The sequence below is a fragment of the Streptomyces sp. NPDC055013 genome, from assembly GCF_053608645.1.
Genome location: NZ_JBSGVW010000008.1, coordinates 57,672 through 115,342, shown reverse-complemented (window position 1 = coordinate 115,342; position 57,671 = coordinate 57,672). Strand labels below are relative to the sequence as shown.

Below are 57,671 nucleotides of genomic sequence, written 5' to 3'. Positions count from 1 at the left end.
CAGCGCCGCCGCCACGACCACGACGAGCACCCAGGACTTCAGCAGAAAGATCAACGCGACGACGAACGCCACGTACAACAACCCGAGCAGAAACAGCGTGAGCCCCATACGGGCGGTCAACCGCCGATCACTCCGGAACCGGCTCTGCATCTCGCATCACCCCGCGCACTCAGGCACTCGTCCCACTGCCCAGTGTGCACCCGGTGACGCCCATGAACGGGTCGTGATCGGCCCCAGGGCCGGCAAAGGTCAGGCGAGCGCGGGACCGGCGGAGGACCTAGTAGCCCGCGCGGAAGTTGATGTAGCCCAGCAGCACGATCACTCCGGCGACGCAGCCCAGCACGATCGCCGTGGACACCAATCCCGACCTGCGCTGCCGCCGTGCCACATGATCGGGCTCACCCCGGAACGGCACCGGCCCGGGCGGGTTCTCCTTCCAGCGCGCGGCGAGCATACGGGCCCGCGCCGAGGGCTCCTTGTGCTCGGCGTTGTCCGCCCACTTCAGGTCGAACTCGCGTTCTTGATCGTCGTGTTCGTGCCGCTCCGGCATCCCGTCCACCCCCGTGTCGTCCATCGGCAGAGGAAGAATAGAACAAACGCCCGCGCCCCCGCTGTCAGTGCAACAGCGGGGGCGCGGGCGCTATGCCTCGGTGCCTGAATCAGGCGTCGATCACACGTCGAAGTACATCTCGAACTCGTGCGGGTGCGGACGCAGCTGCAGCGGGGCGATCTCGTTCGCGCGCTTGTAGTCGATCCACGTCTCGATCAGGTCCGGCGTGAAGACGTCGCCCTGGAGGAGGAACTCGTGGTCGGCCTCGAGGCGGTCGAGGACGGCCGGGAGGGAGGTCGGGACCTGGGCGACGCCTGCGTGCTCCTCGGGAGCCAGCTCGTAGAGGTCCTTGTCGATCGGCTCGGCCGGCTCGATCTTGTTCTTGATGCCGTCCAGACCCGCGAGGAGCAGGGCCGAGAACGCCAGGTACGGGTTGCCGGAGGAGTCGGGCGCGCGGAACTCGACGCGCTTGGCCTTCGGGTTGGAGCCCGTGATCGGGATACGCATCGCGGCGGAGCGGTTGCGCTGCGAGTACACCAGGTTGATCGGGGCCTCGAAGCCCGGCACCAGACGGTGGTACGAGTTCACCGTCGGGTTGGTGAAGGCGAGCAGCGACGGGGCGTGCTTGAGGATGCCGCCGATGTAGTAGCGGGCCGTGTCCGACAGGCCCGCGTAGCCGGCCTCGTCGTAGAAGAGCGGCTGGCCGCCCGTCCACAGCGACTGGTGCACGTGCATGCCCGAGCCGTTGTCACCGAAGATCGGCTTCGGCATGAAGGTCGCGGTCTTGCCGTTGCGCCAGGCGACGTTCTTCACGATGTACTTGAAGAGCTGCAGGTCGTCGGCGGCCGCGAGCAGGGTGTTGAACTTGTAGTTGATCTCGGCCTGGCCGGCGGTGCCGACCTCGTGGTGCTGGCGCTCGACCTGGAGGCCGGAGGCGGCCAGCTCCAGGGAGATCTCCGCGCGCAGGTCGGCGAAGTGGTCGACCGGCGGGGCCGGGAAGTAACCGCCCTTGTAGCGGACCTTGTAACCGCGGTTGTCCTCCAGCGCGCCCGTGTTCCAGGCACCCGCCTCGGAGTCGATGTGGTAGTACGCCTCGTTCTCGGCGGTCTTGAAGCGCACGCTGTCGAAGACGTAGAACTCGGCCTCGGGGCCGAAGTACGCGGTGTCGGCGATACCGGTGGAGGCGAGGTAGGCCTCCGCCTTCTTCGCCACGTTCCGCGGGTCACGGGAGTACTGCTCGCCCGTGATCGGGTCGTGGATGAAGAAGTTGATGTTGACCGTCTTGTCGCGGCGGAAGGGGTCGACGCGCGCGGTGGACAGGTCGGCACGAAGCGCCATGTCGGACTCGTGGATGGCCTGGAAGCCGCGGATCGAGGAGCCGTCGAACGCGAGCTCCTCGGCCGGGTCGAAGGCCGTGGCAGGGATCGTGAAGTGCTGCATCACGCCCGGCAGGTCGCAGAACCGGACGTCGATGAACTTGACGTCCTCGTCCGCGATGAACTTCTTGGCCTCGTCGGCGTTCTGGAACATCCAGCTCCTCCTACTCCCGACCCGTCGGTCCGGGGTGGTAGTTCGGTCGTGCGGCCAGTGCGGTGGCACACGCTGGCCTCGACCCTAGGGACGGGTGATTTCTCGGGCGTGACCCATTTGTTTCGCACACGTTAACCGGACATCCCCGACCTCCCCCCACCTGTCCACATCGCAAAACGGGCACAGTACCGTGGTCGCGTGGACAAGAGGCAAGCAATCGGATCCTGGCTCTCGGGCCCCCGCGCGGCCGCCGAGGACGCCGGTGTCGACTTCGGATACCGAGGTCAGCAGCTCGGACTTCCTGAGGAAGGACCGGGCTCCATCGCCCGCCCGGGACGCCGGCTCGGGGCACTGGCCGTCGACTGGGGCATCTGCGTCTTGATCGCATACGGTCTCATTACGGATGGCTACGGTCAGGCGACGAGCAACTGGGCGCTGCTGCTGTTCTTCCTGATGAGCGTCCTGACCGTGGGCACCGTCGGCTTCACCCCGGGCAAGCGCCTCTTCGGCCTGCGCGTGGTCGTCCTGGAGACCGGCAACGTCAACCCGCTGCGCGCCCTGCTGCGTACGGCCCTGCTGTGCGTCGCCATTCCGGCCCTGATCTGGGACCGCGACGGCCGTGGCCTGCACGACCGGCTGGCCCACACGGTCGAGGTACGGATCTGACCTCCGTACGCCTCGCATAAGTCGAACGTACTCCTCGGACCGGACGGGCCGCACCCGGCGATCCGCATACGGGGCTTGCATACAACGCTTCGCATACGACGATGGGGGCGCCCGGAGTGATCCGGGCGCCCCCATCGTCGTATGAGGGAGGTCAGCGGGCCTTCGGCCCGCCCTTCGGCAGCTTCATGCCCTTGGGCATCGGGCCCTTCGGCAGCGGCATGTTGCTCATCAGGTCGCCCATGGCCTTGAGCCGGTCGTTGGTGGCGGTCACCTGGGGGCCGGTCAGCACGCGCGGCAGCTTCAGCATGGTGGTCCGCAGCTTCTTCAGCGGGACCTGGCCCTCGCCCGTGCCCACGATCAGGTCGTGCACCGGCACGTCCGCGACGATGCGGTTCATCTTCTTCTTCTCGGCGGCCAGCAGGGTCTTCACCCGGTTCGGGTTGCCCTCGGCGACCAGCACGATGCCGGCCTTGCCGACGGCCCGGTGGACCACGTCCTGGCTGCGGTTCATCGCCACCGCGGGGGTCGTGTTCCAGCCCCGGCCGATGTTGTCCAGCACCGCCGCGGCGGCGCCCGGCTGGCCCTCCATCTGCCCGAAGGCCGCCCGCTCGGCCCGGCGCCCGAAGACGATCGCCGACGCGAGGAAGGCGAGCAACAGGCCCAGGATGCCGAGATAGATGGGGTGACCGATCAAGAAACCGATCGCGAGGAAGACACCGAAGGTGACGATTCCGACAGCCGCGAGTACAAGACCGATCTTCTTGTCGGCCCTGCGGGTCATCTTGTAGGTCAGAGCGATCTGCTTGAGTCGCCCGGGGTTCGCAGCGTCCGCTGCCGTGTCCTTCCTCGCCATGCCACGAAGTCTACGTGCCCCCGGGAGCGCCGACGACGGCAGTGCCGTGCCGGGCGCACGGGGAGCGCGGCGGGGTCAGGGACGGACCGTGGTGACCTGGTCCAGAACACGCTGCGCCTCGACCCGGTCCTTGGCGCGACGGCGGTCCTCCAGCACGGACGTCCAGGCGTTGCGGCGGGCGGTGCGCTGGCCGCTGCTCATCAGCAGCGACTCGACGGCACGCAGTGCAGTGGTGAACGACGGGATGGCGGTGGCGCGAACGGGCGCGGCCTGCATGGTGGAGGTCCCCCCTCGGGAATGGCGGCTTCGTGAGTGATGCACGGGGTGTACAAACAGGGTCACTGATTGGTGTTACCAGGGCGTGACCGACCGGTCAAACACCAATGAAACCTTGATGCGCGGCTCGAAACGCTTGACGCGGCCCTGACGTTCCCCCTATCTGCGGGGACGTCCAGGACCGCGTCAATCGGCCGCTGCCGAAGGGCAGTTGCTTGTGCGCAGGTTCACATGAACCGAGTGGCACTCCGTGCCATCAGACGGCCTGCGAGGCGACGTAGGAACCCCGCTTCTCGATGGCCATCTGGTAGAGGCGTCCGGCACGGTACGAGGACCGCACCAGCGGGCCGGACATCACGCCGGAGAAGCCGATCTGCTCGGCCTCGTCCTTCAGCTCCACGAACTCCTGCGGCTTGACCCAGCGCTCCACCGGGTGGTGGCGCACGGACGGGCGCAGGTACTGCGTGATGGTCACCAGCTCGCAGCCCGCGTCGTGCAGCTGCTGGAGCGCCTCGCTGATCTCCTCGCGGGTCTCGCCCATGCCGAGGATGAGGTTGGACTTGGTGACCAGGCCGTAGTCGCGGGCCTCGGTGATGACCTTCAGGGAGCGCTCGTAGCGGAAGCCGGGGCGGATGCGCTTGAAGATCCGGGGCACCGTCTCGACGTTGTGCGCGAAGACCTCGGGGCGGGAGGCGAAGACCTCCTGCAGCAGCTCCGGCACGGCGTTGAAGTCGGGGGCGAGCAACTCGACCTTGGTGCGGCCGGCCTCGCGCTCGGCGGTCTGCTGGTGGATCTGGCGCACGGTCTCGGCGTACAGCCAGGCGCCGCCGTCCGGGAGGTCGTCGCGGGCGACGCCGGTGATGGTGGCGTAGTTCAGGTCCATGGTGACCACGGACTCGCCGACGCGGCGCGGCTCGTCGCGGTCGAGCGCCTCGGGCTTGCCGGTGTCGATCTGGCAGAAGTCACAGCGCCGGGTGCACTGGTCGCCACCGATGAGGAAGGTCGCCTCGCGGTCCTCCCAGCACTCGTAGATGTTGGGGCAGCCGGCTTCCTGGCAGACCGTGTGCAGGCCCTCGCTCTTCACGAGGTTCTGCATCTTCGTGTACTCGGGGCCCATTTTCGCCCGCGTCTTGATCCACTCGGGCTTGCGCTCGATGGGGGTCTGGGCGTTGCGGACCTCCAGGCGCAGCATCTTGCGTCCGTCCGGTGAGACTGCGGACACGTCGGCTCCCTGTGCTTCGATTCTTCGGCGTACACCAGGGTACGCCCGTGCTAACCAAGCCCTGCTGTCAGGCCAACCTCATCGCTCCGGGGCTGATTCCCGGCGTCAGGCGGTCGCCTTCTCGATCTCCCGCGGCTTCAGGTCCGCGTTCTCCACCACGTCGCGCAGATGCCGCTCGGCGACCGGCAGCACCTCCTCGATCGTGACGTCCCTGCCGAGCTCGGCGGCCAGCGAGGCGACGCCCGCGTCGCGGATGCCGCACGGGATGATCCGGTCGAACCACTTGTTGTCCGGGTTCACGTTCAGGGCGAAGCCGTGCATGGTCACGCCCTTCGCGACCCGGATCCCGATCGCCGCGATCTTGCGGTCCTCGCGCCGCTGGCCGGCGTTGGAGGGGGCGTACTCGGGGCCGTTCAGACGCGGGTCGAACTCGTCGTCCGTCAGGCGGGGGTCGAAGTCCAGCGCGAGTCCGCCGAACGACGGACGCTGTTCGACCGGGTCGCCCAGGACCCACACCCCGCTGCGGCCCTCGACGCGGGTGGTCTCCAGGCCGAACTCCGCACAGGTGCGGATCAGGGCCTCCTCCAGCCGCCGTACGTGGGCCACGACGTCCACGGGGCGCGGCAGCTTCTGGATCGGGTAGCCGACGAGCTGGCCCGGGCCGTGCCAGGTGATCTTGCCGCCGCGGTCCACGTCGATGACCGGCGTGCCGTCCAGGGGCCGCTCGTTGTCCGCCGTGCGCCGGCCCGCCGTGTACACCGGAGGGTGCTCGAGCAGCAGAACCGTGTCGGGGATCTCGTCCTCGAAGCGCGCCGCGTGCACCCGGCGCTGCTCGTCCCACGCCTGCTGGTACTCGACGGCGTCCACCCCGAACCCCATGCGCACGAACCGCAACTCACTCACGGCAAGCGCCTCCCTGGTGCCTAGAAGGTCGTAAGGCACAAAGAGTGCCTACGCCACTGTACGACCGGCTCGTTCGGGTGACGTCTCGCGGTCTGCGTCAGCCCGGTAGGGCAATCCTCACACGATCGGATGAATGGGCGGCGAAATGTGCGATCGGCTGCTTACTCTCCGCTACATTCGCGCCGTTCGAGCAGGCCAAAAGGGCTGCTCACCGGCAATCCGGGCACCCGCGGCCGCACGGCCCCGCAAGGCCCGAAAGGCAGGAGACCGCACCGCAGATGACGGAACGACCCGCGCAGCGCACTCCCAACCGCCAGCTCGCCGCGCTCATCGCAGAAGCGGGATTCTCCAACGCGGGTCTCGCCCGCCGGGTGGACCAGCTCGGCCTCGAACACGGGCTTGATCTCAGATACGACAAGACCTCGGTCACCCGCTGGCTGCGCGGACAGCAGCCACGCGGTACGACGCCCGCGCTCATCGCCGAGGTCTTCACGCGCCGCCTCGGCCGCCGGCTCTCCGCCCAGGACCTCGGCCTCGACGCCTGCGCGCCCGTGTACGCGGGGCTGGAGTTCGCCGCGACACCGGAAGAGGCCGTCGACATCGTCAGCGGCCTGTGGCGCAAGGACTCCGGCAGTCACGCCGAGCTGCGCAAGATCGCGTTCACTCCGGCCGGCCTCGTCGTGCCCAGCCGGGACTGGCTGATCGGCCGCGCCGACGAGAAGGTGGCCCGGGGTGAGGCGATCGCCCGCATCCCGGTGCAGGGCCGGCCGACGGCCGTACCCCGCCAGCGCGGGCAGGCCGAGCGCGGCCCCGGCCAGAAGGTCACCGGCGGCGACATCGCCGCGCTGCGCTCGGTCGGCGAGCTGTTCCGCTCCCTCGACGACATGTACGGCGGCGGCCACGCCCGGCAGGCCCTGGTGCGCTATCTGGAGCACGAGTGCGAGCCGATGCTGCGCGGCACCTACGGCGAGCAGACCGGCCGCCGTCTGTTCGCGGCCGCCGCGGATCTCACGAGGCTCGCGGGCTGGACGTCGTACGACATCGCGGCGCACGGGCTCGCCCAGCGCTACTTCGTGCAGTCGCTGCGGCTCGCGCAGGCGGCCGGTGACCGCGCGTTCGGCTCGTACGTCCTGGTCACCATGAGCCGCCAGGCCGTCTACCTCGGGCACGGCCGTGAGGCCGTCCAGCTCGCGCGCGTGGCCCAGCAGGGCGTGGGGACCAGCGCGCCGCCGGTCGTGCAGGCCCTGCTGCACGCGTGCGAGGCGCGCGGACACGGCGTACTGGGCGAGGTGCGCGCCTGCACCGCCTCCCTGGTGCGGGCCGAACGCGCCCTCGAAGCGGCCCGCCCCGTCGATGACGTCCCGCACTGGGCGCGCTTCTTCGACGAGGCGCAGCTCGCCGACGAGTTCGGCCACTGTCACCGGGACCTGCAGCAGTTCCGCGCGGCGGCGCAGCATGCCGAGCGGTCCCTGCAACTGCGCGCCCCCGCCTACGCCCGCAGCCGCCTCTTCTCCCGTGTCGTCCTCGCCTCCGCCCGCCTCGGCCTCGGCGAGCTCGACCAGGCCTGCGCGTTGGGCGCGGAGGCGGCGGGCGCTGCCGCGGAGATGCGGTCGGTACGGGCGGTCGAGTATGTCCGGGACTTCGAGCGGAGGCTGGAGCCGTATCGGGATGCGGCGCCGGTGCGGGGGTATCGGGACAAGGTCGCGGCGTTGGGGTAGGGGGCATCGCCGTGACTGCGACCGGAGGTGTGCCCTCTGTGGCCGCGTTGTGGCTGGTCGCGCCCGAGCGGCGGAGCCGCATTTCGACACAGCCCCGCGCCCCCGAGAAGGGGCGCGGGGTCCCCCGAGGCCTATGCGGCTGCCCGTAGCGGTTCCGCTCGGTGCAGGGAGCCCGCTGTCCCCAGGTCCGTCAGGATCGCCGCCGCGGCCCGGTGGGCCGAGTGCAGGGCTCCCTGGACCGTGCTGGTGTCGCGGTGGTCGCCGCAGACGTACAGGCCCGCCAGGAGGCGCACCGGGCGGCGCAGGTCGTGGGGCGGGCGCATCGCGGGGACGGCCTCCGGGGTGTGGTGCACGGCGAGGGTCTCCCAGCGTGCGGTGGAGGTGCCGTAGAGGCGGGACAGGTGCATCCGCACGGCCGTGTCGACGTCGGGCGGTGGCGTGCCGAGGACCGTCGACGACACGAGCGTGCGGCCCGCCGGTGCGCGGCTCGGGTCGATCTGGCTGATCACCGCCGTGTGCGCGACCGGGCCGCCCCGGTCCGCGTCGAGCAGCAGCGAGGCACCGGTCGCCGGCGGCTCGTCGGTCGTGTGGTGGACGACGGTCACCGGGTGGAAGTCCGGTACGCGCAGGCCCGGCAGCAGTTCGGCGGCGGTCCGTGCGTCCGTCGCCAGCAGGACGGCCCGGCAGCGGATCTCGCCGTGCTCGGCGGTGGTCACGGACGTCGTGGCGACCGACGTGACCCGCACACCGGTGTGCACGGTTCCCGGCGGCAACGCCCGTGCCAGCAGCTCCGGCAGCGCCTCGGCGCCGCCCTCGGGCACGCACATCCGTCCGCTCGCGAAGGAACGCAGCGCAAGATCCGCGCACCGGCTCGATGTCGTCAGCTCCGGGTCGCACAGCAGCGCGGCGAGCAGTGGCCGCAGGAAGCCGTCGATCGTGCGCGCCGGAACACCCCGCTCCGCGAGCGCCTGCGCGGCGGGCAACTCGGGGCGGGCCAGCAACCGTTCGACGGGAAGGCCGGCCAGCCGGGCGAGCGCGGCGCCGAGCCGGGCCTGGTCGACGGCCGTACCCAGCGGTGCGCCCGCGCGGACCCGCGGTATGGGCGTCTGTCCCGGAACTCCCCGTACGGGCCCGGTCCTCGGGGCGCTCGCCAGGGCGCGCACCACGTGGAGTGCGCCCCTCGCGCGCCGGGCGCTCAACGGGCTCGCCACCGCGCCCGCGCGATGCCGGCGCCCGTCGCTGTGCAGCAGTACGCCCGGCGCGAAGGTGCGCAGCGCCAGCGCGTCGAGCCCCGGTGTCAGCCGTAGCTCCGGATACGACGTCGACAGAAGCTGCCCGATCCGGTCGAGCCGGAACCCGTCGACCTTCTCGGTCGACATGCGGCCGCCCGGGTAAGGGGCGGCCTCCAGCACTGCGGTCCTCACTCCTGCGCTGGTCAGCCGATGTGCCGCGGAGAGTCCGGCGACCCCGGCTCCCACGATGACGACATCCGCCTGGTACGCGGGCTCAAGCACGTGCCCCTCCTCGAGGTTGCGCGGCCGGTGGAGACGTCATGCCCCCAACCGGCTCCGGGGATACCCGAGTTCGGGTCGAGGTTAGGGCCGTGATCGGTCAAAAACAGTCGCGCATGGGCAGAGCACGGTCGCACAGTGGTCGCATGCGGGCGCTCGGTGCCGCCCGATCGATACATGGCGGGTGCCCGGCTTGACCCTTCGATTACTTGGCGGCAGCTCGGATCGCCCCCTCGATGTCCGGGAACGCGAAGGTGAATCCGGACTCCAGCAGCCGCTTCGGCAGCACCCGTTGGCTGCCCAGCACATCCCCGGCCAACTCGCCGAGCACCGTCCGCAGCACCGGCTCGGGGACCGGGAAGGGCGTCGGCCGGTGCAGTACCCGCCCCATCGCCTCGGTGATCTCACGGTTCGTCAGCGGCTGCGGCGCCGTCACATTGAACGGGCCCGACAGATCGTCCCGGTCGATCAGATGCCGGATCGCGGCCACCTCGTCGTGCAGCGAGACGAACGACCAGTACTGCCGTCCGTCCCCCAGTCGTCCGCCGAGCCCCGCCTTGAACAGCGGGAACAGCCGCCCCCAGGCCCCGCCCTGCCGGGCCACCACCAGCCCCGTGCGCGGGAACACCGTCCGAACGCCCGCCTCCTGAGCGGGCGCAGCCGCGCCTTCCCACTCCACGGCCAGCGAGGGCAGGAAGCCCTCCCCGGGCGGGGCGCTCTCGTCGACGGCCCGCTCGCCGGTCTCGCCGTAGTAGCCGATCGCGCTGCCGTTCACGAACACCCGCGGCGGCTCGTCCAGCGACGCCATCGCCTTCGCCAGCGCCGCCGTACCCTGCACCCGGCCGCTCCGGAGCTTCGCCTTGTACGCATCCGTCCAGCGCCGCGAGCCCACGTTCGCGCCGGCCAGATTGACCACGGCGTCGCACCCGGCGAGCCCGGCCGTGTCCACGTACGTGCGCTCGGGGTCCCACCGGACCTCGTCCGCCGAGCCGGGTGCACGGCGCACCAGCCGCACCACCTCGTGCCCGTCCGCGACCAGCGACCGCACCAACGCGCTGCCGATCAGTCCGGAGGAGCCGGCCACCGCGATTCTTGAAAGTTCCATGACCTCAATCCTGCCGTTGACCACATAAAACCCCGGTCGGGTTCCCGGGCTCCGGTCGTAGGGTGACGCTCATGCCCGAGTCGTACAAAGCCCGTATACGCGCTGCTCTGCCCGATGACGAGGAAGAGCTGTCCCACCTCGACCGTGTCACGTGGTCGCCGATGCACGCGGTCGTGCCCGAACCGCGCCCGCCCTACCCGCCGTTCTTCTCCGAGCACCACGCCCCGGGCGACCATCTGGTCGCGGAACTCGACCGCCGTATCGTCGGCTACGTCCGCCTCGGCTTCCCCACTCCGCTCGCCTGTAACACCCACGTCCGGCAGATCCAGGGCCTCGCCGTCGCCGACGAGACCCGTGGCCTCGGCGTCGGCCGGGCGCTGATCCGGGCGGCCGTGGAGGAGACGCGCCGCAGGGGCGCACGCCGGCTCACCCTGCGCGTCCTCGGTCACAACACGCCGGCGCGCAAGCTGTACGAGTCCGAGGGGTTCGTGGTGGAGGGGGTGCTGCCCGAGGAGTTCTTCCTGGACGGGCGGTACGTGGACGATGTGCTCATGGGGCGCAGTCTCTGACACCGGCACCCCAGGGCCTCATGAGGTGACGAGCTCCCCCGTGTCCACCGCCGCCGTCGCGTCGGCCGCGCGCTTGGCGTCGGCGGCGACCTCGGCGACCGTGAGGACGTAGCCGGTCCGGTCGTCGGAGGTGGAGCGGGCGAAGACGACGCCGAACACCTTGCCGTCGGTGGTCAGGAGCGGGCCGCCGGAGTTGCCGGGACGGACGGTGGAGCGGATCGAGTAGATCTCGCGGGTGACGGTCTCGTCGTTGTAGATGTTCTGGCCGGTCGCCCGCACCCGGTTCGCGACCGTCGCCGCCTGGAGGTTCAGGTCGCCGTCCTGCGGATAGCCCGCAACGACCGCCGAGTCGCCGCGGGTGGCCTCGTCGTCGAACGACAGGACGGGGGCGCGCAGATCCGGGACATACAGCACGGCGACGTCCCGGTCCGGGTCGAAGAGCACCACCCGCGACTCGTACGACCGCCCGACGCCGCCGACCCGGACGCTGGGTGCGTCGATGCCGGCCACCACATGGGCGTTGGTCATCACGTGCTGCGGGGAGTAGACGAAGCCGCTGCCCTCGCGGCCCTGGGTGCCCGCGGTGCCCTCGATCTTGACCGTGCTGAGCTTGGCGGCGTTCGCAGCGGCCGTCGTGACGCTGTCGCCGGAGGGCTCGGCGACCTCGGCGGTCGACTCGTTCTCGAAGGGGTTGAAGACCTGCGGGAAGCCTGCTTCGGTGAGCGCGGAGGTGGCTCCTGAGAACCAGGCGGGGGTCGTGTCCGGCATCGCGTCCTGCACGGTCCCGAGCAGCCGGGAGTCCCGGATGGCGGAGGTCAGCAGCGGGGAGGAGGACGCGGCGAGAACGCTTGCGGCCACCCAGGCCACGATCAGCACGGCCACCGAGTTGGCCACGGCCCCGCCGACGCCGTCCGCCACCCTGAGCGGTCCGCGGTCCAGCTCCCTTCGCAGCCGCAGCGCCAGCCGTCCCGCCAGCTCGTGCACCAGCACCGCCGGGAGCAGCACGGTGAGCACGGCGGTCACGGTCGCCCCCGTCGTACCCGGAGTGACCAGGTCCATCATCCACGGCAGGATCCATACGCCGATCGCCGCGCCGCCCACGAAGCCGGCCAGCGAGAGGCATCCGGCCACCAGTCCGCGCCGGTATCCGGACGCCGCGTAGGCCAGGATCACCAGCAACAGCAGGATGTCGAGCAGGTCCACAGAGCCGCCTTTCTCTCGGACCCCTTAGTACGCGCGCGGGGCGCCTGTTGATCAGTGCCCGCGCACGCACCGCCGGGAACCGGCCACGCCGCGTGCACCTGGAGAAACGCCCTGGACAAGGACGATGGTTCCACCGGGTGTCACACCACACATCGCGGGCGGACCGGATCCGTCGGACAGTAGGACCATGCGTGCCTTCCGACGGGTAACCCGAAGGGTCTTCCGAGGAACACGGGGGAGACGAAGACCACGTGCCGTACGAATACCGTGGGCTGCGGGAATGCGGGGGGTGGACCGGGGCCAGGGTGAGGCTGCGCCGGGGGACGTGCGGGGGGCTGGGGGAGGTGCGGGCCGGGAGCCGTTACGGGGGGATTCGACGGGGGCTGCGCGGACAGCGGGCCTGGACGGTGCGGCGGGGGATGCGTCGGCATCGGTCGGCGAACCGTCGCGGGACACTTCGCGGGGAGCCGGCGCGGACGGTTTGGAGGAGGCTGCCGGCGGGCCCGTTACGGGGCGGGTGGAGGGGGAAGGGCCCGTACTGCGGGGCGGGCCACCCTTGCGGGATCAACCGCCCGCGGGGGATGAGCCGCCCGTAGACAACCAGTCGGCTCCCCAAGGGCCGTCCACCACCGGACAGGAACCTGCCCTCCAGGGGAATCAGGGGCATCAGGGGCAGTCGCAACCGCGACCGCAGCAGGCCGTGCCGGAAGGGCAGATCGGGCCGGTGCCCGGTGATGTGCCGCAGGCCGGGGTCGTGCGGCCGTCGGCCGGTCGGTGGGCGCAGGTGCAGGCACGCAGTCGGTGGCAGCCGCTCTCGGGGTGGCGGGTGCACCCCGTCGCGTTCGCGCTGCTCGGCTGTGTTCCCGGCCTCGCCGCCGTCCTCGCGCTGGGGCTGTGCGCGAGTGGCGTCGAGCGGATCGTCGCGGCCGGTGCGCGGCCCGTCGCGGCGCGGCCCGCCGCCTCGCATCAGGCGCCCCGGCCCGCCATCCTGCCGAGGTCGGCCTGGCTCGACGACGAGACCCGGCGCGCCCAGCCGCCCCCGCGTTACGACGACACGGTCGTCGCCGTGTTCGTCCACCACACGGACTCGCCCAACGGCTACGACTGCGCCGACGTGCCCCGCATCATCCGGTACGTGTACGCGGGCCAGACCGGCTCACGCGACTGGGACGACATCGGCTACAACTTCCTCGTCGACCGCTGCGGCACCATCTACGAGGGCCGCGAGGGCGGCATCGCCCGGCCCGTGACCGGCGCCCACACCCAGGGCTTCAACCACCGCACCACCGGCATCGCCGCCATCGGCACCTTCACGGCCGGCGTCCCCGTGCCGAAGGCGATGACCGAGGCGATCGCCGCGCTGGCCGCCTGGAAACTGGGGCTCTCCGACACGGACCCCCGCGCGAAGGTCCGACTGACCTCCAGCAACAGCTACAGCCGCTACGCCTCCGGCACCACCGCGGCGTTCCCCGCCGTCGCCGGCCACAACGTCGGCTACATGACGAGCTGCCCGGGCGCGGCCCTCAGCGAGCGCCTCCCGGAGATCAGGGAGATGGCGGCCCGCTTGCAGGGCAGGCACTGACGCACGTCCGAGCCGCCGTGCGGCAGTACGCCCGCGGAGATCTCCGACGCCAGGTGACGCCCCGCGTGCAGCACAGCCATGGGTGCTTGGGGTGTCGCGGGTGCCGTCCCGAGTCGTGCGGCCGGATACACCCCCGGTGCCGACCCGTGGCGCAGTCGGCACGGTCATCCGGGCGCGGTGCTCGTCCCGTCCCCGGAGTCGCGTGTGGCGGCGGCTCGTCCGCAGGGAAGGCCCTGACGCGCGGGGTGCCCCTGCTCGCCCCGGGAAGGCCGTGCGCCGAGGACACCTCGTGATGTCAGGCGCCGGCGTCGTCGTGGCACGCCCTCGGTTCACCCCCGAGCTGTGCGGCCGAGGACACCTAGCCGGAGATGCAGGAGGCGCCGGCACCCCGGCCCGCAGGGCAGACAAGGAACGCGCCCCTGCCGGTCCTACGTGATCGCGCACCCGGCCCCGACTCCAGGCGGCCTCGGCGTGATCGTCCCGTGGCGGGCGTCCCCGGCGTGCCCCCGCCCCCGGGGCCGCCCTTGGCGTGATCGCCCCCGAGCCCCCGGCGTGACCCCCCGCCCCGAGGGCCGCCCCCGTGTGACCGGTCCCAGGGCCGCCCCAGCACAAACCCGCCCCGCCTCACCGCCGCCCGAGGTAGACCCCCAACGCCCGCTGCAGCACCCGCCCCTGGCTCCCCACCGGCAGTTCCCACTCGCCGAGGTACTCCACCGCACGGCCGCCCGCGCCGGTCTTGAACAGGAGGCGGCCGAGGAGGCGGTCCTCGGTGAGGGTGGGGGTGATGGAGCGCAGGTCGTAGGTGTCGGCGCCCGCGGCCCGGGCGTCGCCCAGCATGCGCCACAGCAGGGCGCTGCTGGGGCGCAGTTCACGACCCCGGCGGCCGGACGCGGCGTAGGAGTGCCAGGCCCTGGAGCCGACGCTGATCATGAGGGCCGCGGAGAGCACCTCGCCGTCGTACTCGGCGAGGTAGAGCCGCAGCCGGTCCTCGTCCTCGGCGTTCAGGGCCGCCCACATGCGCCGGAAGTAGTCCGGCGGGCGGGCCTTGAAGCCGTCGCGGGCGGCCGTCACGGTGTACAGGCGGTAGAACTCGGGCAGGTCGGCCGCCGAACCCCACGAGACCCGGACGCCCGCCGCCTCGGCCGTACGCAGCGACTGTTCCCAGTGCGGTGCGAGCGCGGCGCGCAGATCGTCCACCGAGCGCCCCGCCAACGGGATCTCACAGCCGTAGCGCGGCTGACCGAGCCCGAACCCGCTCCCGTCGTCCTCCTCGCACCGCCGCCACCCCAGCCGCCGCAGCCGTTCCGCGGCGTCGAGGGCGTAACCGTCGATGCCGGCCGTGGGCACATCGCGCAGATGCCCCACCGCGCGGTCGGCGATGCCCGCCGTCACGTCGGCCGCGTCCCAGTGGCGTACGACGAGCGGCGGGCCGATCCGGACCGAGAACGCCCCGATCCGCTTCAGGTGGGCGACGAGCGGGTCCAGCCACCGCTCCAGGCGCGGCGTACGCCAGTCGATCGCGGGCCCCTCGGGGAGGTAGGCCAGGTAACGCCGGGTGCCGGGCAGCGGCCGGTACAGGACCAGCGCCGTCGCGACCATCTCGTCGCCCTCGAACCACCCCACGCTCTCCGGCAGCCAGTCGGGCTTCACATCACCCCACTCGGGGATCTGCAGATGGCTCGCGTCGGGATACAGCCGTAGGTGGGCCAGATGCTCCTGGCGCGGTATCTCCCGCACGTACAGGCTGGTCATGGGCAGGGTGCTCCTGTTCGGTCCGGTCACCCTAAGCCGGAGATCACTCAACCGGTCAAGAGACGGAGCGTGAACCTTCCGGAAAGGCCCCACAGGCTTCCTCACAGCCTTCTCGTAGCCGACTCAACGATCTCCCCGAGCCAGCCTCCCTATCGTCATGCACACGCACTGACCGGAGGTGGGGATCATGAGCGGTGACAACGGCACGCGCCATCGCAGCAGCAAGCGGGTCTGGACCGTGGTCTGCGCGGTCGCGACCGTCGTCCTGGGGCCGGCCGCCGTCACGGCGTCCGCGCTCGACCAGGCCAACGGGGCGCCGATGCACCACACGGTGAAGGTCGACCCGGCCCGGACGCAGCCACAGGCGTACCTGCCGTCGGATCCCGGCCGCAGGCGGACCGCCGCGGCGTGATCCGCTCGGGCCTTCCGCCGCCCGGCCCTTCTCAGTCCTTGAACCGCTCCCACAGCTTGGGATACCGGTCCGCCAGCGCCCGTTCGTTCTCGAAGTCGACCGGCGTGCCCTCCGGCTCCGGGGGCGCGGGCGGGATGCCGAGATCGGGGGCGACGGTGCCGGTGAGCTGTTCGTAGGCCTCGTCCGCGGCGTAACCGAGCTCCTCGGCGTCGCCGTCGAACTCCTCGTCGAAGTCGTCCAGCAGGTCGGCGAGCGAGTCGGGGTCGTGCACACCGCCCTCGTACACCTCGCGGCCCTGGCCGATCAGCCAGCACCGGAAGAAGTCGAACGCGTCGTCGCTGGCCCCGTCCAGCAGAACCCAGGCGGCGCCCCACAGATCCCAGGTGTACGCGCGGTTGTAGCGGGCCTCGAAGTGACGGGCGAAGTCGAGCACCGAGTCGGGGTCCTGCTGGAGCAACCGCTCCACGAGCAGGTCGGCCTGCTCCTCGGGGTCGCCCTCGGCGGCCTCACGGGCGCGGTCCACCAGCTCCCAGAACTCCGTCTCGTCCATCACGGGTCCAGCATCGGCCCTGCGAGGGTGGGGCGCACGTGGAGTGCGACGGATTGTTATGGGCGCACGGGCCTTTGGGCCAGTCGGGCAGGGCGGTGCCCAGCCGGCGTCCGGCTCACGCTTCGTACAGCGCGGCCAGCCGTATCGCATCGTCCGTGAAGCGCTCCCTCAGCGACTCCGGCGCCAGCACCTCGATCTCCGGCCCCAGTGACGCGAGCTGGGTGTGGGCGACCTCCTCGGACTCCACGGGCAGCGTCAGCGTCACCCAGCCGTCCCCGTCCGGGGCGTCCGCCGCCCGCAGTGCCTCCCGCGCGGACCGCGGATCGACGGTGTACGGCAACCGGCGCACCCCACCCGGCGACACCCGCACCACGATTTCGGCCCGCAGCAGGGACCGCGCGAACTGCTCGGCCCGCTCCTCCCAGAAGCCCGGCAGATCGAACTCCCCGTCCCGCTCGAACCGCTCCTCACCCCGGTCCACGGCGGTGAACCGGTCGATGCGGTACACCCGGTACGAGCCGTGTCCCGCCACGCGGGCGCACAGATACCAGACCCCCGCCTTCAGCACGAGCCCGTACGGCTCCAGCTCCCGCCCGACCTCGCTCTCCCCGCGCCGGTACCGGGCCACGATCCGCCGGTCGTCCCACACCGCGTCCGCGACGACCGGCAGCAGCTCGGGCGTCTTCGGCTCCTTGAACCAGTTCGGGGCGTCCAGATGGAACCGCTGGGCGGCGGAACGGGAGGCGTCCCGCAGCGAGGGCATCAGGGCCGCCGACACCTTCAGCGTGGCGGCGGAGGCCGCGTCCTCCAGCCCCATCTCCCGCAGCGCGCCCGGAACGCCGCTCAGGAACAGCGCCTCGGCCTCACTCCGCCCGAGCCCCGTCAACCTGGTCCGGTACCCGCCGATGAGCCGGTACCCGCCGGCCCGCCCCCGATCCGCGTACACCGGGACCCCGGCCTCGGACAGTGCCTGCGCGTCCCGTGTGACGGTCCGCTCCGAGACCTCCAGCTCGCGCGCGAGCTCGGCCGCGGTCATGGCGGGCCGGGACTGGAGAAGCAGCACCATCTTGATGAGCCGGGCAGCACGCATACGGCCATCATGCCGGGGCCCACTGACAACGAACCCGCTGACGACGGCACCGATGACGGCGAAGACGACAGCCCCAATGACGGCGAAGGGGCACGGCAGTCGCCGTACCCCTTCGCCGCGGACCAGGAAGGTCAGCCCTTACAGGCCGTACTTCTCGCGCGCTTCCTTCACGGCCGTCGCCTTGACCTCGCCCCGCTTCGCGAGCTGGGCCAGGGCCGCGACGACGATCGACTCGGCGTCGACGCCGAAGTGACGGCGGGCCGCCTCGCGGGTGTCGGAGAGGCCGAAGCCGTCCGCGCCCAGCGAGGAGTAGTCCTGCTCGACCCACTGCGCGATCTGGTCGGGGACCTGGCGCATGTAGTCGGAGACCGCCAGCACCGGACCCTCGGCACCCTGGAGCGCCTGACGAACGAACGGCACCCGCTCCTCGCCGCGCAACAGGGCCGCGTCGGCCTCGAGGGCGTCCCGGCGCAGCTCCGTCCAGGACGTCGCCGACCAGACGTCGGCGGCCACGCCCCACTCCTCGGCGAGCAGCTGCTGCGCCTTGAGCGTCCAGTGGATCGCCGTGCCGGAGCCGAGGAGCTGGATGCGCGGGGCGTTCGCCACCGGGGACAGGCCCGCCGACTCCGCCGTGTTGAAGCGGTACAGGCCCTTGACGATGCCCTCGTCGACGCCGTCCACGGCGGGCTTCGCGGGCTGCGGCAGCGGCTCGTTGTAGACGGTGAGGTAGTAGAAGACGTTCTGGTCCTCGCCCGGGGCCGCCTCGCCGTACATCCGGCGCAGACCGTCCTTGACGATCGCCGCGACCTCGTACGCGAAGGCCGGGTCGTACGTCAGCGCGGCCGGGTTCGTCGCCGCGATCACCGGCGAGTGACCGTCGGCGTGCTGCAGGCCCTCACCCGTCAGCGTCGTACGGCCCGCGGTGGCGCCGACGAGGAAGCCGCGGCCGAGCTGGTCGCCGAGCTGCCACATCTGGTCGGCCGTGCGCTGCCAGCCGAACATCGAGTAGAAGATGTAGAACGGGATCATCGTCTCGCCGTGCGTGGAGTACGCGGTCGACGCGGCGATGAAGTCGGCCATCGAACCGGCCTCGGTGATCCCCTCGTTGAGGATCTGGCCGTTCTGGGCCTCCTTGTAGTACATCAGCTGGTCGCGGTCGACCGGCTCGTACGTCTGGCCCTTGGGCGAGTAGATGCCCAGGGACGGGAAGAGGCTCTCCATACCGAAGGTGCGCGCCTCGTCGGGGACGATCGGCACCCAGCGCTTGCCCGACTCCTTGTCGCGGACCAGGTCCTTGATCAGGCGGACGAAGGCCATCGTGGTGGCCACGTTCTGGGAGCCGGAGCCCTTGTCGAAGGAGGCGAAGGCCTTCTCGGCGGGGGCGGGCAGCGGCGCCACCGGGTGGACGCGGCGGGCCGGGGCCGGGCCGCCGAGGGCCGCGCGGCGCTCCTGGAGGTAGCGGACCTCGGGGGAGTCGGCGCCGGGGTGGCCGTAGGGGACCACGCCGTCGACGAACTGCGCGTCGGAGATGGGGAGTTCGAGCAGGTCACGCATCGTCTTGAACTCGTCCACCGTCAGCTTCTTCATCTGGTGGTTGGCGTTCTTCGACGCGAAGCCCTCGCCGAGGGTGTGGCCCTTGACCGTCTGGGCCAGGATGACCGTCGGCGCGCCCTTGAACTCGACGGCGGCCTTGTAGGCGGCGTACACCTTGCGCGCCTCGTGACCACCGCGGGAGAGGTGGAAGCACTCCAGGATCTTGTCGTCGCTCAGCAGCTTCGCCATCTCGGCGAGCTCCGGGTCCTTGCCGAAGAAGTCCTGGCGGATGTAGGCGGCGTCGCGGGTCTGGTACGTCTGCACCTGTGCGTCGGGTACCTCGCGCAGCCGGCGTACCAGCGCGCCGGTCGTGTCGAGCTGGAACAGCTCGTCCCACGCCGTACCCCAGAGCGTCTTGACGACGTTCCAGCCGGCGCCGCGGAACTGGGCCTCCAGCTCCTGCACGATCTTGAAGTTGGCGCGGACCGGGCCGTCGAGGCGCTGCAGGTTGCAGTTGATGACGAAGGTCAGGTTGTCCAGGCCCTCACGGGAGGCCAGGGCGAGTGCCGCCGTCGACTCGGGCTCGTCCATCTCGCCGTCACCGAGGAACGCCCACACGTGGGACGCGGAGACGTCCTTGATGCCGCGGTTGGTGAGGTAGCGGTTGAAGCGGGCCTGGTAGATGGCCGAGAGCGGGCCGAGGCCCATGGACACCGTCGGGAACTCCCACAGCCAGGGCAGGCGGCGGGGGTGCGGGTACGACGGGAGTCCGTCGCCGCCGGCCTCCTGACGGAAGTTGTCGAGCTGCTGCTCGTTCAGGCGGCCGTCGAGGAAGGCGCGGGCGTAGATGCCGGGGGAGGCGTGGCCCTGGATGTACAGCTGGTCGCCGGAGCCGTCCGCCTCCTTGCCCTTGAAGAAGTGGTTGAAGCCGGTCTCGTAGAGCCAGGCCGCGGAGGCGAAGGTGGCGATGTGGCCGCCGACGCCGTATTTGGAGCCGCGGGTCACCATGGCGGCCGCGTTCCAGCGGTTCCATGCGGTGATACGGGATTCCATCGCCTCGTCGCCGGGCGCGGACGGCTCGGCGGCGGTCGGGATGGTGTTGACGTAGTCGGTCTCGAGGAGCTTCGGCAGCGCGATGCCGGTGCCCTCGGCCCGCTCCAGCGTGCGGCGCATCAGGTATGCGGCGCGGTGCGGACCGGCCGCCTTGGCGACCGCGTCCAGCGAGGCCTGCCACTCGGCAGTCTCCTCCGGATCACGGTCGGGGAGCTGGTCGAGCGCGCTCGGCTGGATGGCGTTGGGGTCGGTCATGTCGCCGCCTTCCTCAGTCGAAGGGGGTTCCCTCATCGGTAAGGGTTCGGGGGTGCCCTTTGTCTTTGGCAGGACAGGGCGGAGGGCTTGGGTGCAAGCCCGTCGGTGACTGTAACTCCCTGATCGATGATCGATCAAAGGGTGGAGGGCCAAAAGGTCCGGATATCGCGAAAATTGGCATCCGGTGCCGGGAGGGCAGGCACGCGGTGCCGCGTTTTCCCTGCTCACATGAGTTGTGGGCGGCTAGCTTGGGCGGCTTCGGCTCTCGGTGGCCTGTCCGCTCCGCTCGGACCCGGTGCCCTGGTGCGTCATGCTCTCGTGGTCCTGGTGATGCCGAGCCACCTGCTCGCGGGTGATCACCTCGGTGGCGGGCCGAGAGCGACCGCGACCGCCCAGGCCATGACTCCGGCTGCGGTCGTGCCGCCGAGGGTGCTCTGGAAGGCCGGTTGGCGGGGTGAGGGGAGCATCGTCATCGCGGTGGATGCCGTGGATGCCGTGGAAGCCGGCCGCGGATGTCGCCGTGGCCGGCTTCCATCGGTAGGTGTGGCCAGACCCGACCTCTCGGGCAATTTCCTCAGGCGTGCGCGGCCGCCGGACGCGCGCTCGTGGCGAACGCCTTCCAGAGCTGGATGGCCAGGCGCACCAGAACGGCCTCGAGGAGGGCGATCGCCACCTGGGTCAGGATCGTGCCGAGTATCCGCGGCATGATGGCCGCCTTTCGTGTGCGTCGTGCGGGGTTACGCCTCCTTTGTCCGGGCCGATGTCATCCGGCAGGCTGCACACGGGTTGCCTGCGGGTGAACGTTCCCCAGCGCATCGACGGCGCCCGAAGCCACCGCGGGCACCAGCACCGACCCCGAGGCCGACGTCACCAGGGACCCCACGACAGCCGCCGCCACCGGGGCACGCACGGCCCGTGTCGTCCTGGAGCGTCCGGAACACCCTGCGCCGTCGTCGCCCCGACCACCCCGGGCCGCCGTCCCGCTGCCCCGAGCGTCCTCGGCGGGCGTGCTCTCTTCCGGGCGCCCCGAAGCCCTGGCCCGTCGTCCCGAGCACCGTCTTCGGCCCGCACTCCACATACACGCAGCCCAGCGTGCCGTTCACCTCGGCGCGGTTGACCCCGGCAGGCGTCGCAGGGCTGTCTCCAGCTCGCGGGACGCGGGAATCGTGCCAGGCGTCGTTGCTGTATCTGTACGCCACCGGGGGTGGGCCAGAGGCCGGGCGGGCCGGGGCGCGGCAGCGGGCCGATCAGTGGGAGCGCCGACGGTACGGACGTCCGCCTCTGTGTGACGGACCGGGCGTGTGTCCGGAGCCGCGCTCGTCACAGAGGCCCGACGGCAGCCTCGGGCCCGGCTACTCGCCTTCGTGCCGCGGCGCGCACCCGAGTACGTGGGCCTTGACCATCTCGGCGATCCGCGGATCCCGGCGCTGGAACGCGGCCACCAGCTCCTCGTGCTCCTCCGCGTACGACTGCTGCACCGTCCCCAGCCACCGGATCGACAGGGCAGTGAACACCTCGATGCCGAGACCCTCCCAGGTGTGCAGCAGCACCGAGTTGCCCGCCGCCCGCACCAGCTCCCGGTGGAAGGCGACCGTGTGCCGCACCTGGCCCGTGCCGTCGGAGAGGCGGTCGGCCTCGTACAGGGCGGCGACATGCGGCTCCAGGGCGGAGCAGTCCTCCGCGAGGCGGTCGGCCGCGAGTTCCGCGGCGATGGCCTCCAGGCCGGCCCGGACCGGGTAGCTCTCCTCCAGGTCGGCCGCCGTCAGACTCCGTACCCGTACGCCCTTGTTGGGCGCGGACTCGATCAGCCGCAGCGACTCCAGCTCACGCAGCGCCTCCCGCACCGGCGTCTGACTGACCTCCAGCTCGGTGGCGATCCGTCGCTCCACGATCCGCTCGCCCGGCTGCCAGCGCCCGCTGATGATCCCCTCCAGGATGTGCTCGCGGATCTGTTCGCGCAGCGAGTGGATGACGGGGGCGGTCATGAGAGCTCCTTAGGGCGCGTTTGACGTTTAGACAATAAGGCCGGGACGCTCCGACGGAGGGGCGCACGGGGGCGCTTTGGTGCAGGTGAGACGAGACTTACACGGAGACTTACCCGCCCGGTCGGCCCGGCACAACGGCGATGCCCTCCCCCCGGAAGCCGGGGAGAGGGCATCGTCGTACTGGCAGACCGCATACAGCCGGCAGCGTCCTTACAGGCCGAGCTCGACCTCGAACTCGCCCGCTTCCAGGATCGCCTTGACCGCCGTCAGGTAACGGGCCGCGTCGGCACCGTCCACCAGGCGGTGGTCGTAGGACAGGGTCAGGTACGTCATGTCGCGGACGCCGATGACCGTGCCCTCCTCCGTCTCGATGACGGCCGGGCGCTTGACCGTGGCGCCGATACCGAGGATCGCGACCTGGCCCGGCGGCACGATGATCGTGTCGAAGAGCGCACCGCGCGAACCGGTGTTGGAGATGGTGAAGGTCGCGCCGGACAGCTCGTCGGGCGTGATCTTGTTGGCGCGGACCTTGCCCGCCAGGTCGGCCGTGGCCTTGGCGATGCCGGCGATGTTGAGGTCGCCCGCGTGCTTGATGACCGGGGTCATCAGGCCCTTCTCCGAGTCCACCGCGATACCGATGTTCTCGGTGTCGAAGTAGGTGATCGTGCCCTCGGCCTCGTTGATCTTGGCGTTGACGGGCGCGTGCGCCTTCAGCGCCTGGGCCGCGGCCTTGACGAAGAACGGCATCGGGGAGAGCTTGACGCCTTCGCGGGCGGCGAAGGAGTCCTTCGCCCGGCCGCGCAGCTTCATCAGGCGCGTCACGTCGACCTCGACGACCGACGACAGCTGGGCCTGCTCGTGCAGCGCCTTGACCATGTTGTCGCCGATGACCTTGCGGATGCGCGGCATCTTGACGGTCTGGCCACGGAGGGGGGAGGCCTCCAGGGACGGCGCCTTCTTGGCGGCCGGAGCAGCAGCCGCGGCCGGAGCCGGGGCGGTAGCGGCGGTCTTCGCGGCCTCGGCGGCGGCGATGACGTCCTGCTTGCGGATACGGCCGCCGACGCCGGTGCCCTTGACGGAGGCCAGGTCGACGCCGTTCTCGGCGGCGAGCTTGCGCACCAGCGGGGTGACGTAGGCGCCCTCGTCGGTCGGCTTGGCGGCGGCCGGAGCGGCCGGAGCCGGGGTGACCGGGGCCGGGGCGGCCGGCGCGGGAGCCGGAGCGGCGGGCTGGGCCGGAGCCGGGGCGGCAGCGGCGGGCGCGGCCGGAGCGGCGGGGGCAGCCGGAGCGGCCGGAGCGGCCGGAGCCGCGGGCGCGGCCGGGGCAGCGGCGGCGGGGGCCGGAGCCTCCTGGGCCGGGGCGGCCGCCGGAGCGGCACCCGCGGCACCGATGACGGCCAGCTTGGCGCCGACCTCGGCCGTCTCGTCCTCGCCGACCACGATCTCCAGCAGCGTGCCGGAGGCCGGGGCGGGGATCTCGGTGTCGACCTTGTCCGTCGACACCTCCAGCAGCGGCTCGTCGGCCTCGACGCTGTCACCGACCGACTTCAGCCAGCGGGTGACGGTGCCCTCGGTGACGGACTCGCCGAGCGCGGGCAGGACGACGTCCGTGCCCTCGGCGGAACCGCCGCCGGCGGCGGCCTCGGCGGTGGGCGCCGGGGCGGGAGCGGCCTGCTCGGTGGACGGGGCAGCGGCCTGCGGGGCCGGCTCCGGCTCGGCGGCCGGGGCGGGCTCGGCGGCGGGGGCCGGGGCGGCAGCGGGGGCGCCCGTGCCGTCGTCGATCACGGCCAGCTCGGCACCGACCTCGACCGTCTCGTCCTCGGCGACCTTGATGGAGGCCAGGACGCCGGCGGCGGGGGAGGGGATCTCGGTGTCGACCTTGTCGGTGGAGACCTCGAGCAGCGGCTCGTCGGCCTCGACGCGCTCACCCTCGGCCTTCAGCCAGCGGGTGACAGTGCCCTCGGTGACGCTCTCGCCGAGCGCCGGAAGGGTTACGGAAACCGCCATGGTTTCGGTTGCTCCTTACGAATTGCGGAAGTCTGAGTCGTCGCTTCGTCGACCGAGGGTCAGTCGTGCGAGTGCAGCGGCTTGCCGGCCAGGGCCAGGTGGGCCTCGCCGAGCGCCTCGTTCTGCGTCGGGTGGGCGTGGATGAGCTGGGCCACCTCGGCGGGCAGCGCCTCCCAGTTGTAGATCAGCTGGGCTTCGCCGACCTGCTCGCCCATGCGGTCGCCGACCATGTGGACGCCGACCACGGCGCCGTCCTTGACCTGGACGAGCTTGATCTCGCCCGCGGTGTTGAGGATCTTGCTCTTGCCGTTGCCCGCGAGGTTGTACTTCAGAGCGACGACCTTGTCCGCGCCGTAGATCTCCTTGGCCTTGGCCTCGGTGATGCCGACGGAGGCGACCTCCGGGTGGCAGTAGGTCACCCGCGGGACACCGTCGTAGTCGATCGGAACGGTCTTGAGACCGGCCAGACGCTCCGCCACCAGGATGCCCTCGGCGAAGCCGACGTGCGCGAGCTGGAGGGTCGGGACGAGGTCACCGACGGCGGAGATGGTCGGGACGTTGGTGCGCATGTACTCGTCGACGAGGACGTAGCCGCGGTCCATGGCGACGCCCTGCTCCTCGTAGCCGAGGCCGGCGGAGACCGGGCCGCGGCCCACGGCGACCAGCAGGACCTCGGCCTCGAACTCCTTGCCGTCGGCGAGGGTGACCTTGACACCGTCGGCGGTGTACTCGGCCTTCGAGAAGAAGGTGCCCAGGTTGAACTTGATGCCGCGCTTGCGGAAGGCGCGCTCAAGAAGCTTCGAGCTGTTCTCGTCCTCGACCGGGACGAGGTGCTTCAGGCCCTCGATGACGGTGACGTCCGTGCCGAAGGACTTCCAGGCGGAGGCGAACTCGACGCCGATGACACCGCCGCCGAGGACGATCGCCGACTTCGGGACGCGGTCCAGGACGAGGGCGTGGTCCGAGGAGATGATGCGGTTGCCGTCGATCTCCAGGCCCGGCAGCGACTTCGGCACGGAGCCGGTCGCCAGCAGGACGTGGCGGCCCTGGACGCGCTGACCGTTCACGTCGACGGAGGTGGGGGAGGACAGCCGGCCCTCACCCTCGATGTAGGTCACCTTGCGGGAGGCGACGAGTCCCTGCAGGCCCTTGTAAAGGCCGGAGATCACGCCGTCCTTGTACTTGTGGACACCGGCGATGTCGATGCCCTCGAAGCTGGCCTTCACACCGAACTGCTCGCTCTCACGAGCCTGGTCGGCGATCTCGCCCGCGTGCAGCAGGGCCTTGGTGGGGATGCAACCCCGGTGCAGGCAGGTGCCGCCGACCTTGTCCTTCTCGATCAGGGCGACGTCCAGGCCCAGCTGCGCCCCGCGCAGGGCCGCGGCGTAACCGCCACTACCACCGCCGAGGATCACTAGGTCGAAAACGGTGCTGGCGTCGTTCGCCACGTCACGTCCTCCATGCATGTGCGCCTACGCCGGTCAGCGGTGACCGGTCGGCGGCTGGTGTCCGGCCGCTCTTTCTTCGGCCCTGTGGTGGGGCCCTGTCCTGCCGAGCCCCATCTTCGCACTTGTCCACACCGAACGAGACGCCGGGCCGGTGTGTGAGACGTCCCACGTTCAGTTGAGCGGGCATGGACGGGGGCATGGAAGAGGGGGCTCCGCCCTACCCGCGCGCGGAGCCCCCTCACTCATGACAACGTCAGCCCAGGTCCCCGGCCGCCGTCAGCTCGGCGAGCCGGACCAGCGTCCGCACCGCCGACCCCGTACCACCCTTCGGCGTGTACCCGAAGGGCCCGCCCTCGTTGAACGCGGGACCGGCGATGTCGATGTGCGCCCAGGTGATGCCCTCGCCGACGAACTCGCGCAGGAAGAGTCCCGCGACCAGCCCGCCGCCCATGCGCTCACCCATGTTGGCGATGTCGGCGGTGGGCGAGTCCATCCCCTTGCGCAGGTGCTCCGGCAGCGGCATCGGCCAGGACGCCTCACCGACCTCCTCGGCCGCCTCGACCACGGCGGAGCGGAACGCGTCGTCGTTGGCCATGACACCGAACGTCCGGTTCCCCAGCGCCAGCACCATCGCCCCGGTCAGCGTCGCCACGTCCACGATCGCGTCGGGCTTCTCCTGCGAGGCCGCCCACAGCGCGTCGGCGAGCACCAGCCGGCCCTCGGCGTCCGTGTTGAGCACCTCGACGGTCTTGCCGCTGTACATGCGCAGCACGTCACCGGGGCGCACGGCGGTCCCCGACGGCATGTTCTCGGCGAGGGCCAGCCAGCCGGTGATGTTCACCCGGAGACCGAGCCGCGCGGCGGCGACGACGGCGGCGAACACGGCGGCGGCGCCGCTCATGTCGCACTTCATCGTCTCGTTGTGCCCGGCCGGCTTCAGCGAAATGCCGCCCGAGTCGTAGGTGATGCCCTTGCCGACGAGCGCGAGGTGCTTGTCGGCCTTGGCGTGCGTGTACGTCAGCTTCACCAGCCGCGGACCGGCGGCCGATCCGGAGCCGACGCCGAGGATGCCGCCGTAGCCGCCCTTGGTCAGCGCCTTCTCGTCGAGCACCTGCACCTTGATGCCGTGCTCCTTGGCCGCCGCCGAGGCGACCGCGGCGAAGGACTCGGGGTTGAGGTCGTTGGGCGGGGTGTTGATCAGGTCGCGGGCGCGGTTGAGCTCCTCGACGACGGCGGTGGCGCGCTCGATCGCGGCCTTGTGCTCCTTGTCGCGGGACTTGCCGCCGAGCAGCGCGGCCTCGGCGAGGGGAGCCTTGCCGTTCTTCTTGTCCCGGTCGCTCTTGCCGTTGTCCTTGTACGCGTCGAAGGCGTACGCCCCGAGCAGCACGCCCTCGGCGACGGCACCGATTTCCGCGGTGCCGGTCAGCGGCAGGGCGAACGCGGCCTTCTTGGAGCCGGCGAGAGCGCGGGCGGCGACGCCGGCGGCCTTGCGCAGCGCCTCGCCGTCGTAGTCGGCGTCCTTCTCGGGCGCGGCGCCCAGACCGACCGCCACCACGAGCGGGGACTTGAAGCCGGTGGGCGCGGGGAGCTTCGTCACCTCGCCCTCGGCACCGGTGGCACCGAGGGTCTCCAGGACGCCGGCGAGCTTGCCGTCGTACGCCTTGTCCACGGCCTCGGCGCCGGGTGCGACGACCGGTCCCGCGGCCTTGGAACCAGAGCCCTTGGCGACACCGATCACGATCGCGTCGGCGCGCAGGCCGGGCGCCGCGGCGGTGCTGAGAGTGAGAGCAGTCACGGTGGTGATATCTCGCTTCCAATGTGAAGTTGCAGTGGCCGATTGGTGTGGGTCGACCGGGCCCGACGGCCGACCCTAGTTCCGACCTATGGGTGCGGTATCAGCGGGGCCTTCCCCGGTACGGCGAACACTCGGGACGAGCCTACGCTCGTGTGAGCGTTCGCTCATTCCTTCGGTCGTTCACCTGTCGGTGGCGTCGCGGTCATTTCCTGATTCTCGGGACCGGTGAGCTGAGTCACACTCGTCTGGTTCCGGTGAGCTGTCAGCTTGCCGCTTTGCATGATTTCCACGGATCCTCCGCCGATTCATCGCAACCGGCCGCAAGAGGATCTTCTGGGGGGAAGGAACGATCAATGGCGCAGAGTGCGCACAGATGGAGAAACACGGCTGCCGTCCTAGCGGCCGCCGGTCTGCTGTCGCTGGGACTGGGAGTACCCGGCGCCGCGGCCGCGGGGGAGCCGCGCATCGATCTCAGGGTGCTGGTCGTGGACAACGGCGACGCCCCCGTCCAGGCCATCACCGCCCAGCTCAAGAGCACGGGCATCCCGTACACCACCGTCGACCTGACCGACGCCGACCGCCCGACCGTCACCGCCGCGTTCCTCAGCGACACGGTCAACGGCACACCCCGCGCGAAGTACCAGGGCGTCGTCCTGCCCAACGAGGCGCCCTTCGGTGAGGGTTCCGCGGAGCAGACCGCGCTGGAGAGCTACGAGCGGACCTACAACATCCCGCAGGTCGACGCCTACACCTGGGCCCACCCGGGCGTCGGCCTCGACTACACCAGCGAGGGCGGCTGGGCGGGCACCCTCGACGGGCAGCAGGCCTCGGTCACGGCCCAGGGCAGGGCGGGGTACTTCGGCTACCTCGACGGCGCCTTCGCGTTCGAGGACAACGACCCGTCCGTACTGGAGAGTTACGGCTACGTCGCCCGGCCCCGCGCGGGCTTCACCAGCTACGTCGACGTTCCCGTGCCGGGCGGCTCCGGGCGCGGCAGCCTGGTCGGCGAGTACAACAACGACGGGCGCCGTCAACTGGTCGTGACCTTCGCGTACAACCAGTACCAGCAGCAGTTCCGCGTCCTGGCCCGCGGCATCGTCGAGTGGCTGACCCAGGGAGTCCACCTCGGCCAGGCCCGCAACTACTTCGCGGTGCACGTCGACGACGTCTTCGCGCCCGACGCCCGCTGGGACACCGAGCGCAACTGCACGCCCGGTGACATCGACTGCGTGGGCGGTGGCGGCGAGGAGACCCCGCCGATCCGCATGACGGCCGAGGACGCGGTCCGCGCCGCGCAGTGGCAGCGCGAGCAGGGCTTCAAGCTGGACATGGTCTACAACGCCGGCTCCGGCGAGGAGTGGAAGAGCGAGAACGGCGGCACGGACCCGCTCGCGAGCCAACTGCTCGCCGACAGGGCGCAGTACCGCTGGATCAACCACACCTACACGCACCCGTTCCTCGGCTGCGTCCAGGACACCTCGACCGTGCCGTGGAGCTGCGCCAAGAACGCCGACGGCTCGACGCGGTACATGAGCCGCGCGGATATTTCGGCGCAGATCAGGGACAACCACAACTGGGGCGTCACCAAGGGTCTCCAGCTCGACCGCACGGAACTCGTGACCGGCGAGCACTCGGGCCTCAGGACCCTGCCGCAGCAGCCCGACGACAACCCCAACCTCGCCCGTGCCCTCGCCGACAACGGCGTCAAGTGGATCGCCTCGGACAACTCCCGCGATCCCGCGCAGCGTCCGGTCGGCGCCGCGCTGACCGTGCCCCGGTACCCGATGAACGTGTACTACAACGTGGGTACCGAGGAGGAGATGGTCGACGAGTACAACTGGATCTACACCTCCACGGCGGACGGCGGCAGCGGCATCTGCGAGAACAATCCCGCCTCCACCTGCCTGGACGACCCGCTCAACACGGACACCGGATACGACGAGTACATCGTCCCGCTGGAGGCACGCACCGCCCTCGGACACGCCATCAGCAACGACCCGCGCCCGCACTACGCCCACCAGTCCAACCTGGCCGAGGACCGGACGCTGTACCCGGTCCTGGACAAGGTGCTCGCCGACTACCGGGCGCTCTTCGCCGACAACACCCCGGTGGAGAACCTCGCGCAGAGCGCCATCGGCACGGAGCTGCAGCGCCGCGCCGCCTGGCAGTCCGCTCTCGCGAAGGGCTCCGTCACGGCGTACCGCATCGGCAACACCGTCACCGTCACCGCCCCGTCCGGGACCCAGATCCCGGTGACCGCACCGCAGGGGACCGTCAAGCAACTCCTCATCGGCACCACCGCGTTCGGGACGCCGTACGCGGGAGAGCGCTCGGCCTGGACCACGCCGGGGCTGCTGCAGACCGCTCTCAAGCTGAAGCTGCCGTAGGGCGGCCCGGCCGGACCTGAGGCGCACCCCGGCACATCTCACGACCGACCTGCCGGGGTGCGCTTCCGGGCCGAGGCACCAACTTGTTCCACAGGGGGGAACGCGCGTGAAGCGCAACGGCCGTCATGTCACCATGCTCACCGAGGGCACCTATCCACATGTCCACGGTGGTGTCAGCACCTGGTGCGACCAGCTCGTCAAGGGCATGCCGGAGGTCGACTTCCACCTCGTCTCCCTCACCGGGACCGGCCGCGAACCCGTCACCTGGGAGCTGCCGCCCAACGTCTACCGGCACACCTCCGTACCGACCTGGGGCCCGCGGCCGGGGCACAGGCGAGCGCCGTACGGCAGGGCCCGGCGCCGCTTCACCGACTCCTACGAGCGCTTCCTGCTCTCCTTCCTCGACCCTGAGGCCCACTGCGACTTCGGCGAGGCCCTCGACGAGCTGGCCGAACTCGCCCGCGACGGACGCCTGTCGGCGGCCCTGCGCACCGAATCCGCGCTGCGCTCGCTGATGTGGATATGGACGATGCCGCATCTGCCGACCGCGGCCGCCCAACCCACCGTCCATGACGCCCTGACCGCGACCGACCTGCTGGAACACGCCCTGCGCCCGCTCGGGACACGCATCCCCGAGGACTCCGTGGCCCACGCGGTGAGCAGCGGATTCGCCACCCTCCCGGCCCTCGCCGCCCGCAGGCTGGACGGCGTGCCCTTTCTCCTCACCGAGCACGGCATCTATCTGCGCGAGCGCTACCTCGGCTACCGCAGCGAGGCCCAGCGCTGGCCCGTGAAGGCGTTCATGCTCGGCTTCTACCGCGAGCTGAACTCGCTCGGCTACCGCACGGCCGACCTGATCACCCCGTGCAACCAGTACAACCGCCGCTGGGAGGAGCGCGGCGGCGCCGCCGCCGACAAGATCCGTACCGTCTACAACGGCGTCGACCCGCACGCCTTTCCGCACGCCGGCCCCGAACCCGAGGTCCCCACCCTCACCTGGTGCGGCCGCGTCGACCCCATCAAGGACCTGGAGACCCTGCTGCGGGCCTACGCCATGGTCCGCGCCGAGCTCCCGGAGACCCGCCTGCGGCTGTTCGGCCCGGTCCCGCCCGGCGGCGAGGCCTACCGCACCGAGTTGGAGAAGCTCGCCGCCGAACTGGGCGTAACGGACGGCCTGACCTTCGAGGGCCGCATCACCGAGGTCTGGCGCGCCTACGCGGCCGGGCACCTCGTGATGCTGTCGTCCATCTCCGAGGGCTTCCCGTTCTCCATCATCGAAGCCATGTCCTGCGGCCGTACGACCGTCTCGACGGACGTCGGGGGAGTGCGCGAGGCCGTCGGCGACACGGGACTCGTCGTCCCGCCGCGCGAGCCGGAGAAGATGGCGGTCGCCGCCCTCACCCTCCTGCGCGACGACGAACGTCGCCTGCAACTGGGTGAGTTGTCGAGGCAGCGGGTGATCGACCGCTTCACGCTGCGCCGCTCCGTGGACAACTTCCGGACGATCTACCAGGAGCTCGCGGGCAGCCCAGAGGTGTACGAGCCCACGCTGGAGACGGTCGCCGACTGGACCCTCGAACTGCGCAACCCCTGGTACGAGAAGGTCGCGACGGACGGAACCGGCTGGTGAGCGGCAGCCTCTGGATGCCACCCGGCTCCCGCCCCGACACCCTGCCCGCCATCCCGCACCAGCGCGACCGGCCCAGCTGGGCGCGGCCCGACCCCATCGACGAACTCGCCGCGCGCCTCGACGACTTCATAGCCGCCGCCGTCCACCCCGACGAGATCGCCGCGCTGCTGGAGTCCGACGGCCTCTCGGACGACCAGATACGCGAGCGCTACGGCGTGAAGAACTCCTTCGCCCTCGCCGAGGAGCTGTACGAGCGGGTCGAGCGCCGCTACCCGGAGCCGGCCGGCCCGGTCCACGACCCCTGGCGGACAAGCCTGCTCGGCTGCCTCCTGCGCGGCGTCGTCTTCGCCCTCCCCGGCTTCGGCTACGTCCTCGGCGCCCCGCTGCTCGCGGGCCCACGGGACGACTTCGGCCTCCCGGCGGGCACGGTCCCGCTGCTGGCCGCCGCCTTGGCCGGCTGGACGTGGAACCAGGGGCTGGCCCATCGGGCGTATTCGTGGCTGGGGTTGGGCGACCGCGGCGCCGCCCGCCGGGCCCTGCTCCGCGGCGCCCCGGTGGGTGCGTTGCTCGGCGCCCTGGTGGCCCTGATCGTTGCGGGCGCCGCACACCCGGCCGCCGTGGCCTTCGCAGCCGGGCAGTCGGTCTACCTGGGCGCGGCCACCGTCCTCTTGGTGATGGGCCGCGAACGGGCCCTGCTGGCCGCGTTGTTGCCGATGACGGCGGGAGCGGTCGTATCGCTTGTCCACTCCGTACCGGATGCCGCAAGACTGACTCTGCTACTGGGCTCGTTGATTGTGGTGGTCGTTCTCGGCCAACGCGAGGTAGCGCCCCGAAAGGGGCGCGGGGCTCTATCCGATGTGCGGCTACCGCCGCGTGGGCGCGACAAGCCACGACGAAGCCGCAGCCGACGCACGACAATGGGCCCCCGCCTCTTCGCATCCCTCCCATACGCCCTGTTCGGCCTGGCCACCGGCGTCCTCGTCCTCTACACGGCTCTGGGCGACATCCTCACCGGCGAGCAGCGCAGCGCCCCCGCAGCAGTCGCCCTCACCCTCAGCATGGGCCCCGCCGAATGGCTGCTGTACCGCTTCCGCAGCGGCAGCCTGGCGGGCCTGCGTGCCAGCAGCACACCGAGGGCATTCCGGCGGACGACGGTGCTCAGGGTCGTGGAGTGCCTCTCCGTCTACCTGGTCACCCTGCTCGCGCTCAGCCTCGCCATCTCGGCCCTGTGGCCGCACTCCGCGGGCTTCGACGGCGTCCGTCTCGCCGGTCTGCTCCTGCTGGGCGTGGTCCTGTGGACGGCCCTGCTGCTCCAGTCCTTCGGCGCGGTGGGCGGCGCGGCGGTCATCTGCTGCGCGGCCGCCCTCGCCCAGACGGTCGCCGTGCTGACGCACACCGGCAATCCGCACTGGGTCGGCCTGATCGTCCACGGGACGGCTGCGGTGGCCCAGGCCGCCCTGGTCTGCGCCCTGTTGGGGAGAGGGACCGCTCACCGATGACCGACCTGCTGATCCCCTACTACGAGCACCCGTCCGTCCGTCCCGCCGAATGGGACGTGATCGTCGCAGCCGCGCCCCGCCTCTACGGGGTCGTACTGAACCCGGCCAGCGGCCCCGGAGAGGCGCCCGACCCGGCGTTCGCCGAGGTCGCGGCCCGCCTGCGGGCGGTGGACGTCCGGGTGCTCGGCTACGCCGACACCGACTACGGCCGCAGGCCGCACGCCGACGTCGTACGCGACATCACTCGTCACCGCGACTGGTACCGCGCGGATGGCGTCTTCCTCGACCAGGTCGCCGCCGGACGCGAGGAGTTCGGCCACTACCAGCGGCTCGCGACGGCGGCCTGGGGTGTCGGCTGCGGCACGCTCGCCCTGAATCACGGCACGCCACCGCACCCGTCGTACGCCAGGATCGCCGACCTCCTGGTCACCTTCGAGGGGCCCTGGGCGACGTACACCCGGCTCGGCCCGCAGTCGTGGCGGGGCGCCACCGGAGTGCGGCTGTGCCACCTGGTGTACGGCGTTCCGGCGGGCGTCGACCTGGCGGAGCCGGCGCGCGCCCGCGGGGCCACCGTGCACTGTGCGGTGCCGGGCGGGGGCGATCATCCGTGGGGCACGTTGCCGCACGGGCTGGCGCCCGCTCGGTGAGACCGGCTCGGTGAGACGCCGTGGCGTCAGCCCAGTGACAGCACGACGAGCGCCGTCGTCGCCGCCGTCTCCGCGAGCCCCCCGAAGACGTCACCGGTGACGCCGCCGAAGCGGCGGGTGCAGTGCCGCAGGAGCAGCTCGGCGGCGGCGAGTGCGGCGAGGACCGCGAGGGCGGTGCGGGCCATGCCGGACGCCCCGAACATCGCTCCCGCCGCGGCGGCGACGCCGGTCACGGCCAGGGCGACGGCCACCGCGCCCCGTACGGGAACGACGCCGGCCACCGCGGCGCCCAGCCCCTCCGGCCGGGCGGCGGGAACTCCGGAGCGGGCGGCGAGGGTGAGCGCCAGGCGGGCGGCGACGGCCGAGACGACGGTGGCGAAGGCGCCCCGGACCCACGAGTCGTCGTACAGCTGCGCCAGCGCGGCCACCTGCGCCAGCAGCACGAACACGAGCGTGATGACGCCGAACGGCCCGATGTCCGACTGCTTCATGATCCGCAGCGCGTCCTCGGCGGGCTTGCCGCTGCCGAGGCCGTCGGCGGTGTCGGCGAGGCCGTCGAGATGCAGCCCCCGGGTGAGGACGGCGGGGACGGCGGCGCCGGCGACGGCGGCGAGGAAGGGACCGGCGCCGAGGAACAGCAGCAAGAGCGCCGTCGCGGCGGCACCGCAGCCGAGGACCACCCCGACGAGCGGGGCGCACAGCATCCCGCCGCGCGCCGCCTCCCGGTCCCAGCGGCTCACCCTGACGGGGAGCACGCTCAGGGTGCCGAAGGCGAAACGGAGGCCGTGCAGGGGTGGCGGGGTCATGGACACGCCCGCAGACTAGCCCGGACGTCTTCCCCGCCAGGCGGCCCACCCCTGTCCCGGACACACTGAAACCATGGGTGACTGGTGGCAGCGCAACATCATCGAACCGGGCAAGCTCCCCCTGCTCCTGGCTCTGACCGCCTTCGTGGTCACCTTCCTCGTCACCCGCGTCATCACCCGCCTCATCCGCGCGGGCAAGGGGCCCTTCCGCAACATCAAGACCGGTTCCGTCCACATCCACCATGTCGTTCCCGGCATCATCCTCACGGTCATCGGCGGCTTCTGCGCGGTCGCGGGCGGTCAGCGGGGCTTCGGCTCGGCCACCGCCGCGGTGATCTTCGGGATCGGCGCGGGCCTGGTCATGGACGAGTTCGCGCTGATCCTGCATCTGGACGACGTCTACTGGTCAGAGGACGGCCGCAAGAGTGTCGAGGTCGTCGTCCTCACCGCCGCCGTGGTCGGCCTGCTCCTCCTCGGCTTCGCGCCCTTCGGGGTGAACGACCTCAACGACGACGAGATGCAGAACCGCGGGACGGTGCTCACCACCATCGCCGGGAACTTTCTCGTGGCCCTGATCGCCCTCACCAAGGGCAAGGCCCGGATCGCGATCTTCGGGGTGGTCATCCCCTTCGTCGCCCTGTTCGGCGCCATCCGCCTGGCCCGCCCCACGTCCCCCTGGGCGAAACGCTTCTACCGTCGCCGCCCGCGCGCCCGCGCCAAGGCCCAGCTGCGCGCCTACCACCACGACCGGCGCTGGGCGGGCCCCAGCCGCAAGCTTCAGGACTGGATCGGCGGGGCTCCCGACGTGGCGCCGCCCCGGGCCCTGGAACGCCGCTGACGCACCGCCGCCAGCGCGCACAGCACCACTACCGCCGCGATTGCCGCGAGGTGCTCCTTCCCGGCGAGGTTCTCCTCCAGCACCACCTCGACCACCATCGCCGCGATCACCACCCCGGCCGTGACGTACGCGCCGTGGCGCCGGCCGAGGAACACCGCGAGGCCCACCACCGCGGCCGACGGTCCCGTGTCCACGACCTGTGCGTCCGAGGCGGGCAGGCCGATCGGGTGGCCGGGGCCGAGCGCGATGCCCACGCGCGCGTAGAGGGTGCCGGCGAGGGTTGCGACGTAGGCGATGACGAGGGTCCGCCACCAGCCCAGACAGAGCTCGGCGATTCCGAACACCAGCAGGATCTGCGCGAGCGCGCCCCACACCGGCAGATCGGGGGCCGGCACGAAGAGGGACAGCGGCGTCCGCAGGAGGGCAAGCCACAGTGGATCCTCGGCGCGTACGCCCCCGAGGTTCTGCACGAGCTGATGACCCCAGGATCGGTTCTGCACGAACTGCACGATCCCGGTCAGACACACGGCCCCGAGAGTCATCGGCACCGCCCGCCACCGCCGCTCGGCCAGGGCCCCGCGCGCGGCGAGATACAAGGACCCCCACTCGGCACGGGCCCAGCGGCCGAGGGTGTCAGCTCTCACGAGTGGGGATCATATGTCCACTCTCGGGGGATTGTCCTTTTCGCCCCGAGTCGCTCGGTGCTGCCGGGCCCCTGGCGCTTACTCGGCCTCTGCCGCCTCCGGGGTGTCCGCCGTCACCGCCGTCACCGGCGTCTCCGGAGCCTCCGGCGCCTCCGATTCCTTCGGCTGCTCCGGCAGTTCCGCCGCCAGTGCCGCCGCGGCCTGCACCATCGGCAGGGCCAGCATGCCCCCGGCGCCCTCCCCGACCTTCACGCCCTGGTCGAGCAGGGGCTCCAGGGCCATCCGGTCCAGCGCCTTCGCCTGACCCGGCTCCCCGCTGTCGTGCGCGGCCAGCCACCAGTCCGGCGCCCGGAACGCGATCCGCTGTCCCACCAGGGCGCAGGCGGCGACGACCACCCCGTCCAGCACGACCGGCATCTTCCGCACCGCGCTCTGCAGCAGGAACCCGGTGATCGCCGCGAGATCGGCCCCGCCCACCGTCGCGAGCAGCTGCAGCTGGTCCCCGAGCACGGGCCGGGCCCGGCGCAACGCGTCCCGGATCGCCGCGCACTTGCGCATCCACATCAGGTCGTCGATGGCCAGTCCGCCCCGCCCGGTGACCACGGACGCGTCGGTTCCGCACAGCGCGGCGACCAGCACCCCCGCCGCCGTGGTCCCGCCGACGCTCACATCGCCGAGCACCACCAGGTCCGTACCGGAGTCGGCCTCCTCGTCGGCCACCGCCACCCCGGCCCGGAAGGCGGCCTCGGCCTCCTCGGCCGTCAGCGCGTCCTCGATGTCGATACGGCCGCTGCCGCGCCGCACCCGATGCCGTACGACCGCCTCCGGCAGCGCCTCCGGGTCGCAGTCCAGCGCCATGTCGACGATCCGCACCGGAACCCCGGCCCGCCGCGCGAGCACCGACACCGGCCGGCCGCCCTCGAGGATCTCCCGCACCAACTCCCCGGCGCTGCCCGCCGCTCGCGCCGACACGCCGAGCTCGGCCACACCGTGGTCGCCGGCGAACAGTACGACCCGCGGCTGTTCGATCGGCCGTACCGGCACCGCGGACTGCGCGGCCGCCAGCCACTCACCCAGTTCGTCGAGGCGGCCCAGTGCTCCGGGCGGCACGATCTGACGCTCACGGCGCGCCTCTGCGTCACGGCGCACCCCTCCGTCGGGGCGCTCGATCAGATCAGTGAAGTCGTCGAGATTAAGCGAGCTCATTCGCCGAACAGTACCGGCACCGGTCGAACAGAACGGCGCCACATGGCCACCACGGGCTCCGCCACGGCCCCACCCCATCCGAGCGACGTCGTTGCACCCAAGATCGCCATCCCATACGTTCCGTTTTGCCGTGGATTGTCGGGGCATGCTCGCACCACCCGCCGTCCGCCTCCGCCGTACGCCCCCTGCGTACGCCCTCGCGCCCGGGAGCCGCCCATGACCGCGACCGCCCCCTCCGAACGACGCCGCGCCGACTGCGCGTTCACCCTCTCCAGATGCCGTGAGCACACCTACGTCCCCCGCCATCTGCGGCTCACGCGGCTGCCGTACCGCCACCTGAGAGCCGCGGCCCGCGCGGCGCTGGCCTTCCCCGAGCCGGAGAGCTGGCTGGACGTGGGCACGGGATACGCCCGTTTCCCGGAGGTGGCGAAGGAACTCTTCCCGTACACGGCGTTCGACGGCCTCGACCTGACCCACCGCGTCCTGGACGCCCGCGTCGCCGAGCGGGTGGAGGAGGCCCACGTCGGCCACCTCACGGACCCCCGCATCACGGCCCGGCTGCGGGCCCGCTACGACATCGTCAGCATGTTCCGCCACCTGGAACACGCCCAGGACCCCCGCAAGGAACTGCGCGCCGCCCTCGCGGTCCTGCGCCCGGGCGGCCACCTCCTGCTCGAACTGCCCAACCCGCGCGGTGTGTTCGCCCTGCTGCTCGGCAGGTGGTGGATCCCGCACAGCCGCCCGGGCCACCTGCACCTGATCCCCCTGAACACCCTCCGCGAGGAACTCAAGGCCCTGGGCTGCACCGTCCTGACGGCGGACCGCCGCGCCGCGCACATCCCGTACGACTTCGCGGCCTTCACCTCGCGGGTGCTGACGAACCTGCTGCCCGCGCCCCTGTCCCGGGCGAGCGCACCCCTGGTCGGTGTGGCCTGGGCGCTGGACCACCTCCTGGCCCCCGTGGTGCGCCGCACCCGCCTGTCGAACACCTACCGCGTCATCGCCCGCAAGGAGCCGGCCGCACAGCCGGCCGCACCACCGGCCGCACTGCCGATCGTGCAGCCGGCCCCACCGCCCTCAGCCGCGTAGCACCAGCGCCTGCCCCGCCACCACCAGCAGCACCTGCTCGCACTCCCCGGCGAACGCGGCGTTCAGCCGCCCCAGCTCGTCGCGGTACCGCCGCCCCGACGCCGTCGCCGGCACGATCCCCGACCCCACCTCGTTCGACACGGCGACCACGGTGCGCCGGGTGCCCCGCACCGCCTGCGTCAACTCCCGCACCCGCTCGCGCAGTGCCTTCTCCCCGCCCTCCGCCCACACCGCGTCGTCCCACGCCCCGACGGCGTCCATGGCGTCCGTCAGCCACAGGGACAGACAGTCGATGAGCAGCGGCGGCCCGTCCTCGGCCAGCAGGGGCACCAGGTCGCACGTCTCGGTCGTACGCCACGACCCCGGCCGGCGCTCGCGGTGCGTGGCGACCCGTGCCGCCCACTCGGTGTCCCCGCCCCGGGTGCCCCCGGTCGCCACGTACAGGACGTCGGGAAACGCCTCCAGCCGCCGTTCGGCCTCCACCGACTTCCCGGACCGGGCCCCGCCCAGCACCAGGGTCCGCCGTGGCACGTCCGGCACGTCCTCGTACGCCCCCACCTGGAGCGTCGTCCCGTCCGGCACGGTCCGGGCGCCCGCCGCGGCCAGCCGCCGGCGCAGCTCGGCGCCCGGCGGCGCGTCGTGATCCAGATGTACGGCGATGACGTCCGTCGTCGGCCCGACGGCCTCCACCGCCCGCAGCTTGGCCAGCGCGTCCGGGCGCCCCACGACATCGGCGACCACCATGTCGTACATCCCGACGGCCCCCTCCACCAGCCCGGCCGGCGCGCCCTCCGGCGGCAGATACAGCAGCCGCTGCCCGTCCGGGCCGGTCACCGCGTATCCCGTGCCCGGATGGTCCATCGCCACCGCCCGCACCCGATGCCCCGTCAGCAGCGTCAACTCCTGCCCGTCCGGCACCCGCCCGGGCTGCGGCAGCCCGGCCGGTACCTCGACGGCGGGCCCGTTGTGCGGATGCGACAGCAGCACCTGCCGTACGTTCGCCAGCGAACGCCCGGCCCGAGCCGCCGCGAACGCCGCCCCGGGCGTCAGATCGAGCAGCAGCGCCCCGTCCACGAGCAACGCGGTCGCAGCCCGCGCATCGTTCCCGAGCGCGCTCGCACAAGCCGCGCAGGGACAGTCGGGGCGGGGGAGTCCCGCGGGGGCGCCGGTGCCGAGGAGAGTGAGTTCCACAGAACTGATTTTCGCTTGCCGGCACGGGTCTCGCGCTCCCCACTCCCGCCTTTGCTCGAGCGGGGGGACCCCCACGACTAGGCTCAGGGCAGGAGCCGGACATAGATCCGGCTTCGGCTCTGCACGTGCTGACACCTTGGAGGCGTACATGGCGGCATGGACGTGGCGGTTCGAGAAGGCCGACGGGGCGGAGGTCCAGCCCGCGGTGCAGCCCGAGGAGTTCACCACCCAGGGGGACGCCGAGTCGTGGATCGGGGAGCACTGGAAGGCACTGCTCGAGGGCGGTGCGGACCAGGTACGGCTGCTCGAGGACTCCACGGAGATCTACGGGCCGATGAACCTGCACGCCGACGCGTAACGCTCACGGGGGCGAGGGCATCGCGGCCCTCGCCCACCCCCGTCACTGCTCACCCAGCGTCACGCCGACTGTCTTCTCACTGCCGTTGCGGGTGTACGTCACCTTGGTCCGCTCGCCCGGCCTGTCGGCGGCCAGCGCCTCGGACAGCGAGGTGATGGTGGTGATGTCCGTGTCGCCCAGCCGGGTGATGATGTCCCCGGGCGCGAGACCGGCCTTGTCGGCCGCCCCACCCGTCTGCACCTGGACGACGGCGACGCCGGCGGCATGGTAGTCGTCGTTCACGACCGTACGGGCCGTGATGCCGAGCGCCGCCCGGCCCGAGTCGGTGACCCGGCCGTCCTTGATGATCTGGTCGGCGATCGTCTTCACCGTCGACGCCGGGATGGCGAACCCGATGCCGGGCGCGGCGCTGTTCCCGAGGTCGGGGTCGGTGGCGGCGAGGGTCGGGATGCCGATGACCCGGCCGTCGAGGTTCACCAGGGCGCCGCCGCTGTTGCCGGGGTTGATGGCGGCCGACGTCTGCACCATGTTGGCGATCGTCGCGCCCGTACCGCCGTCGTCGCTGCCCTCGGTGACGGTCCGTCCGGTCGCCGAGACGATGCCCTGGGTCACGCTGGACGACAGCCCGAGGGGCGAACCCATCGCCAGCACGATCTGGCCGACCTCGACCTCGGCGGAGTCCCCGAGCGTGGCCGCCTTCGGCCCGTCCGGCATGTCGTCCAGCTTGATGACGGCGAGGTCCTGCTGGGGGTACGAGGACACGAGCCGCGCGGTGACTTCGTCCTCACGGTTCGCGATCGTCACGCGGAAGGTCTTCTCGTCCCCGACGACGTGGGCGTTGGTGACGATGTGCCCCTGGCTGTCGTAGATCACGCCCGATCCGAGGTCGTTCCTGGCCTGGATCTGCACGACCGACGGCAGGACGTCCTTGATCACCTTCAGATAGCCGTCCTGCAGATCCTCGGTCGCCGTGAGCGCCTTCGGAGCGGCGGCCTGCGCGGCCTGCGTGGTCGACCCCTCCTGCCCGCCCGAGGACGACGCCCCGGAACAACCGGAGAACACCCCGAGACAGCAGCAGAGCCCGAAACCCCGAAGAGCGAGCCGCACGGCACCGGAACGGCGAGCATCCATGCCCCGAGTCTCCCCGCGGGCCGCACACCCGGCCCGTACTGCTCACCCGAACGAGCCGAAGGGGCCCCGAGGGCCACCGGCTCCAGCGGCGGGGGCGCTTCGGGCAGACGGCCGGTCCGCCTTGGTGTCGTGGATGCCGTCGAGTGGGCGCTGGTGTCGGCCGGTTCCGTGTCGCGCAGGGACGGCGCGGGTTCCCTGAGCCGTGCTGGGATCCGGGCTCCGGTGTTCCGGTGACTGTGCTCAGGGGCTGGGTTTCGGCGGGTGCGGAGTCCGCAGCCGAGGCGCTCCGGGAGGCAGCCGGTCCGTCTCGGTGTCGTGGATGCCGTCGAGTGGGCGCTGGTGTCGGACGGTTCCGTGTCGCGCAGGGAGGGCGCGGGCTCCCTGAGATGCGCTGGGATCCGGGCTCCGGTGTCCCGGTGACTGTGCTCAGGGGCCGGTTTCCGCGGGCGCGAAGCCCGTAGCGGCGATGGGGGCGAGGGCGCTTCCGGGAGGCAGACGGCCGGTCCGCCTTGGTGCCATGGACGCCGTCGAGCGGGCGCCGACCCCGGCCAGCTCCGTCTCACGTACGGCCGCACAGGCTCCCGAGCCGCGCAGGGACGGTCGACTCCGGTGTACGGCTCACCGTGCACAGCGGCGCGGGTTTCGGCGGGCGCGGAGTCCGTAGCCGTTGGGGCGGTTCGAGGAGGCGGCCGGTCCGCCTTGGTGCCGTGGACGCCGTCGAGCAGGGGCTGGGGCCGTCCGCTCCCTCTCGCACACGGACGGCACAGGCTTCCCGAGTCGCGCTGGGCCGTCTGCTCCGGCGTCCCGCTCACCGCGCTCAGCGGCCCGGCGGCCGCGGAGTCCGTAGCGCCGAGGCGCTTCCGGGAGGCAGCCGGTCCGTCTTGGTGTCGTGGATGCTGTCGAGCAGGTTCTGGTGTCGGCCGGTTCCGTGTCGCGCAGGGACGGCGCGGGTTCCCTGAGCCGTGCTGGGATCCGGGCTCCGGCGTCTCGCTGACTGTGCTCAGCGGCCGGGTTTCGGCGGGTGCGAAGCCCGTACCCGCGATGGGTTCAGCCCCGCACCCCGCACAGGTGCAGCAGCGCGGCGACGCTTCGGTAGGGGTCCGTCTTCCCGGCCCGTTCCTCGACTGCCAGCAAGGTCTCCACGTCCGGCGGGGTCCCCGCCCCGTCGGCGGCCGTGTCGGTGAATACCCGCACCCCGTACCAGGCGTGCAGCGGGGCACCGATCCCCGCGAGCGTCGACGTCAGGTCGGCCAGCCGGTCGGCCCGTACGTCCAGTCCCAGGCGATTCCGGTAGGCGGTCGTGTCGAAGGCGGTCAGCGCGCCGGGCCAGTCCCCGCCCAGGCCGGGCCGCATGGCGAGCGCGTCGCCGTTGCGGACGAGCAGCGACAGCAGCCCGCCCGGGGCGAGCATCCGGGCCAGCCCGGCCAGCAGCGGATCGGGCTCGTCGATGTACATCAGGACGCCGTGGCAGAGCACGACGTCGAAGCTGCCCGGCAGAAAGTGGACGCCGGTGTCCCGCCCGTCGCCCTGGACGATGCGCACCCGCTCCCGGATCCCCTCCGGCTCGCCGGCGAGCTCCTCGCGGGCCGTGGCGATCATCTTCGGGTCCTGCTCCACACCGGTCACCTGGTGCCCGGCCCTCGCGAGGCGCAGCGCCTGCGTGCCCTGGCCCATCCCGACGTCGAGCACCCGAAGCCGCTGCCCGACGGGGAACCGCCCGGCTATCTGCTCGTCGAGCTGGCGGCCCACCAGCTCCTGTCGTACGACATCACGCAGCCCGCCCAGCTTGTCGAGCCACGCATCCGCCGCACCCCCGGAAAATGCGGTTGCGCTCAGGGCCGCTCTCCGCGCTTGACCTGAGGCTTCGGCAGCCGGAGCCGGCGCATCTGCAGGGAGCGCATCAGCGCGTAGGCGACGGCGCCGCGCTTGTTGTCGTCGGGGAAGCGCTCGGCGAGCCGCTTCTTCAGGCGGAAGCCGGTGACGACCGAGTCGAGCACGATCAGCACGATCACGATCAGCCACAGCAGCAGCGCGATGTTCTGCAGCGACGCCACCTGGACCATGCTCAGCACGAGGATGACCACGGCCATCGGCAGGAAGAACTCCGCGATGTTGAAGCGCGAGTCGATGAAGTCACGCGCGAACTTGCGGACCGGACCCTTGTCACGGGCCGGCAGATAGCGCTCGTCGCCCCCGGCCAGCGCCTGACGCTGCTTCGCCAGGGCGGCACGGCGCTCCTCGCGCTGCCGCTTGGCGGCGTCCTTGCGCGTCAACGACGTGTTGGCCACGCTGCGACGCTGCGACTGGGCAGCATTGCGCTTGGGCGTGGGGCGGCCCTTGGGGGCCTCGGGGTGACGGGTCTCATTGGAGTCGGTCACCAGCGCCTTGTCGGCGGACTGGGCCTTCTCTTCCTTGGCACGGCTACGGAACACAAAACCCAAGGGTACGGGGTGCCAGGGGTTGGACCCCAGCCCCGTGGGGAACGATCCGGCAACACCAGTCGTCGTAGGGGGACAGAGGGGACGTTGCAGACGGTTCCTCCGGCGGCCATGAGGGAGACACGTGGGCGGCACCGGGTCGGCACCCGGGAGTCACCTACTCCTTACGCCGGAGCAGGAGCGTCAGCAGTCGTCCTTGGGGATGAGCGCATCCGTCCCCGAACAGTGCGGTAATGGATGCAGGGCCCGTACTGTGGGTTCTGTCGCAGGTGCTGGAGTGGAGTCCGTCAGAAGGGGGCGCGCGAAGCCCATGAGCGGTGTCATGAAGCGTATGGGGATGATCTTCCGCGCGAAGGCGAACAAGGCCCTTGACCGGGCCGAGGACCCGCGCGAGACCCTCGATTACTCGTACCAGAAGCAGCTGGAGCTGCTCCAGAAGGTCCGCCGCGGCGTAGCCGACGTGGCCACCTCGCGCAAGCGCCTGGAACTCCAGCTCAACCAACTCCAGCAGCAGTCGTCCAAGCTGGAGGACCAGGGCCGCAAGGCGCTCGCGCTGGGCCGTGAGGACCTGGCCCGCGAGGCGCTCTCGCGCCGCGCCGCCCTCCAGCAGCAGGTGACGGACCTGGAGACGCAGCACGCGACGCTGCAGGGCGAGGAGGAGAAGCTCACCCTCGCGGCCCAGCGCCTGCAGGCGAAGGTCGACGCCTTCCGCACCAAGAAGGAGACGATCAAGGCCACCTACACCGCCGCCCAGGCCCAGACCCGCATCGGCGAGGCCTTCTCCGGCATCTCGGAGGAGATGGGCGACGTCGGCCTGGCGATCCAGCGCGCGGAGGACAAGACGGCCCAGCTCCAGGCCCGCGCCGGAGCCATCGACGAACTCCTCGCCTCCGGCGCCCTCGACGACCAGTCCGGCATGCACAAGGACGACATCCAGGCCGAGCTGGACCGGCTCTCCGGTGGTACGGATGTAGAGCTGGAACTGCAGCGCATGAAGGCGGAGCTGGCGGGCGGTTCCTCGTCGCAGCAGGCGATCGAGGGCGGCGCCGGCCAGTCTCAGTCGCAGTCCCAGCAGCAGCCGCAGGACACCCCGCGCTTCGACAAGCAGTAGTCCCGGGAGACGGGGCGGGCCCATCGCCGAGGAGGGCGACATGATCGTACGGATCATGGGGGAGGGGCAGGTGAGTCTGGCCGACAGCCACCTCACCGAGCTGAACAAGCTGGACGACGTACTCCTGGAGGAAATGGAGAACGGCGACGGCCCAGGTTTCCGCGCGACCCTCCACGCCCTTCTCCAGAAGGTCCGCGAACTGGGCGAGCCCCTGCCCGACGACTCCCTGGAACCGTCCGAACTCATCCTTCCGTCCCCGGACGCGACGCTGGAGGAGGTCCGGGAGCTGCTGAGCGACGACGGCTTGATCCCGGGCTGAGCCCTTCAGGTCCGAAGCGGGTCTGGGGGTCGCAGGCCCCCAGCGACTACCGTGAGCAAGCGTGAGCACCCTCCAACGCGCCCGGCGGCATCTCAAGGCGCACCCCATGGCGCTGGACGCGGCGTTGGCGGTCGGCGTACTGGTCTGCATGGTGTCCGGCTCGTTCGTGGACCCGCATGGGAAGAACGGCGTGACCTGGGGTCTGCGCACCCCGGACACGCTCAGCCTGGTGCTCATCACCCTCGGCGCCGCGGCCCTGGTATTCCGCCGCCGCGCCCCCATGACGGTCCTCGCGGTCACCGGCACCGTCTCCCTGATCGAGTCCGTCACCGGCGACCCCCGCGCCCCGGTCGCCATGTCCGCGGTGATCGCCCTCTACACCGTCGCCTCGACCACCGACCGCACCACCACCTGGCGCGTCGGCCTGCTCACCGTCACCGTCCTGACCGGTTCCGCGATGCTGGCCGGCCCCCTGCCCTGGTACGCCCAGGAGAACCTCGCCATCTTCGCCTGGACCGGCATCGGCGCCACCGCCGGCGACGCGGTCCGCAGCCGCCGCGCCGTCGTCACCGCCATCCGCGAACGTGCCGAACGCGCCGAGCGCACTCGCGAGGAGGAGGCCCGCCGCCGGGTCGCCGAGGAGCGCCTGCGGATCGCCCGGGACCTGCACGACGTCGTCGCCCACCACATCGCCCTCGTCAATGTGCAGGCCGGCGTCGCCGCCCACGTCATGGACAAGCGGCCCGACCAGGCCAAGGAGGCCCTGGCGCACGTACGTGAAGCCAGCCGCTCCGCGCTCAACGAACTGCGCGCGACCGTCGGCCTGCTGCGGCAGTCCGGCGACCCGGAGGCCCCCACCGAACCCGCCCCCGGCCTGGAGCGTCTCGACGAACTCGCGGGCACCTTCCGCAGCGCGGGCCTCCAGGTGGAGGTCGCCCGTGCCGACCAGGGCACCACGCTCCCGGCCGCCGTCGACCTGGCCGCCTACCGCGTCATCCAGGAGGCGCTGACCAACGTGCAGAAGCACGCCGGCCCGGACGCCAAGGCCGAGGTCAGCGTCGTCCGCGTGGGGCCGAACGTCGAGATCACCGTCCTCGACGACGGCGCCGGCGAGGACGACACGGCCGACGGCGGCGGCCACGGCCTGCTCGGCATGCGCGAGCGCGTCACCGCCCTGCGCGGCACCCTCACCACCGGCCCCCGCTACGGAGGCGGTTTCCGCGTCCATGCGATCCTGCCGGTCAAGAGCCGTACGCGCGCCGCGGAGGACGCCGTATGACAACGGGCGGCCCCCTCTTCGCCGTATGCCTCACCGCCGTCTGACAACTGAACGCCCCCACCGCCCCGCACAAGGGCCCGGAGAGGACCCCGCATGACGATCCGCGTCCTGCTCGCCGACGACCAGGCCCTGTTGCGCAGCGCCTTCCGGGTGCTGGTCGACTCCGAGTCCGACATGGAGGTCGTCGCCGAGGCGTCCGACGGGGCGGAGGCGGTGCGGCTGGCCAAGGAGGAGCGGGCGGACGTCGTTCTGATGGACATCCGGATGCCCGGCACCGACGGCCTCGCCGCCACCCGCATGATCAGCGCCGACCCGGCCCTCGCCCACGTCCGCGTGGTCATACTGACCACCTTCGAGGTCGACGACTACGTTGTGCAGTCGCTGCGCGCCGGCGCCTCCGGCTTCCTCGGCAAGGGCTCCGAGCCAGACGAACTCCTCGCCGCCATCCGCGTCGCGGCCGGCGGTGAGGCGCTGCTCTCCCCCGCCGCCACCAAGGGCCTGATCGCCCGCTTCCTCGCCCAGGGCGACGGCGCCGACGACGACCGCGATCCGGCCCGCGCCGAGCGGCTCGACGCGCTCACCGTCCGGGAGCGCGAGGTCCTGGTCCAGGTCGCCGGCGGGCACTCCAACGACGAGATCGCCGAGCGGCTGGCGGTCAGCCCGCTGACGGTGAAGACGCACGTCAACCGGGCCATGTCCAAGCTCGGTGCCCGCGACCGGGCGCAGCTCGTGGTGATCGCGTACGAGTCCGGGCTGGTACGTCCAAGGGTGGAGTGAGCTCGACCCGGGTGTACTGCGCCCGGAGTATGCGCCGGATAAGGAACGGGACCTGCGGCCTACGAAACCGGTCTCCCCGATGGCTCAGGGTGTAGGGGCGGGCGCTCATCCGTGCCGCCCATGCGTGTCCCACGCGTGTGCCGTGGACGCCCTGCCTGATCCATGCCTGATTCCTGCCTGACCTCTGCCTGATCCAAGCCTGCGCCTTGCCGCTTCTGCCGCTCACAGAAGAGAGACCCTGAACCATGTCCTGGCTGTCGAAGTTCAGCCTTGCCCAGCGTGCCCTGATAGGCCTGATGTCGATCATCGCGATCGTCTTCGGCGCCATCGCGATACCCCAGCTCAAGCAGCAGCTGCTGCCCTCCATCGAACTGCCCATGGTGTCCGTGCTGGCGCCGTACCAGGGCGCCGCGCCGGACGTGGTCGAGAAGCAGGTCGTCGAGCCGATCGAGGACAGCCTCGAAGCCGTCGACGGCATCACCGGCGTCACCTCCACGGCCAGTGAGGGCAACGCCGTGATCATGGCGTCCTTCGACTACGGCCCCGACAACCAGCAACTGGTCGCCGACGTCCAGCAGGCCGTCAACCGTGCCCGCGTCGCGCTGCCGGACACCGTGGACCCGCAGGTCATCGCCGGTTCCACCGACGACATCCCGACCGTCGTCCTCGCCGTCACCTCCGACCGCGACCAGCAGGCGCTGGCCGACCAGCTCGACCGGACCGTCGTGGCGGACCTGAAGGACATCGACGGCGTCGGCCAGGTCACCGTCGACGGCGTACGGGACCTCCAGGTCACCGTGACCCCCGACGACGCGAAGCTGGCGAAGGCGGGCCTGGCCTCGGCGGACCTCGCCGAGGCCCTGAAGGCGGGCGGCGCCACCGTCCCGGCGGGCTCCTTCGACGAGGGCGGCGACAACCGCACCGTCCAGGTGGGCGGCGGGTTCACCTCGCTGCAGCAGATCAAGGACCTGAGGGTCACCGGCTCGGGCGGCCCGGGTGGCGGTGCGGACGCTTCCGGGAAGAAGCCGGTCCGCCTCGGCACCGTCGCCACCGTCGAGCAGGAGCAGGCCGCGGCCGACTCCCTCACGCGCACGGACGGCAAGCCGTCCCTGGCGATCGCGGTCACCATGGACCGCGACGGCAGCGCGGTCGCGATCTCCGACGCCGTCCAGGACAAGCTCGCCGGGATGCGCAAGGACCTCGGCTCCGGCGCCACGCTCACCGTGGTGAGCGACCAGGGCCCGGCGGTCTCGAAGTCCATCGACGGCCTGACCACCGAGGGCGCGCTCGGCCTCCTCTTCGCGGTCCTCGTCATCCTGGTCTTCCTCGCGTCGATCCGCTCGACGCTGGTGACGGCGGTCTCGATCCCGCTGTCGGTGGTCCTGGCCCTGATCGTCCTGTGGACGCGCGATCTGTCGCTGAACATGCTGACGCTCGGTGCGCTCACCATCGCCATCGGCCGGGTCGTCGACGACTCGATCGTGGTCCTCGAGAACATCAAGCGGCACCTCGGCTACGGCGAGGAGCGCCAGGAGGCCATCCTCAAGGCGGTCCGCGAGGTCGCCGGCGCGGTCACCTCCTCCACCCTCACCACGGTCGCCGTGTTCCTGCCGATCGGCCTGGTCGGCGGCATGGTGGGCGAGCTGTTCGGCTCGTTCAGCCTGACCGTGACGGCTGCGCTGCTGGCGTCGCTGCTGGTCTCGCTGACGGTCGTACCGGTCCTGTCGTACTGGTTCCTGCGGGCCCCGAAGGGCACCCCCGAGGACGCCGCCGAAGCCCGCCGGATCGCGGAGGAGAAGGAGGCGAAGAGCAGGCTCCAGCGCTTCTACGTCCCCGTCCTGCGCTTCGCGACCCGCCGCCGTATGACCAGCGTGCTGCTCGCGATCGTCATCCTCATCGGCACGTTCGGCATGGCGCCGCTGCTGAAGACGAACTTCTTCGACCAGGGCGAGCAGGAAGTCCTCACCGTCAAGCAGGAGTTGAAGCCGGGCACCAGCCTGGCGGCGACCGACGAGCAGGCGAAGAAGGTCGAGAAGCTGCTCGCCGACACCAAGGGCGTGAAGGACTACCAGGTCACGATCGGCTCGTCCGGCTTCATGGCGGCCTTCGGCGGCGGCACCGACACCAACCAGGCGTCCTACCAGGTGATGCTGGAGGACTCGGCGTCGTACGAGGACGTACAGGACCGCGTCGAGGCCGGCCTGAAGAAGCTGGACGGCATCGGTACGACCACCATCGCGGCCGGTGACGGCTTCGGCGCCCAGGACCTGAGCGTCGTCGTGAAGGCGGCCGACGCTCAGGTGCTGCGCAAGGCGTCCGAGCAGGTGCGCGAGGCGGTGGCCGGCCTGGACGACGTCACCGACGTGACCAGCGACCTGGCGCAGAGCGTGCCGCGCATCTCGGTGAAGGCCAACGACAAGGCCGCCGCGGCCGGCTTCAACGACCAGACCCTCGGCCTGGCCGTCGCCCAGGCGGTCCGCGGCAACACGGCGGCCCAGGCGACCCTCGACGACACCGAGCGGGACGTCGTCATCAAGTCGGCCAAGCCGGCGACGACGCTCAAGCAGCTTCGGGACCTGAGCCTGGGCCCGGTCAAGCTCGGTGACGTCGCGGACGTGAAGCTGGTGGACGGCCCGGTCTCGATGACCCGCATCGACGGCCAGCGCGCGGCCACGATCTCCGCGAAGCCGACCGGCGACAACACGGGCGCGGTGAGCGCGGACCTCCAGTCCAAGATCAACTCGCTGACCCTCCCGGCCGGTGCCACGGCCTCGATCGGCGGTGTCTCCGAGGACCAGGACGAGGCGTTCGTCAACCTGGGCCTGGCGATGCTGGCGGCGATCGCGATCGTCTTCATGCTTCTGGTCGCGACCTTCCGCTCCCTCATCCAGCCCCTGATCCTGCTCGTCTCCATCCCGTTCGCGGCGACGGGCGCGATCGGCCTCCTGATCGCGACCGGCACCCCGATGGGCGTCCCCGCGATGATCGGCATGCTGATGCTGATCGGCATCGTGGTGACGAACGCGATCGTGCTGATCGACCTCATCAACCAGTACCGGAGCCAGGGTTACGGCGTCGTCGAGGCCGTGATCGAGGGCGGCCGCCACCGCCTCCGCCCCATCCTCATGACGGCCCTGGCAACCATCTTCGCCCTCCTCCCCATGGCCCTGGGCGTCACCGGCGAGGGCGGCTTCATCGCCCAGCCCCTGGCCGTGGTCGTGATCGGCGGCCTGATCACGTCGACCCTGCTGACCCTGCTCCTCGTACCGACGCTGTACGCGATGGTGGAGCTTCGGAAGGAACGGCGGGCGAAGAAGCGCGCCGCGAAGCGGGCGAAGAAGGCCGGTGCGGCTGCGCAGCCGACGTCTGCGGCGTCCTCGGACTCGGATGAGCCGGAGACTGCTTCCGTCTGACGCTGCGGTCCTCATGAGCCAGCCCGTCCCGGGAGGAAACCCGGGGCGGGCTGGGCAGCAGGCTTACCGGAACGGGATGTTGAGCCAGGGGCTTCCGGGGTCGGACATCAGGATCCGGTGGACGGTGACCATGTCCTCGTACCAGCCGCCGAACTTCTCGTTGTCGAACTGCAGGCAGCGGCCGAGGATGAAGCCGACGGAGAAGTCCCGCCAGGACTCGTAGCAGCGTGCCGCGTTCCGGCCCGCTTCGACGACGGCGGCCTCGGCTTCCGGCAGGATGCAGTAGCGAGTGCTCAGGCCCCAGCGCGCCATGCAGGAGGCCCGACCGAGGTCCCAGGCGTCCGCGGAGGTGACGTACTGGCCGGCGCCGAGGACGCCGTCGGCGCGCATACGGGCCTCGTACCGGGTGATACGGCCGATGAGGTGCTGCACGCCCTTGATGTGTGTCTCGGTCTTGGCCGCGGGGACGGGCTCGGTCCTGATGACGCCGTCCGGGGTCAGGACAGTCTCGCCCGCCGCCCGCGCGCGCAGGACGCGGGCGGCGGCGTCACGCCAGTAGCCGGTCTCGACGTAGCCTCCGAAGTCCCGGGCGATGGCGCGGCGCAGGCCGAGGGCGAACTCCCACACCGGGTTGGCCCCGTCGGTGGCCAGCAGGGCGCGCTGCTGCTCTTGCCACTCGGTGTGGCTGGTGATACCCCACGACTTGCGCAGCATCTGGCGCTCGGCGGGGTAGCCCTGGCCGTGGTAGGCGAGGGCATTCCAGGGAAGGCCCTGGTGGACGATGAGGTGGGCGCCGCAGGCCAGGCCGTGGGCCACGGGTCCGTTCAGTGGACCGCCCAAGCGCAGGGTCCGCAGGGCGGCCTTGTCCGAGGGGCCGCCTGTCCACCCGGTGTATTGGGCCCAGGCGGCGGAGTGCGGCGGCGCGGACGGCAGGAACGCCTCGCAGGGACTGCCACGATTCACGACGATCATCGGCGGATCGGTGAGGTCCCATGTTTGCGCGAACCACTCGAGGACGTTCCAGTCGAACACACGGTGCGGTTCGGGCACGGGAAGCAGGCCCTCGGTGTACACCGCCCAGACCCTGCCGCCGGGAACACGCGAGTCGTGATCAAACACGGGCTGTATGTCACGACGCCTGGCGTCCACCCTGTCCCGCCGAATCTCGAAGTACAACCGATTCCGCGCGAGCACCTCGAAGTACGCCCCCCAGTCCTCACGGGACTTGGCGTACAGCAGTGCCTGCTCGACCGCTGTGGGAGGGGTCCAAGCGGGCGACACCGGAGACCCGAAGCCGGTGGGCGGCGGACCGAATGGCATGACCTAGCTACCTCTTTTGTCCACTGAGATGGATCCGTACGCCTTCGTCCGAGAACTCTCCAAAGTCCCTCACCGCCAGACTGGTGGAATGTTCACTGATGTCGACACCGCAAAAGTACCGCGCGCCGGGCGCCCCCGCATACAGAAGATCGATATCTGCCAACACTTCATCCGTTTTCCCGATGAGTGCTTCTTGATTGGGGGAATAAGCCACCATGATGAAATCATGGCCGCCGACGGGAGTCTGGGAAAACTTCTGAACCCATTGAGGCTGGGGATCTCCTTCGTCGAACTGGACGAAGTTGTTCGGGACTTGGTCCCAATTCAATCGACTGGTGACCCATGGCAGGGTGTCGAGGTAGTCGAACAGTTCGCGCGCCTTTTCTGAATCCACGACCTTGCACTGATGTCCACTTCGCCATTCCCGCACAAAGCGATCCTCGATACCCAACGGTGACTCCTAGGTGTGTGGTAGGTGCGCCAAAACCTCATAATACGCTCGCTCGGCTGCTTTAAGATCGTCGAACTTGACAACATTTGCCCCGTACTCCCAGCCGTCGCTCCGCTTCGGCCCGTTTCTCACCCACCAGTTGACATGAAATCCCTTTTCTGGATCCTTGCGGTCTAGATCGACTCGCCAGCCGAGCATGCCGTCTGGGCTCTGCATTCCTGTCACACGCCCACGTTGAGGGCCGATCTCTTGAACGAATGGGATGGCGTCATCGCCGAGTCCCGATCGTTCGCGAGCAGCGGCACGAGCCTCGTTGTAATTTGGGAAGTCTTGCTTTTGCTCCTTACTTTTACTCTCGGAGTATGGTGCCAATCCGAGAGTGTCTGTCCAGGCATGAGGGTTAATTACATAGGCTGCTGGATTGGGTGCAGGGTCAAGGCCCAGAGGGTCTTGTGTGAAATATCGTGCTGTTTCGGGGTCGTAGTGCCGGTGGAAGTTGTAATGAAGGCCGGTTTCGGGATCGAAGTACTGGCCCGGGAAGCGCAAGGGTGTGTAGGCGCTGGCCGTGCGGTTCCAGGTGGTCGTGCCCCAGAGTGTGGTGCGGGTGTGCCAGGCGATGTCGCCGTGCTCGTCGACCAGTTCCGTGGGGGCGCCGACGAGGTCGGTGATGATCGCGAAGAAGCGCTGGTCGATTTCATCCTGAGACGCGTCGCCCGCAGTCTTGCGTTCGGTCTGGGCCAGGGGGTGCAGGCCCCGCTGGTCCCACGTGAGGGTGATGGCTGACTGGTCGGTGCCAGGGGTGTGCGTGGTCTGTTCGCACAGGGTTGTGCCGTCCCAGGTGAATTCCACCTGTTCCAGGACGGTTTCGGCGTCTTCGGCGAGGCGTTGTTTGGCGATGCGGCGGCCCAGGGGGTCGTAGTGGTAGCGCCAGGTGGTGCCGTCGGGGGTGACCACCGAGGAGAGGCGGTCTTCGGCGTCCCAGGTGTAGCGCCAGGTGTCAGGTTTGCGGGACAGGCGGGTTTTCTGGCGCAGGGTGATCCGGCCGGCTTCGTCGTGCTCGTAGCGGACGTTGCCCGCGCGCGTGATGCGGGTGCCGGTGTAGGTGCGCTCGCCGGTGGCCTCCTGGCCCGGCATGGAGTCCGGCCAAGCGGCTCGGGTCTGGTTGCCGGCCGCGTCGTAGGCGTAGGACTCCGTCCAGTTGGCGGCGTGGACGGCGGTGACCCGGCCGGCGGCATCGAGGTCGAAGCGGCGGGCGCCGTTCAGGTCGTCGTCGATGCCGGTCAGGTTGCCGTCGGCGCGGTAGGTGTAGGCGCGGTGCTGGAGGCGCGCGTCGCCGGGACCGGTGAGTTCCTGTTTCGTCAGGCGGCCCAGGGGGTCGAAGGCGTTGGTGAGGGTGAGGGCTTCGCCGATGTGGCGGGTCAGTTCGCGGCCGGCCGCGTCGTGGGTGAAGGCGAGGGTGTGGCCGCTGGTCGTAAGGGCGGTGCGGTTGCCCGCCGCGTCGTAGGTCCAGGTGCTGGTCGCGCCGGTCGGTGTCGTGCGGCTGGTGCGGCGGCCCAGGACGTCGTAGGTGTAGGTGAGCGTGCGGCCGTTGACCGTCTCGGAGAGCAGGCGGCCGGAGCCGTCCCGCTGCAGCGTCAGGACCGCATCCGCCCCGCTTGCCTGGGCCAGGCCACCCGTTGCGTCGTACGCGTACGCCGTGACCGCTCCGGCCGCATCCTTCCTCACCACGCGGCCCAGCACGTCCCTGTCGAAGCGGATGGTCCGGCCGGAGGCTGTCGCGCTGGCGGTCAGCTGGCCTGCACTGTCGTGTTCGTACGTCAGCCTTCGGTCGTCGAAGTCCGTCTCCGCGACCAGCCGTCCGACCGCGTCGTACTCGTACGACCAGGTCAGGCCCTGTGGGTTCGTGACCCTCGTCAGGTGAAGTTCGGTGTCGTGAGCGAACTCGTAGCGCACCCCGTCCGGGCCGGTGCGAGCCGACATCAGGTCGAAGTGGGTGTACTCGTAGCGGGATACGGCGCCCATGGCATCGGTGTGGCTGGTGCAGTTGCCCTCGCCGTCGTATGTCCAGGATTCCGTGGTGCCGTCGGCGGCGGTACGGCGGGACAGGCGGCCCTCCACCGACCACTCCATGCGGGTCACCGCGCCCAAGGGATCGGTGAGGATGACCGGGCGGCCGAAGGGGTCCCGTTCGTAGCGGGTCACCGCGCCGAGCGGGTCCGTGACCTCCAGGGGCAGGCCTGCCGGGTTGCAGCGGACCGTGCTCATCGCGCCCGTCGCGTCCGTGACCGACGCCAGGTGACCGAGGTCGTCGTAGGTGAAGCGAGTAGTCGCCCCGGAGGCGTCGATCACCTGGGTGCGGTTGCCGAAGTCGTCGAACTGTTGGCTGACGTGGGTGCCGTCCGGGCCGGCTACGGCCACCGGCAGGCCATGGTCGTCGTAGCCGATGCTGGTGTAGCGGCCGTCGGGGCGGACGGCCATCACCATGCGGCCTGCCTCGTCGTACGCGTAGCTCTGCGTGCGGTCAAGGGCGTCGGTGACCGTCAGTGGGCGTTCGTAGCGGTCGTACGTCGTGCGGGTCGTCGCCCCGTCGGGACCCGTCTCGGCCACCACCTGCAGGTCACTGTTGACCAGGTAACGCGTGCTGTGGCCCAGGGAGTTGGTCGCGGTGATGGTCCGGTGGCCGGTCCCCGGGGCGATGTCGCCGTAGACGAAGGTGTTGCGCAGGTGGCCTGCTTCGCCGGACTGGTAGGTGCAGCGGCCCTGGTCGTCGTAGACATAGTGGTAGGACGAGTTGTTCGTGTCGGTCCAGGCGGTGATGCGGCCCAGCACGTCGTTGGTGAAGCGGGTCGGTAGGCCGGAGGAGTTCGTCACCGCCGTCAGGTGGCCGTGGTCGTCGTAGCCGAAGCGGACCAGTTCGATGTCCTGGTCGTCGGCCGCCAGGCTCAGGGCGGTTATTCGGTCCCCGGTGGTCTCGATGGTGAGGTGGTAGCCGGCCGAGTGCACGATCGCCGTGGGGGCGCCCCCGTTGTCGTACTCGAAGGTAAGCCACTGGCCGGAGCGTTCGGTGATCTGTTCCAGCAGGGCGATGCCGTTGCCGTCGCCGCCGGGGGCCGCGAAGTGCCAGGTGCGGCCGGCCACCGGGTCGGTGATGGCGTAGTCGCCGTAGGCGTCGACGCTCAGGGGGTGTCGGCTGCCCCGGAGCGGCAGGGTCGGCACGCCCGGAGCGGGGTGGGGGTAGGCCAGCAGGGAGCCGTCCTCGCGGATGAAGATGACGCCCTCAGCGTCGATCTCCAGGCGCTGGTCGGCGGTGGAGGCCCACCTCGGGCCGAACCAGCGTCCGGCCTCGTACGACGACTCGAACTGCCGGGAGAAGACCAGCGGCAGCTTGGCGGGCAGAGCGGTGTCGGTCTGCGGCAAGGACATGCGGCCGGTGGCCATGTCGATCGGGTCGCCGCCGAACACCTTGCACTTCAGCTCCCGGGCGAAGTTCTTGATGCCCTCGGCCGCCTTGCCGAGGCTCCTGCGCCCCGCTCCGCTCGCCGCGCCCTTGGCCGCGCTGCGTCCGGCCCCCCGGGCCATGCTGCCGGCCCCTTTGCCACCGATCAGGTTCGAGGCGAGGTAACCCATCGCGTCGCCCGGGTCGCTGCTCCAGCCGCTGCCGATGACGGCCTTGGGCAGTCGTTCGGGATGGGCGGCGGTGCCCACCAGGCCGGCCAGCAGCATGTTGGAGTTCTTCACATACTCGCCGGGGTGGGTGATGTTGTAGGAGTCCATCGGGTTGACGGTGCGGACCAGCTTCACCAGGTCCGCGCCTCCCTTGAGGAGACCACCCAGGACATGGGCCTGGTTCAGCTGCGTGCTCACGACGGCGTCCGCCGCGTCGGCCTTCAACCGGTCGGTGAACTCCGGCTTCGGCGGAGCCGTCTCCAGTGCGGCCGCCACCCGGCGCTGCGCGTCGCGGGCGGCGTCGGTGCGCTGGCGGCGCGCCTCGGCAAGGATCTCCTCGGCCTCCCGTCGGCCGGCGGCCCCGGGGTCGACGAAGGCGCCCGGCTCGGTCGGTTTGCGGCCCGGGTTGCGGCCCGCCGACGCGGCCGCGTTGTACTGGTCGGCGGCCTGGTTGTACGCCGTCACTTGAGCGTTGTGCGCATCCACCGCCCGTCGGCTGTCGGCCTGCGCTTTGCGGTAGGCGTCGATCGCCGTCTGCCCCTGCCCTTGTGCCCAGCGCACCGTGTCCGCGTACGCCTCCAGCGCCTTGGCCGCCGCCTCGCAGGCGTCGGCCGCCGTCAGCCACTGCTTGGGGTGCATGTCGAACTTCTCGCGGAAGGCATCCGCCGCCTTGCCCTGCCAGCCCTCGCCGTCCAGCGAGCGCATCCCCTGGCCGACGCTCTCGAACGCCCGGGAGAAATCGCGCAGATGCCGGGCCCGTGCTTCCACTGCCTTCGGGCTGCCGTGGACCAGTTCCTTGGGGTCCTCGCTCTCTCCCAGCCGGCGCTCGGCGACATCGCCGCCCAGCCGGTTGTTCACGCCCTCCCCGAAGTCGCGCACCCCCTCGGCCGCGCCGTCCGCGCCTACCGCCGTCAGGCCGTCCGCCGCCTTGTCCGCACCCCAGTTGACGGCCTCCCCGACGCCCTCGCTCACGCCGTCGACAGCGCTCTCCAGGCCGTCCCCGAGGTCGTTGACCATGTCCCCCAGGCCCATCAGCGCTCAACCTCCCCGGACACCGTCGCCTCGGGGCCGTCAGGCTGCCAGGCCGTACGCGGATCGAACGGTGCGTCCGGTGTCACCGTCGAGGTCTCCAGGTCCTCCTGCGCCTGCGCCCAGGCCTCCCGGGCCGCCTGGTCCCCGGCCTGCAGGGACTCCGCGCTGTAGTCCGCGTTCATGAAGTGGGACACGGAGTTGTCCTGCAACGTCTGCGACCAGGAACGCTGCTCGACCTCCTCCTCGGACAGGTAGGGATTGCCCGCTGCCGCCGTCCACACCGTCTTCAGCGTGTTCGCTACGTACTGCTCCTGCTCGTGATACAGCCCCGCCGACAGGTTGAGGCGCTGCGCGAACCCGTTCGCGTCCTGCATCATCGAACGGACCCCCCAGCCCCACCGCTCGCAAAAGTCGGCGAACACCTGGCGCAGGTTCGCGTCCCCCACCTCGAGACCCGCCAGCTCCAGGTCGTCGAAGCCTCGGCCCTGGGCCGCCTCGATGTCGAAGCCCAGCTCCTTCAGCTCGCCGATCGCCAGATTGATGCCCCGAGTGATCCGCTCCAGCGCCTCCGGATCGACCCGGTAGCCGTCCCCGCCACTCACGCGTCCACCCCTTCAGAACCCACAACCGTGTCCACAGCCGCCGCGTCCGGAACAACCCCCTTCGCCGGAGGCAGCACCAAGCCCGCCGCACTGCCCGCATCCACCGCGATCCCGACCGGCCCGCCGTCCGCCCTCGCCACCTCCGGGACCACCTGGTCCAGCAAACGCGCCCCATACACCGGCACCCGCTCCGGCACCGCCTCACCACGCGCCTGCGCGAACCGCGCCAGCGCCGCGTCATCCGTGAACGCAAACAGCCAGCGGACCCCGCC

At 71.1% G+C, this 57,671-nt stretch carries 48 protein-coding genes (2 of these 48 cut by a window edge); 17 read left to right on the top strand and 31 right to left on the bottom strand.

Features of this window, described 5'->3' with window-relative positions; all coding sequences use genetic code 11:
* The 3 genes from htpX to glnA all read right to left on the bottom strand — a co-directional run.
* Positions 1–150, bottom strand: the 5' portion of a protein-coding gene (gene htpX / locus ACWGDB_RS13050; protein ID WP_453822478.1) for a zinc metalloprotease HtpX. The gene continues 768 nt to the left of window position 1, outside the view; only the first 150 of its 918 coding nucleotides appear in the window; it begins with the start codon at positions 148–150; its stop codon lies beyond the left edge, outside the window.
* Positions 151–277: 127 nt separating this feature from the next.
* Positions 278–550 (bottom strand): SCO2583/SCO2584 N-terminal domain-containing protein, encoded by a 273-nt coding sequence (locus ACWGDB_RS13045; protein ID WP_453822609.1) that lies wholly within the window; start codon positions 548–550, stop codon positions 278–280.
* A gap of 120 nt (positions 551–670) precedes the next feature.
* The gene (gene glnA / locus ACWGDB_RS13040; protein WP_125528402.1) at positions 671–2,080 is read right to left on the bottom strand and encodes a type I glutamate--ammonia ligase; all 1,410 of its coding nucleotides are present in this window, start codon (positions 2,078–2,080) and stop codon (positions 671–673) included.
* 198 nt (positions 2,081–2,278) lie between these two features.
* On the opposite strand from glnA, the gene ACWGDB_RS13035 reads away from it, so the two are divergent.
* Positions 2,279–2,746: an RDD family protein gene (locus tag ACWGDB_RS13035; RefSeq protein ID WP_453822477.1), complete on the top strand. Its 468-nt coding sequence runs from the start codon at positions 2,279–2,281 to the stop codon at positions 2,744–2,746.
* A 151-nt stretch (positions 2,747–2,897) separates the two neighbouring features.
* Here the strand turns inward: ACWGDB_RS13035 and ACWGDB_RS13030 are convergent, their stop codons facing one another.
* The 4 genes from ACWGDB_RS13030 to lipB form a co-directional block, all read right to left on the bottom strand.
* Positions 2,898–3,599: a DUF4191 domain-containing protein gene (locus ACWGDB_RS13030; protein ID WP_453822476.1), complete on the bottom strand. Its 702-nt coding sequence runs from the start codon at positions 3,597–3,599 to the stop codon at positions 2,898–2,900.
* Positions 3,600–3,674: 75 nt separating this feature from the next.
* Complete coding sequence (locus tag ACWGDB_RS13025; RefSeq protein WP_328882127.1) at positions 3,675–3,875, bottom strand: SCO2195 family GlnR-regulated protein; 201 nt, start codon at positions 3,873–3,875, stop codon at positions 3,675–3,677.
* 256 nt (positions 3,876–4,131) lie between these two features.
* On the bottom strand, positions 4,132–5,097 hold the full coding sequence (gene lipA / locus ACWGDB_RS13020) for a lipoyl synthase (protein WP_453822475.1): 966 nt from the start codon (positions 5,095–5,097) through the stop codon (positions 4,132–4,134).
* Between the two features lie 105 nt (positions 5,098–5,202).
* Positions 5,203–6,000: a lipoyl(octanoyl) transferase LipB gene (gene lipB, locus ACWGDB_RS13015; protein WP_453822474.1), complete on the bottom strand. Its 798-nt coding sequence runs from the start codon at positions 5,998–6,000 to the stop codon at positions 5,203–5,205.
* 278 nt (positions 6,001–6,278) lie between these two features.
* Here lipB and ACWGDB_RS13010 point away from each other — a divergent pair, with 278 nt between their 5' ends.
* Positions 6,279–7,718: a regulator gene (locus ACWGDB_RS13010; RefSeq protein ID WP_383596303.1), complete on the top strand. Its 1,440-nt coding sequence runs from the start codon at positions 6,279–6,281 to the stop codon at positions 7,716–7,718.
* 131 nt (positions 7,719–7,849) lie between these two features.
* On the opposite strand, the gene ACWGDB_RS13005 is transcribed toward ACWGDB_RS13010, so the two are convergent.
* Together ACWGDB_RS13005 and ACWGDB_RS13000 are read right to left on the bottom strand one after the other, a co-directional pair.
* Entirely contained in the window at positions 7,850–9,232 is a 1,383-nt protein-coding gene (locus tag ACWGDB_RS13005) for an NAD(P)/FAD-dependent oxidoreductase (RefSeq protein WP_453822473.1), read from the bottom strand.
* A gap of 202 nt (positions 9,233–9,434) precedes the next feature.
* Entirely contained in the window at positions 9,435–10,334 is a 900-nt protein-coding gene (locus ACWGDB_RS13000; RefSeq protein ID WP_453822472.1) for a TIGR01777 family oxidoreductase, read from the bottom strand.
* A 71-nt stretch (positions 10,335–10,405) separates the two neighbouring features.
* Between ACWGDB_RS13000 and ACWGDB_RS12995 the strand changes: the two genes are divergently transcribed.
* Positions 10,406–10,903 carry an N-acetyltransferase family protein gene (locus tag ACWGDB_RS12995; protein ID WP_453822471.1) on the top strand — a complete coding sequence of 166 codons (498 nt, stop codon included), beginning with the start codon at positions 10,406–10,408 and terminating at the stop codon, positions 10,901–10,903.
* A gap of 18 nt (positions 10,904–10,921) precedes the next feature.
* On the opposite strand, the gene ACWGDB_RS12990 is transcribed toward ACWGDB_RS12995, so the two are convergent.
* On the bottom strand, positions 10,922–12,106 hold the full coding sequence (locus ACWGDB_RS12990; protein ID WP_453822470.1) for a MarP family serine protease: 1,185 nt from the start codon (positions 12,104–12,106) through the stop codon (positions 10,922–10,924).
* Positions 12,107–12,932: 826 nt separating this feature from the next.
* On the opposite strand from ACWGDB_RS12990, the gene ACWGDB_RS12985 reads away from it, so the two are divergent.
* A complete protein-coding gene (locus tag ACWGDB_RS12985; protein ID WP_453822608.1) occupies positions 12,933–13,688 on the top strand; it encodes a peptidoglycan recognition protein family protein in 756 nt (251 codons plus the stop codon).
* Positions 13,689–14,312: 624 nt separating this feature from the next.
* Here ACWGDB_RS12985 and ACWGDB_RS12980 read toward each other — a convergent pair.
* Entirely contained in the window at positions 14,313–15,440 is a 1,128-nt protein-coding gene (locus tag ACWGDB_RS12980) for a lipid II:glycine glycyltransferase FemX (protein ID WP_453822469.1), read from the bottom strand.
* 187 nt (positions 15,441–15,627) lie between these two features.
* On the opposite strand from ACWGDB_RS12980, the gene ACWGDB_RS12975 reads away from it, so the two are divergent.
* Positions 15,628–15,852, top strand: a complete 225-nt coding sequence (locus ACWGDB_RS12975) for a hypothetical protein (RefSeq protein ID WP_453822468.1) — start codon at positions 15,628–15,630, stop codon at positions 15,850–15,852.
* A 31-nt stretch (positions 15,853–15,883) separates the two neighbouring features.
* Here ACWGDB_RS12975 and ACWGDB_RS12970 read toward each other — a convergent pair whose 3' ends face one another.
* From ACWGDB_RS12970 to ACWGDB_RS12935, 8 genes are all read right to left on the bottom strand, one after another.
* Positions 15,884–16,402 (bottom strand): DUF4240 domain-containing protein, encoded by a 519-nt coding sequence (locus ACWGDB_RS12970; RefSeq protein WP_453822607.1) that lies wholly within the window; start codon positions 16,400–16,402, stop codon positions 15,884–15,886.
* Positions 16,403–16,517: 115 nt separating this feature from the next.
* Positions 16,518–17,492 carry a helix-turn-helix transcriptional regulator gene (locus tag ACWGDB_RS12965; protein ID WP_453822467.1) on the bottom strand — a complete coding sequence of 325 codons (975 nt, stop codon included), beginning with the start codon at positions 17,490–17,492 and terminating at the stop codon, positions 16,518–16,520.
* A gap of 138 nt (positions 17,493–17,630) precedes the next feature.
* A complete protein-coding gene (aceE, locus tag ACWGDB_RS12960; protein WP_453822466.1) occupies positions 17,631–20,333 on the bottom strand; it encodes a pyruvate dehydrogenase (acetyl-transferring), homodimeric type in 2,703 nt (900 codons plus the stop codon).
* Between the two features lie 574 nt (positions 20,334–20,907).
* Positions 20,908–21,039, bottom strand: coding sequence for a hypothetical protein (locus ACWGDB_RS12955; protein ID WP_453822465.1), 132 nt, complete (start codon positions 21,037–21,039; stop codon positions 20,908–20,910).
* A 646-nt stretch (positions 21,040–21,685) separates the two neighbouring features.
* On the bottom strand, positions 21,686–22,318 hold the full coding sequence (locus ACWGDB_RS12950) for a GntR family transcriptional regulator (protein WP_383596331.1): 633 nt from the start codon (positions 22,316–22,318) through the stop codon (positions 21,686–21,688).
* Positions 22,319–22,528: 210 nt separating this feature from the next.
* Positions 22,529–24,322: a 2-oxoglutarate dehydrogenase, E2 component, dihydrolipoamide succinyltransferase gene (sucB, locus tag ACWGDB_RS12945; protein ID WP_453822464.1), complete on the bottom strand. Its 1,794-nt coding sequence runs from the start codon at positions 24,320–24,322 to the stop codon at positions 22,529–22,531.
* A 59-nt stretch (positions 24,323–24,381) separates the two neighbouring features.
* Entirely contained in the window at positions 24,382–25,770 is a 1,389-nt protein-coding gene (lpdA, locus tag ACWGDB_RS12940) for a dihydrolipoyl dehydrogenase (protein WP_328882142.1), read from the bottom strand.
* 253 nt (positions 25,771–26,023) lie between these two features.
* Positions 26,024–27,565, bottom strand: coding sequence for a leucyl aminopeptidase (locus ACWGDB_RS12935; protein WP_453822463.1), 1,542 nt, complete (start codon positions 27,563–27,565; stop codon positions 26,024–26,026).
* Between the two features lie 353 nt (positions 27,566–27,918).
* On the opposite strand from ACWGDB_RS12935, the gene ACWGDB_RS12930 reads away from it, so the two are divergent.
* The 4 genes from ACWGDB_RS12930 to ACWGDB_RS12915 all read left to right on the top strand — a co-directional run bounded on the left by ACWGDB_RS12930 (position 27,919) and on the right by ACWGDB_RS12915 (position 33,728).
* Positions 27,919–29,952, top strand: coding sequence for a hypothetical protein (locus ACWGDB_RS12930; RefSeq protein WP_453822462.1), 2,034 nt, complete (start codon positions 27,919–27,921; stop codon positions 29,950–29,952).
* A 106-nt stretch (positions 29,953–30,058) separates the two neighbouring features.
* Complete coding sequence (gene pelF / locus ACWGDB_RS12925; protein ID WP_453822461.1) at positions 30,059–31,582, top strand: GT4 family glycosyltransferase PelF; 1,524 nt, start codon at positions 30,059–30,061, stop codon at positions 31,580–31,582.
* Entirely contained in the window at positions 31,579–33,081 is a 1,503-nt protein-coding gene (locus ACWGDB_RS12920; RefSeq protein WP_453822460.1) for a hypothetical protein, read from the top strand. Before pelF ends, ACWGDB_RS12920 begins: the two co-directional genes overlap by 4 nt.
* Positions 33,078–33,728: a spherulation-specific family 4 protein gene (locus ACWGDB_RS12915; protein WP_453822459.1), complete on the top strand. Its 651-nt coding sequence runs from the start codon at positions 33,078–33,080 to the stop codon at positions 33,726–33,728. The genes ACWGDB_RS12920 and ACWGDB_RS12915 overlap by 4 nt, the downstream gene beginning before the upstream one ends.
* Positions 33,729–33,754: 26 nt before the next feature.
* On the opposite strand, the gene ACWGDB_RS12910 is transcribed toward ACWGDB_RS12915, so the two are convergent.
* Positions 33,755–34,534: an adenosylcobinamide-GDP ribazoletransferase gene (locus ACWGDB_RS12910; RefSeq protein ID WP_453822606.1), complete on the bottom strand. Its 780-nt coding sequence runs from the start codon at positions 34,532–34,534 to the stop codon at positions 33,755–33,757.
* A gap of 73 nt (positions 34,535–34,607) precedes the next feature.
* Here ACWGDB_RS12910 and ACWGDB_RS12905 point away from each other — a divergent pair, with 73 nt between their 5' ends.
* Positions 34,608–35,372 carry a hypothetical protein gene (locus tag ACWGDB_RS12905; protein ID WP_453822458.1) on the top strand — a complete coding sequence of 255 codons (765 nt, stop codon included), beginning with the start codon at positions 34,608–34,610 and terminating at the stop codon, positions 35,370–35,372.
* Here the strand turns inward: ACWGDB_RS12905 and ACWGDB_RS12900 are convergent.
* Together ACWGDB_RS12900 and cobT are read right to left on the bottom strand one after the other, a co-directional pair.
* Complete coding sequence (locus tag ACWGDB_RS12900; RefSeq protein WP_453822457.1) at positions 35,312–36,016, bottom strand: hypothetical protein; 705 nt, start codon at positions 36,014–36,016, stop codon at positions 35,312–35,314. The genes ACWGDB_RS12905 and ACWGDB_RS12900 overlap by 61 nt on opposite strands.
* 78 nt (positions 36,017–36,094) lie before the next feature.
* Positions 36,095–37,222 carry a nicotinate-nucleotide--dimethylbenzimidazole phosphoribosyltransferase gene (gene cobT / locus ACWGDB_RS12895; protein WP_453822456.1) on the bottom strand — a complete coding sequence of 376 codons (1,128 nt, stop codon included), beginning with the start codon at positions 37,220–37,222 and terminating at the stop codon, positions 36,095–36,097.
* Between the two features lie 216 nt (positions 37,223–37,438).
* Here cobT and ACWGDB_RS12890 point away from each other — a divergent pair, with 216 nt between their 5' ends.
* Entirely contained in the window at positions 37,439–38,311 is an 873-nt protein-coding gene (locus ACWGDB_RS12890) for a class I SAM-dependent methyltransferase (protein WP_453822455.1), read from the top strand.
* Here ACWGDB_RS12890 and ACWGDB_RS12885 read toward each other — a convergent pair.
* A complete protein-coding gene (locus ACWGDB_RS12885) occupies positions 38,300–39,502 on the bottom strand; it encodes a bifunctional adenosylcobinamide kinase/adenosylcobinamide-phosphate guanylyltransferase (protein ID WP_453822454.1) in 1,203 nt (400 codons plus the stop codon). The genes ACWGDB_RS12890 and ACWGDB_RS12885 overlap by 12 nt on opposite strands.
* A 148-nt stretch (positions 39,503–39,650) precedes the next feature.
* On the opposite strand from ACWGDB_RS12885, the gene ACWGDB_RS12880 reads away from it, so the two are divergent.
* Positions 39,651–39,860 (top strand): hypothetical protein, encoded by a 210-nt coding sequence (locus tag ACWGDB_RS12880; RefSeq protein WP_369270548.1) that lies wholly within the window; start codon positions 39,651–39,653, stop codon positions 39,858–39,860.
* Between the two features lie 42 nt (positions 39,861–39,902).
* Here ACWGDB_RS12880 and ACWGDB_RS12875 read toward each other — a convergent pair whose 3' ends face one another.
* The 3 genes from ACWGDB_RS12875 to ACWGDB_RS12865 form a co-directional block, all read right to left on the bottom strand.
* A complete protein-coding gene (locus ACWGDB_RS12875) occupies positions 39,903–40,991 on the bottom strand; it encodes a S1C family serine protease (protein WP_453822453.1) in 1,089 nt (362 codons plus the stop codon).
* Positions 40,992–42,038: 1,047 nt separating this feature from the next.
* A complete protein-coding gene (locus ACWGDB_RS12870) occupies positions 42,039–42,740 on the bottom strand; it encodes a class I SAM-dependent methyltransferase (RefSeq protein WP_383596369.1) in 702 nt (233 codons plus the stop codon).
* A gap of 83 nt (positions 42,741–42,823) precedes the next feature.
* Positions 42,824–43,522: a DUF3043 domain-containing protein gene (locus ACWGDB_RS12865; protein ID WP_453822605.1), complete on the bottom strand. Its 699-nt coding sequence runs from the start codon at positions 43,520–43,522 to the stop codon at positions 42,824–42,826.
* A 217-nt stretch (positions 43,523–43,739) separates the two neighbouring features.
* Here ACWGDB_RS12865 and ACWGDB_RS12860 point away from each other — a divergent pair, with 217 nt between their 5' ends.
* From ACWGDB_RS12860 to ACWGDB_RS12840, 5 genes are all read left to right on the top strand, one after another.
* Complete coding sequence (locus tag ACWGDB_RS12860; RefSeq protein ID WP_453822452.1) at positions 43,740–44,540, top strand: PspA/IM30 family protein; 801 nt, start codon at positions 43,740–43,742, stop codon at positions 44,538–44,540.
* 40 nt (positions 44,541–44,580) lie between these two features.
* Positions 44,581–44,859: a PspA-associated protein PspAA gene (pspAA, locus tag ACWGDB_RS12855; RefSeq protein WP_406203891.1), complete on the top strand. Its 279-nt coding sequence runs from the start codon at positions 44,581–44,583 to the stop codon at positions 44,857–44,859.
* A gap of 61 nt (positions 44,860–44,920) precedes the next feature.
* On the top strand, positions 44,921–46,138 hold the full coding sequence (locus ACWGDB_RS12850) for a sensor histidine kinase (RefSeq protein ID WP_453822451.1): 1,218 nt from the start codon (positions 44,921–44,923) through the stop codon (positions 46,136–46,138).
* 93 nt (positions 46,139–46,231) lie between these two features.
* Complete coding sequence (locus tag ACWGDB_RS12845; protein ID WP_453822450.1) at positions 46,232–46,915, top strand: response regulator; 684 nt, start codon at positions 46,232–46,234, stop codon at positions 46,913–46,915.
* A gap of 245 nt (positions 46,916–47,160) precedes the next feature.
* Positions 47,161–50,328 (top strand): efflux RND transporter permease subunit, encoded by a 3,168-nt coding sequence (locus ACWGDB_RS12840; RefSeq protein ID WP_453822449.1) that lies wholly within the window; start codon positions 47,161–47,163, stop codon positions 50,326–50,328.
* Positions 50,329–50,391: 63 nt separating this feature from the next.
* On the opposite strand, the gene ACWGDB_RS12835 is transcribed toward ACWGDB_RS12840, so the two are convergent.
* The 5 genes in view from ACWGDB_RS12835 to ACWGDB_RS12815 are tightly spaced (at most 9 nt apart) and all read right to left on the bottom strand, a layout consistent with a single transcriptional unit that may run on beyond the window.
* Positions 50,392–51,648, bottom strand: a complete 1,257-nt coding sequence (locus tag ACWGDB_RS12835) for a DUF1266 domain-containing protein (protein WP_453822448.1) — start codon at positions 51,646–51,648, stop codon at positions 50,392–50,394.
* Between the two features lie 7 nt (positions 51,649–51,655).
* A complete protein-coding gene (locus ACWGDB_RS12830) occupies positions 51,656–52,099 on the bottom strand; it encodes a hypothetical protein (RefSeq protein WP_453822447.1) in 444 nt (147 codons plus the stop codon).
* Between the two features lie 9 nt (positions 52,100–52,108).
* On the bottom strand, positions 52,109–56,797 hold the full coding sequence (locus ACWGDB_RS12825; RefSeq protein WP_453822446.1) for a putative T7SS-secreted protein: 4,689 nt from the start codon (positions 56,795–56,797) through the stop codon (positions 52,109–52,111).
* Positions 56,797–57,399 (bottom strand): hypothetical protein, encoded by a 603-nt coding sequence (locus tag ACWGDB_RS12820; protein ID WP_453822445.1) that lies wholly within the window; start codon positions 57,397–57,399, stop codon positions 56,797–56,799. Before ACWGDB_RS12820 ends, ACWGDB_RS12825 begins: the two co-directional genes overlap by 1 nt.
* Positions 57,396–57,671, bottom strand: partial view of an SseB family protein gene (locus ACWGDB_RS12815; protein ID WP_453822444.1) — the 3' portion only. 147 nt of this gene lie beyond the right edge of the window; 276 of the gene's 423 nt are visible here — the last part of the coding sequence; its start codon lies beyond the right edge, outside the window; the stop codon is at positions 57,396–57,398. Before ACWGDB_RS12815 ends, ACWGDB_RS12820 begins: the two co-directional genes overlap by 4 nt.

Excerpts from the sequence above, each read along its gene's own strand:
- ACWGDB_RS12995 (WP_453822471.1), top strand. The coding sequence starts at position 10,406 with ATGCCCGAGTCGTACAAAGCCCGTATACGCGCTGCTCTGCCCGATGAC.
- ACWGDB_RS12910 (WP_453822606.1), bottom strand. The coding sequence starts at position 34,534 with ATGACCCCGCCACCCCTGCACGGCCTCCGTTTCGCCTTCGGCACCCTG.
- ACWGDB_RS12975 (WP_453822468.1), top strand. The coding sequence starts at position 15,628 with ATGAGCGGTGACAACGGCACGCGCCATCGCAGCAGCAAGCGGGTCTGG.
- glnA (WP_125528402.1), bottom strand. The coding sequence starts at position 2,080 with ATGTTCCAGAACGCCGACGAGGCCAAGAAGTTCATCGCGGACGAGGAC.
- ACWGDB_RS12905 (WP_453822458.1), top strand. The coding sequence starts at position 34,608 with ATGGGTGACTGGTGGCAGCGCAACATCATCGAACCGGGCAAGCTCCCC.
- ACWGDB_RS12860 (WP_453822452.1), top strand. The coding sequence starts at position 43,740 with ATGAGCGGTGTCATGAAGCGTATGGGGATGATCTTCCGCGCGAAGGCG.
- ACWGDB_RS12930 (WP_453822462.1), top strand. The coding sequence starts at position 27,919 with ATGGCGCAGAGTGCGCACAGATGGAGAAACACGGCTGCCGTCCTAGCG.
- ACWGDB_RS13000 (WP_453822472.1), bottom strand. The coding sequence starts at position 10,334 with ATGGAACTTTCAAGAATCGCGGTGGCCGGCTCCTCCGGACTGATCGGC.
- ACWGDB_RS12840 (WP_453822449.1), top strand. The coding sequence starts at position 47,161 with ATGTCCTGGCTGTCGAAGTTCAGCCTTGCCCAGCGTGCCCTGATAGGC.
- ACWGDB_RS12955 (WP_453822465.1), bottom strand. The coding sequence starts at position 21,039 with ATGCCGCGGATACTCGGCACGATCCTGACCCAGGTGGCGATCGCCCTC.
- cobT (WP_453822456.1), bottom strand. The coding sequence starts at position 37,222 with ATGAGCTCGCTTAATCTCGACGACTTCACTGATCTGATCGAGCGCCCC.
- aceE (WP_453822466.1), bottom strand. The coding sequence starts at position 20,333 with ATGACCGACCCCAACGCCATCCAGCCGAGCGCGCTCGACCAGCTCCCC.
- ACWGDB_RS12835 (WP_453822448.1), bottom strand. The coding sequence starts at position 51,648 with ATGCCATTCGGTCCGCCGCCCACCGGCTTCGGGTCTCCGGTGTCGCCC.
- ACWGDB_RS12845 (WP_453822450.1), top strand. The coding sequence starts at position 46,232 with ATGACGATCCGCGTCCTGCTCGCCGACGACCAGGCCCTGTTGCGCAGC.
- ACWGDB_RS12890 (WP_453822455.1), top strand. The coding sequence starts at position 37,439 with ATGACCGCGACCGCCCCCTCCGAACGACGCCGCGCCGACTGCGCGTTC.
- ACWGDB_RS12875 (WP_453822453.1), bottom strand. The coding sequence starts at position 40,991 with ATGGATGCTCGCCGTTCCGGTGCCGTGCGGCTCGCTCTTCGGGGTTTC.
- ACWGDB_RS13030 (WP_453822476.1), bottom strand. The coding sequence starts at position 3,599 with ATGGCGAGGAAGGACACGGCAGCGGACGCTGCGAACCCCGGGCGACTC.
- ACWGDB_RS13025 (WP_328882127.1), bottom strand. The coding sequence starts at position 3,875 with ATGCAGGCCGCGCCCGTTCGCGCCACCGCCATCCCGTCGTTCACCACT.
- sucB (WP_453822464.1), bottom strand. The coding sequence starts at position 24,322 with ATGGCGGTTTCCGTAACCCTTCCGGCGCTCGGCGAGAGCGTCACCGAG.
- ACWGDB_RS12970 (WP_453822607.1), bottom strand. The coding sequence starts at position 16,402 with ATGGACGAGACGGAGTTCTGGGAGCTGGTGGACCGCGCCCGTGAGGCC.
- ACWGDB_RS12965 (WP_453822467.1), bottom strand. The coding sequence starts at position 17,492 with ATGCGTGCTGCCCGGCTCATCAAGATGGTGCTGCTTCTCCAGTCCCGG.
- ACWGDB_RS12980 (WP_453822469.1), bottom strand. The coding sequence starts at position 15,440 with ATGACCAGCCTGTACGTGCGGGAGATACCGCGCCAGGAGCATCTGGCC.
- pspAA (WP_406203891.1), top strand. The coding sequence starts at position 44,581 with ATGATCGTACGGATCATGGGGGAGGGGCAGGTGAGTCTGGCCGACAGC.
- ACWGDB_RS13010 (WP_383596303.1), top strand. The coding sequence starts at position 6,279 with ATGACGGAACGACCCGCGCAGCGCACTCCCAACCGCCAGCTCGCCGCG.
- ACWGDB_RS12880 (WP_369270548.1), top strand. The coding sequence starts at position 39,651 with ATGGCGGCATGGACGTGGCGGTTCGAGAAGGCCGACGGGGCGGAGGTC.
- ACWGDB_RS12825 (WP_453822446.1), bottom strand. The coding sequence starts at position 56,797 with ATGGGCCTGGGGGACATGGTCAACGACCTCGGGGACGGCCTGGAGAGC.
- ACWGDB_RS13045 (WP_453822609.1), bottom strand. The coding sequence starts at position 550 with ATGCCGGAGCGGCACGAACACGACGATCAAGAACGCGAGTTCGACCTG.
- ACWGDB_RS12950 (WP_383596331.1), bottom strand. The coding sequence starts at position 22,318 with ATGACCGCCCCCGTCATCCACTCGCTGCGCGAACAGATCCGCGAGCAC.
- ACWGDB_RS12915 (WP_453822459.1), top strand. The coding sequence starts at position 33,078 with ATGACCGACCTGCTGATCCCCTACTACGAGCACCCGTCCGTCCGTCCC.